The organism is Pedobacter nyackensis (assembly GCF_900176505.1).
GTDB classification, from domain to species: domain Bacteria; phylum Bacteroidota; class Bacteroidia; order Sphingobacteriales; family Sphingobacteriaceae; genus Pedobacter; species Pedobacter nyackensis.
In genome coordinates this window covers 1-52,996 of sequence record NZ_FWYB01000022.1, presented here as the reverse complement: position 1 = coordinate 52,996, position 52,996 = coordinate 1, and the positions used below count along the sequence as shown (strand labels likewise).

At 40.1% G+C, this 52,996-nt stretch carries 33 protein-coding genes; 27 read left to right on the top strand and 6 right to left on the bottom strand.

Going from position 1 to position 52,996, the window contains the following annotated elements; all coding sequences use genetic code 11:
* A partial coding sequence (locus B9A18_RS23875) for an Ig-like domain-containing protein (protein WP_084292274.1) occupies window positions 1-5,837 on the bottom strand: 5,837 nt, incomplete at its 3' end.
* Window positions 5,838-6,186: 349 nt separating this feature from the next.
* Here B9A18_RS23875 and B9A18_RS23870 point away from each other — a divergent pair.
* Together B9A18_RS23870 and B9A18_RS23865 are read left to right on the top strand one after the other, a co-directional pair.
* On the top strand, window positions 6,187-7,923 hold the full coding sequence (locus tag B9A18_RS23870; protein WP_084292272.1) for a GMC family oxidoreductase: 1,737 nt from the start codon (window positions 6,187-6,189) through the stop codon (window positions 7,921-7,923).
* A 16-nt stretch (window positions 7,924-7,939) separates the two neighbouring features.
* Window positions 7,940-8,557, top strand: a complete 618-nt coding sequence (locus B9A18_RS23865) for a gluconate 2-dehydrogenase subunit 3 family protein (RefSeq protein ID WP_084292270.1) — start codon at window positions 7,940-7,942, stop codon at window positions 8,555-8,557.
* 18 nt (window positions 8,558-8,575) lie between these two features.
* Here the strand turns inward: B9A18_RS23865 and B9A18_RS23860 are convergent, their stop codons facing one another.
* Window positions 8,576-9,211, bottom strand: coding sequence for a class I SAM-dependent methyltransferase (locus B9A18_RS23860; RefSeq protein ID WP_084292268.1), 636 nt, complete (start codon window positions 9,209-9,211; stop codon window positions 8,576-8,578).
* A 114-nt stretch (window positions 9,212-9,325) separates the two neighbouring features.
* On the bottom strand, window positions 9,326-10,186 hold the full coding sequence (locus B9A18_RS23855; RefSeq protein ID WP_084292266.1) for an AraC family transcriptional regulator: 861 nt from the start codon (window positions 10,184-10,186) through the stop codon (window positions 9,326-9,328).
* Window positions 10,187-10,294: 108 nt separating this feature from the next.
* On the opposite strand from B9A18_RS23855, the gene egtB reads away from it, so the two are divergent.
* The gene (gene egtB, locus B9A18_RS23850) at window positions 10,295-11,446 is read left to right on the top strand and encodes an ergothioneine biosynthesis protein EgtB (RefSeq protein WP_084292264.1); all 1,152 of its coding nucleotides are present in this window, start codon (window positions 10,295-10,297) and stop codon (window positions 11,444-11,446) included.
* A gap of 4 nt (window positions 11,447-11,450) precedes the next feature.
* Complete coding sequence (gene egtD, locus B9A18_RS23845; protein ID WP_084292262.1) at window positions 11,451-12,410, top strand: L-histidine N(alpha)-methyltransferase; 960 nt, start codon at window positions 11,451-11,453, stop codon at window positions 12,408-12,410.
* 16 nt (window positions 12,411-12,426) lie between these two features.
* Here egtD and B9A18_RS23840 read toward each other — a convergent pair whose 3' ends face one another.
* On the bottom strand, window positions 12,427-13,506 hold the full coding sequence (locus tag B9A18_RS23840; RefSeq protein ID WP_084292260.1) for an aminotransferase class V-fold PLP-dependent enzyme: 1,080 nt from the start codon (window positions 13,504-13,506) through the stop codon (window positions 12,427-12,429).
* A 94-nt stretch (window positions 13,507-13,600) separates the two neighbouring features.
* On the opposite strand from B9A18_RS23840, the gene B9A18_RS23835 reads away from it, so the two are divergent.
* The 22 genes from B9A18_RS23835 to B9A18_RS23730 all read left to right on the top strand — a co-directional run bounded on the left by B9A18_RS23835 (window position 13,601) and on the right by B9A18_RS23730 (window position 47,401).
* A complete protein-coding gene (locus B9A18_RS23835; RefSeq protein ID WP_084292258.1) occupies window positions 13,601-13,981 on the top strand; it encodes a VOC family protein in 381 nt (126 codons plus the stop codon).
* Between the two features lie 55 nt (window positions 13,982-14,036).
* The gene (locus tag B9A18_RS23830; protein ID WP_084292256.1) at window positions 14,037-14,480 is read left to right on the top strand and encodes a hypothetical protein; all 444 of its coding nucleotides are present in this window, start codon (window positions 14,037-14,039) and stop codon (window positions 14,478-14,480) included.
* 78 nt (window positions 14,481-14,558) lie between these two features.
* Complete coding sequence (locus B9A18_RS23825) at window positions 14,559-15,731, top strand: oxygenase MpaB family protein (protein ID WP_084292254.1); 1,173 nt, start codon at window positions 14,559-14,561, stop codon at window positions 15,729-15,731.
* A 92-nt stretch (window positions 15,732-15,823) separates the two neighbouring features.
* The gene (locus tag B9A18_RS23820) at window positions 15,824-16,402 is read left to right on the top strand and encodes an RNA polymerase sigma factor (protein WP_235005431.1); all 579 of its coding nucleotides are present in this window, start codon (window positions 15,824-15,826) and stop codon (window positions 16,400-16,402) included.
* A 74-nt stretch (window positions 16,403-16,476) separates the two neighbouring features.
* Complete coding sequence (locus B9A18_RS23815) at window positions 16,477-17,583, top strand: FecR family protein (protein ID WP_084292250.1); 1,107 nt, start codon at window positions 16,477-16,479, stop codon at window positions 17,581-17,583.
* Window positions 17,584-17,740: 157 nt separating this feature from the next.
* Window positions 17,741-21,295, top strand: a complete 3,555-nt coding sequence (locus B9A18_RS23810; RefSeq protein ID WP_235005430.1) for a TonB-dependent receptor — start codon at window positions 17,741-17,743, stop codon at window positions 21,293-21,295.
* Window positions 21,296-21,312: 17 nt separating this feature from the next.
* Complete coding sequence (locus tag B9A18_RS23805; RefSeq protein ID WP_084292248.1) at window positions 21,313-22,716, top strand: RagB/SusD family nutrient uptake outer membrane protein; 1,404 nt, start codon at window positions 21,313-21,315, stop codon at window positions 22,714-22,716.
* A gap of 11 nt (window positions 22,717-22,727) precedes the next feature.
* Complete coding sequence (locus B9A18_RS23800; protein WP_084292246.1) at window positions 22,728-23,882, top strand: TlpA disulfide reductase family protein; 1,155 nt, start codon at window positions 22,728-22,730, stop codon at window positions 23,880-23,882.
* A gap of 5 nt (window positions 23,883-23,887) precedes the next feature.
* Entirely contained in the window at window positions 23,888-24,337 is a 450-nt protein-coding gene (locus tag B9A18_RS23795) for a protein-disulfide reductase DsbD domain-containing protein (RefSeq protein ID WP_084292244.1), read from the top strand.
* An 11-nt stretch (window positions 24,338-24,348) separates the two neighbouring features.
* Window positions 24,349-25,455: a TlpA disulfide reductase family protein gene (locus B9A18_RS23790; RefSeq protein WP_084292242.1), complete on the top strand. Its 1,107-nt coding sequence runs from the start codon at window positions 24,349-24,351 to the stop codon at window positions 25,453-25,455.
* 109 nt (window positions 25,456-25,564) lie between these two features.
* The gene (locus B9A18_RS23785; RefSeq protein ID WP_084292240.1) at window positions 25,565-27,106 is read left to right on the top strand and encodes a sulfatase family protein; all 1,542 of its coding nucleotides are present in this window, start codon (window positions 25,565-25,567) and stop codon (window positions 27,104-27,106) included.
* Between the two features lies 1 nt (window position 27,107).
* The gene (locus B9A18_RS23780; RefSeq protein ID WP_084292238.1) at window positions 27,108-28,520 is read left to right on the top strand and encodes an arylsulfatase; all 1,413 of its coding nucleotides are present in this window, start codon (window positions 27,108-27,110) and stop codon (window positions 28,518-28,520) included.
* Window positions 28,521-28,796: 276 nt separating this feature from the next.
* Window positions 28,797-29,369 carry an RNA polymerase sigma factor gene (locus tag B9A18_RS23775; protein ID WP_084292236.1) on the top strand — a complete coding sequence of 191 codons (573 nt, stop codon included), beginning with the start codon at window positions 28,797-28,799 and terminating at the stop codon, window positions 29,367-29,369.
* Between the two features lie 65 nt (window positions 29,370-29,434).
* On the top strand, window positions 29,435-30,586 hold the full coding sequence (locus tag B9A18_RS23770; RefSeq protein WP_084292234.1) for a FecR family protein: 1,152 nt from the start codon (window positions 29,435-29,437) through the stop codon (window positions 30,584-30,586).
* A gap of 269 nt (window positions 30,587-30,855) precedes the next feature.
* Window positions 30,856-34,272 (top strand): TonB-dependent receptor, encoded by a 3,417-nt coding sequence (locus tag B9A18_RS23765; protein ID WP_200816431.1) that lies wholly within the window; start codon window positions 30,856-30,858, stop codon window positions 34,270-34,272.
* Window positions 34,273-34,283: 11 nt separating this feature from the next.
* Window positions 34,284-36,068: a RagB/SusD family nutrient uptake outer membrane protein gene (locus tag B9A18_RS23760; protein WP_084292233.1), complete on the top strand. Its 1,785-nt coding sequence runs from the start codon at window positions 34,284-34,286 to the stop codon at window positions 36,066-36,068.
* Between the two features lie 14 nt (window positions 36,069-36,082).
* Entirely contained in the window at window positions 36,083-36,973 is an 891-nt protein-coding gene (locus B9A18_RS23755; protein ID WP_084292231.1) for a metallophosphoesterase family protein, read from the top strand.
* 313 nt (window positions 36,974-37,286) lie between these two features.
* The gene (locus B9A18_RS23750; protein ID WP_159452740.1) at window positions 37,287-40,358 is read left to right on the top strand and encodes a SusC/RagA family TonB-linked outer membrane protein; all 3,072 of its coding nucleotides are present in this window, start codon (window positions 37,287-37,289) and stop codon (window positions 40,356-40,358) included.
* 18 nt (window positions 40,359-40,376) lie between these two features.
* Window positions 40,377-42,002: a RagB/SusD family nutrient uptake outer membrane protein gene (locus tag B9A18_RS23745; RefSeq protein WP_084292227.1), complete on the top strand. Its 1,626-nt coding sequence runs from the start codon at window positions 40,377-40,379 to the stop codon at window positions 42,000-42,002.
* A 103-nt stretch (window positions 42,003-42,105) separates the two neighbouring features.
* Window positions 42,106-43,122 carry a GntR family transcriptional regulator gene (locus B9A18_RS23740; protein WP_084292276.1) on the top strand — a complete coding sequence of 339 codons (1,017 nt, stop codon included), beginning with the start codon at window positions 42,106-42,108 and terminating at the stop codon, window positions 43,120-43,122.
* A gap of 12 nt (window positions 43,123-43,134) precedes the next feature.
* On the top strand, window positions 43,135-45,189 hold the full coding sequence (locus tag B9A18_RS23735) for a glucosidase family protein (protein ID WP_084292226.1): 2,055 nt from the start codon (window positions 43,135-43,137) through the stop codon (window positions 45,187-45,189).
* Between the two features lie 352 nt (window positions 45,190-45,541).
* Window positions 45,542-47,401 carry a glycoside hydrolase family 35 protein gene (locus B9A18_RS23730; protein ID WP_084292224.1) on the top strand — a complete coding sequence of 620 codons (1,860 nt, stop codon included), beginning with the start codon at window positions 45,542-45,544 and terminating at the stop codon, window positions 47,399-47,401.
* Between the two features lie 57 nt (window positions 47,402-47,458).
* Here the strand turns inward: B9A18_RS23730 and B9A18_RS23725 are convergent, their stop codons facing one another.
* Both B9A18_RS23725 and B9A18_RS23720 read right to left on the bottom strand, forming a co-directional pair.
* Window positions 47,459-47,902 carry a VOC family protein gene (locus B9A18_RS23725; RefSeq protein WP_084292223.1) on the bottom strand — a complete coding sequence of 148 codons (444 nt, stop codon included), beginning with the start codon at window positions 47,900-47,902 and terminating at the stop codon, window positions 47,459-47,461.
* A gap of 35 nt (window positions 47,903-47,937) precedes the next feature.
* Window positions 47,938-48,420 carry a DinB family protein gene (locus tag B9A18_RS23720; protein ID WP_084292222.1) on the bottom strand — a complete coding sequence of 161 codons (483 nt, stop codon included), beginning with the start codon at window positions 48,418-48,420 and terminating at the stop codon, window positions 47,938-47,940.
* Between the two features lie 539 nt (window positions 48,421-48,959).
* Here B9A18_RS23720 and B9A18_RS23715 point away from each other — a divergent pair.
* A partial coding sequence (locus B9A18_RS23715; protein WP_449415910.1) for an Ig-like domain-containing protein occupies window positions 48,960-52,996 on the top strand: 4,037 nt, incomplete at its 3' end.

The following is a 52,996-nucleotide window of genomic DNA, read 5'->3' as shown; positions in this document are numbered from 1 at the left end:
CAAGTAATTGCAGTAGCAGGGCTGGTAACCGTTGGCGTTGGATTAACGGTTACTTCATAAATAAATGTTGGTCCACTACAGCTGTTTGCAGATGGGACAATTTCATAGATTACCACTATTGGAGCTGAAGTTGTATTCTTCAAAGTTTCTGTAATGGAATTTCCGGTTTGGGGATTAGCTGTCGGGTTGCTGATGCCTGTAACAGCTACTCTGCTCCAGGTAAAAGTTGTTCCGCTGACATTACTGGTGATGGCATAACTTTGGGGTGTATTGTCGCAAGTAATTGCAGTAGCAGGGCTGGTAACCGTTGGAGTTGGGTTTACTGTTAGCGTATAAGTAAACATTGGGCCATTACATCCATTTAATGAAGGAATGATTTCATACACAACATTTATAGGGGCTGAGGTGGTATTCTCCAATGTTTCTGTAATAGAATTCCCGGTTTGGTTGCTGACTCCTGCATTGCTGATGCCTGTAACTTCCGCTCTGCTCCAGGTAAAAGTTGTTCCGCTGACATCACTGGTGATGATGTAATTTTGGATCGTGTTGTTGCAAAGTATATTACTTGAAGGACTGGTAACCGTTGGTGTTGGATTAACGGTTAATGTATAGGTGAAAATCGGTCCCTCACAACCACTTAATGAAGCGGAAATTTTGTATACCACATCAATTGGATCCGAGGTTGTATTTACAAGAGTTTCTGTAATTGTGTTGGCGGATTGTGCAACAACGGAAGGGTTGTCAATTCCAACAACTGCAACTCTGCTCCAGGTAAAAATTGCACCAGTAACATCGCTGGTAATGGGGTAATTCTGAGGGGTGTTATTGCAAATCGAGGCATTTGCTAAGCTTGTAATCTTAGCCGTAGGGTTTACTATTACCTTATACGTGAATATGGGGCCAGTACAATCATTAGCAAAAGGGGTAATTTCATAAACCACTTCGACAGGAGCTGCAGTCGTATTCTCCAATGTTTCTGTAATGTTATTTCCGGTTTGTGCACTAACCAGCGGGTTGCTGATACCTGTAACTTCGGCTCTGCTCCAGGTAAAAGTTGTTCCGCTGACATTGCTGGTTATATCATAATTTTGAATAGTGTTGTTGCAAAGTGTATTATTTGAAGGACTGGTTACCGTTGGTGTTGGGTTTACTGTTAGCATATAGGTAAACGTTGGCCCGTTACAACCATTTAATGAAGGAATGATTTTATATTCAACATTTACAGGAGCTGAGGTTGTATTCTCCAATGTTTCTGTAATTGAAGTGCCGGATTGTGCAACAGTAGGGTTATTGATCCCTATAACTGCTGCTCTGCTCCAGGTAAAAGTTGTTCCGCTGACATCACTTGTGATGGTGTAATCTTGAGCTATTTTGTTGCAAATAATTGCTGTAGCAAGGCTGGTAACCGTTGGAGTCGGACTTACACTTAGCTTATAAGTAAATACTGGGCCATCACATCCATATGCTGAGGGATAAATTACATACTCAACATCAATAGGTGCGTTTGTTGTATTGATTAATGACTCCGAAATCGGGCCGGTTTGGTTGCTGACTGCTGCATTGCTGATGCCTGGAACTGTTGCTCTGTTCCAGGTAAAAGTTGTCCCAATGACATCACTTGTAATGGTATAGTTTTGTGCAGTGTTGTTACAGATAACCGCTGCATCAGGACTGGTAACCGTTGGTGTTGGGTTTACTGTTAGCGTATAAGTAAACATTGGCCCATCACATCCATTTAATGAAGGAATGATTTCATACACCACATTTACAGGAGCTGAAGTTGTATTCTCCAGTGTTTCTGTAATGGAGCTTCCTGATTGGGGTAGTACTGGCGGATTGCTTATTCCTGTAACTTCCGCTCTGCTCCATTTAAAGGTAGTATTGCTTACATTGCTAGTGATATCATAATTTTGGATAGTGTTGTTGCAAAGTGTATTACTTGAAGGACTGGTAACCGTTGGTGTTGGATTAACGGATAATGTATAGGTGAAAATTGGCCCCTCACAACCGCCTAATGAAGCAGAAATTTTGTATACCACAACAATTGGAGCCGAGGTTGTATTTACAAGTGTTTCTGTAATTGAATTGCTGGATTGTGCAACAGTAGGGTTATTGATTCCTGCAACTGCAACCCTGCTCCAGGTAAAAGTTACACCGGTAACATCGCTGGTAATGGGGTAACTCTGAGGGGTGTTATTACAAATCGAGGCATTTTCTAAGCTTGTAATTTTAGGCGTAGGGTTTACCATTACCTTATACATAAATACGGGGCCAGTACAATCATTAGCAAAAGGGGTAATTTCATAAACCACTTCCACAGGATCAGAGGTTTCATTCACCAACGTTTCTGTAATGTTATTCCCGGTTTGGCCACTAACCAGCGGGTTGCTGATACCTGTAACTTCCGCTCTGCTCCAGGTAAAAGTTGTTCCGCTCACATTGCTGGTGATATCATAATTTTGTATAGTGTTGTTGCAAAGTGTATTACTTGAAGGACTGGTAACCGTTGGTGTTGGGTTTACTGTTAGCGTATAGGCAAACGTCGGCCCGTTACAACCATTTAATGAAGGGATGATTTTATATTCAACTTCTATCGGATCTGAAGTTGTATTATCCAATGTTTCTGTAATGGTATTTCCTATTTGTGCAATAACTTCCGGGTTGCTGATACCGGGTATGGTTGCCCTGGTCCAGGTAAATGTGGTTCCACTCAGATTGCTTTCAATGTTATAGTTTTTAAGGGTTTTATTGCAAACAGAAGAACTTGAGGAGCTGGTTACCGTTGGAGTTGGATTTATTGTTATGGTGTAAGTAGCCGTTGCTTCAGAACAACCACCTAAAGCGGCAATTGTATTGGTAATTTCGTAGGTTCCAGGAGTACTCAATTGAAGGTCAATTTCACCGGTAGTGTTGTTGATGAATACTAATCCAGTCTCTGAACTAAAGATTCCTGCACTGGCACCTAAAGGAAAGTCAGGAAGTGCCTGGCCGGTTTGATTCTGGCAATAAGGACTGGTATAAGTAAATGAGGCATCTGGAGCCTCTGTAACAGTTATTTCTGTACTGCTGCTATAAACACAGGTTGTATTTGTTGAGAAAGTAATGGTGTAAGTTCCAACTGCACTGGTGGCTAAGTTAATTTCGCCAGTTGAAGCATTTATCGTGAGCCCAGGAGTACTCGTAAAAGTTCCTCCAGGATTTACAACCGTTGGTGTTGGATTGGAACCCGTTTTACAGAAAGTACCGGATGTATAATGAAAATCTGCATTTTCTTCGGGGATAACGGTTACTGTAACAGATGTATAGGGGCCTGGACATCCTTCAGCAGATATTGCTTGAACGCGATATGTCGTGGTTGCAGTTAATACAGGCGTGGTGTAGGATGCTGTAGAGGCCAGTAATGCTCCAGCCATTGTGTACCACCGGTATGTCCCTCCTGGCGCTGTTGCTGTTAAAATCAGAGTGTTGCCGCTGCATATTGTTCCTCCTAAAGCTGTTGGTGCAGCAGGAAGGGGATTCACTGTTACAGTTACAGCTGTGCGGGCACTCGTACAACCATTAACCGTTGTTTCAACATAGTAGGTTGTGGTTGTAGATAATATTGGCGTTGTATAATTTGCATTCGATGCAAGAAGATTCCCTGCGACTGGAGCATCATACCATTTGTAACTTCCTCCAGGGGCAGTTGCGACTAAAATAGTGGATGTGCCACTGCAGATTGTGGGATTTATAGCAGTTGGAGCAACTGGAGTCGGGTTTACTGTAACCGTAACAGCCGTGCGGGGGCTGGTACACCCATTTACAGTGGTTTGAATATAATAGGTAGTTGTAGTTAATAATGCAGGTGTAGTAAAAGTATCATTACTACTTAAAAGTGATCCGCCGGATGGGGCAGTGTACCATTCGTAATTTCCACCCGGAGCTGTTGCAGTCAGCACTGTAGCATTACCGCTACATATCGTAATGTCTGCCGCAGTTGGTGCGGACGGTATCGGGTTAACCATAACATTTACGGCGGTTCTGGCACTTATGCATCCATTAACATTGGTTTGCACATAATAATTTGCACTTCCGGTTAATGCTGGTGTAGTATAGGTGGGACCAGTGCCCAGAAGTGTTCCGCCTGTTGGAGCACTATACCATTGGAAAATTCCATCTGGGGCAGTTGCAGTTAATGTAGTGGAGCTGCCGCTACAAATAGTGGCTCCTAATACTGATGGAGGAACCGGAATTGCATTAACGGTTACAGTGACAGCTGTACGGGCACTCGGACAACCATTAACCGTAGTTTGGACATAATAAATGGTTGTTGCTGTTAAGGCAGGCGTGGTAAATGTACTGCTACTTATTAATGGAACTCCTCCGGACGCAACATCATACCACTCATAGTTTCCACCTGGGGCGGTTGCCATTAATGTAGTGGATGTACCATTACAGATCGTTGAGTTTGACGCTGTTGGGGCAATTGGGGTAGGATTAACCGTTACTGTTACAGCAGTTCGGGGACTGGTACAGCCATTTACAGTGGTCTGAACGTAATAGGTTGTTGTAGTTGTTAATGCCGGTGTAGTAAAGGGGCTGCCACTAGCTAAAGGTATTCCACCAGATGGGGCACTATACCATTCATAATTACCACCTGGGGCTGTTGCGGTCAGTACTCCGGCATTGTCACTACATATGGTAATAGCAGCCACAGTTGGTGCAGCTGGTATGGGGTTAACAACAACATTAACCGCGGTCCTGGGACTTGTGCATCCATTCACGATGGTTTGCACGTAATAGGTTTTACTTGAAGTAAGTGCCGGCGTAGTGTAGATTGCATTGCTGCTCAACAAGTTTCCGCCTGTTGCTGCGTCATACCATTGGTAAGTACCACCAGGGGCTGTAGCGCTGAGTGTTGCCGCACTGCCGCTGCAAATTGTGCTGCCGCTTGCTGTTGGCGCGTCAGGAGTTGCTGCAGCTGACACTACGATAGATTGAGGTACTGGTGCACAATTCGTATTGTCGGAAACAGTCACAACATAAGTTCCAATATCAGTTGTGCTTATAGATGAAGCGGTATTAGATAAAGGTGCTCCGTCTCTCGTCCAGGAATAGCTATAAGGGGGATTACCGCCTGTTACCGAGGTTGAGAGTGTTGTAGCAGTTCCGCTACATATTACCGTATTTCCGGGATTAAAAGCAACTTGCATGCCGGGTACAACGTAAACTCTTACGATATCCGATCGTAGGTTTGGGCAGGTAGATACTGTTCCACTAACCTTGTAATCTATATAAGCAGGGGCTGTTGGTCCTGCAGTAAATGTAGTTGTTGTACAACCGGATTGACAACTTAAGAAGGAATTATAGGCACCTTGGGTACCAGGGTATATCGATGTCCAGGTGACTGTGGCAGGATCTACACCAACTACACTCAGTGGAGCGGAACATCCCGTCCTGACAATAAGATCGGCAGATGCTGATACCGAAGTTGAAGCTGTTATTGTATACACTATATTGGTGTTACCCCCCGGTTTACAAAAGGATAAGCTGACTTGTGTTTTTCCACTGATACAAGCCGGAGTACCAACGGGGGTTAGTGCACCACAATCAATTGTGTAAAAACTGGATCCTGTAACTTGGTCGGGACTAAAACTAACCAAATCGGTACCAGGATTAAGTGTGATGTTAAAAACGATACAATCACTATCGCCACAATTTGTTCCTGACCTAGGGTATCCAGTGTAAGTTTTAGTAATGTTAGGAGAAGCGGTTAAATCAACATTTATTACTGTTTGTCCTGATCCTGATGTATTAAACAGGATAATAAATAGGAATAAAGCGAGCAATCTTAACATAGCTGATAAGATAATAGGTTTGATTATAAGGGCAAGGTGATTAACCTTATCCCAAGTTACTATATTTCTTTAGGAGAACAATGAAGATTTATATTTTAATTTATGGTTATATAAGTTTCTGACAGATTTTTTTTGATACCCACAGCTACATGAAAGGTGATTTCCTGAAATTCTGGATAGAGACACTGTTTCGCAGGGTCCAGAAGCCTAATAAAAAATGGTTAATCTCAAGCCTGTTTTTCAAAATTTGAAAATAAAATCTTGTATATTACTTGTCATTTTGTGTCGTATCTATACACCTGGTATAGCATACGATGTAATCAACCCAAATTAATGAACCAAATTATAAATGAACCAATTCGAAATCAAAAAATCGGGCATCGAATATGATGCCATTGTAGTAGGCTCTGGTGCCGGAGGAGGGATGGCCGGGTACGTACTTGCTAATGCAGGTCTGAAGGTTTTAATGCTCGAAGCGGGTGCTTATTTTGATCCCCGCATAGATTCTCAGCAATTAAAATGGCCCTGGGAATCGCCCAGAAGAGGTGCAGGTACTACGCGTCCATTTGGCGATTTCGATGGCTCTTATGGAGGCTGGGAACTAGAGGGAGAGCCTTATACCCAAAAGAATAATTCTGAATTTGCATGGTTTCGGTCTCGAATGCTAGGTGGCCGTACCAACCACTGGGGACGTATTTCTTTAAGAATGGGACCAGACGATTTTAAACCGAAAGACGGACTTACGGATGACTGGCCATTTACCTATCAGGAGTTAAAGCCATTTTATGATAAGGTTGACCGGATGATCGGTCTGTACGGTACTGTAGAAGGGATAGAAAGTGAACCTGATGGTATTTTCATGGCACCACCTAAGCCAAGACTTAACGAGCTTTTTATTAAAAAGGCCGCTCAAAAAGTTGGTGTTAAAGTAATACCGGGTAGAGGCTCTGTATTGACGGAGGCTTTACCTAATAATAAAGACCGTGCACCTTGTTTTTATTGCGGACAATGTGGCCGCTCGTGTAAGGTATACGCCGATTTTTCTTCTTCGTCATGCCTGGTTATACCTGCAGTTAATACAGGAAACCTGACTGTAATTACCAATGCAATGGTTAGGGAAGTTTTAACGGATAAAAGCGGGTTGGCTACTGGAGTATCTTATGTAAATACGAAGGATATGCAGGAGTATCAGGTTCGTGGTAAAATCGTGATCCTTGGTGCAAGTGCTTGCGAATCTGCGCGCTTGTTGCTTAATTCTAAGTCGACTGCTCATCCCGATGGTTTGGCCAATAGCAGCGGTATTGTGGGTAAGTACCTGCATGACTCTACCGGCGCTAGTATGGGGGGGTATTTACCACAACTGGTAGATCGGAAAAGATATAATGAAGATGGTGCAGGTAGTATACACATCTATTCACCCTGGTGGCTGGATAACAAGAAGCTTGATTTTCCACGTGGTTACCATATTGAATATGGTGGTGGATTCGATATGCCTGGTTATGGTTTTGGCTGGGGGATGGAAAAGAAAAATGGGGCTGTACCTGGCAAGGATGGAAAGATGAAACCTGCGGGTGGATATGGTGCTGGTTTGAAAGACGATTATCGTCGTTTTTTTGGAACCGGTGTTTGGATGGCAGGCAGAGGAACAGCCATTGCCAGGGAAAGCAATTACTGTGAAATAGACCCTAATGTGGTGGATAAATATGGTATTCCGGTACTTCGGTTCAATTATAAATGGGCGCCAGAGGAAGTGAAGCAGGCCAGACACATGCAGGAAACGTTTAAAGAGATTATGCATGCCATGGGGGCTGTTGCAGATGAACCTCCTGGTGCAGAAACCAATTACGGTTTGGAGGCTCCCGGCAAAATTATTCATGAGGTAGGTACAGTAAGAATGGGCGATGACCCCAAAAAATCTGCCTTAAACAAATGGTGCCAGGCACACGATTGTAAAAATCTTTTTGTAGTTGATGCAGGTCCTTTTGTTCAGCAGGGGGATAAAAATGCAACATGGACTATTTTAGCCCTGTCTATGCGTACTGCTGAATATATTTTGCAACAAAAAGAAAAATTAAACATTAGCTGATCAAATTAATATTATAATGAACAGACGTGATTCGTTAAAAGCCATAGGCTTAACAGCAATTAGTGCAGGACTGGTTCTTGAAGCCTGCAAACCGGGAGAAAAGGAAACAGCAAAAGTTGTGGAGGAAGCCCAGCCAGGGAGGCAGGATTTTGAAATAGAGCGGGAGAAAGAGTTAAATAGCTATAAGTTTTTTAGTGACCATGAAATGGCTACAATAACAGTACTGGCGGATATTATTATCCCCAAGGATGGTAAATCTGGCAGCGCATCGGAAGCTAAGGTCCCTGATTTCATCGAGTTTATTGTTAAAGATATGCCTGCCCATCAAACGCCTATGCGCGGTGGCCTGAAATGGTTGGACCTGCAGTGTTTAAACAGGTTTCAAAAAACCTTTAAAGATGCTTCCGCAAGTCAGCAGATCGAGATGGTAGATGACATTGCTTACCCCGAGAAGGTTAAACCCGGATTGGAACAGGGAGTCGCATTTTTTAATCTGATGCGTAACCTTACCGCTTCTGGATTTTATACCACAGAAATCGGTGTGAATGACATTGGTTATATGGGCAATGTGCCAAACCGCTGGGAAGGTGTACCTGCGGATGTTTTGAAACAGTATGGAATGGAAGATGTGTAGCTGACCCTGGATCTTGGATTAGGGTTTTCTAGCCGCTAACCGCACTACAGAACCCTTTCCTATGTGATATTTTCCTTCATCTAAATCGATTATGGCTTCCTCGAGAACCAGAAACTCATAGCCTTTAAAGTCTCTGGCCAGTTCTTGCAGGGAGAACAGTAGATTAACATCCTTTGGCCCGCCAACTTTTGGGTTCTGCGACACCATGGCGATGTGATTTTTACTGAAAGCCTCGAATATGATGTAACCTCCTGGCTTGAGATACTCCTGCAATTTTTGATGGATGATCGATTTTTTGTCTGCCGCAAAATGTGCGTAGATTAATCCAATGGCATCAAATGATTCTGGTTCATACTCCAGCACTTCGAGGTCTCCAACTTTATAATCCAGTTCAACCTGCTGCGCTGCTGCAAGTTCCAGTGCCTTTGTTTTTCCTGCGTTACTTAAGTCAAAAGAACTGACTTTCCAGCCTGACTTTGCGGCAAATACCCCATTTCTCCCTTCACCATCTGCTGGCATTAGTATCGATCCCGGCTTCAGGTTTTGTAATTGCGTAGCAAAAAACTCATTTGGCGCTTTTCCATAAGCATATTCTATTTCCTCATATCGGTCTTCCCACATTTGTTTATAGGTATCATTCCATGTATTCGTCATCTGTTTTTTTTTTAAATGTTTTTGAATTTAATTTTGTAGCCCATTTTTCTATTAACTCAAAGGTAGTTCCATAATCAGATTAAGAGGTAGGACAGAAACGTGGATGTATAGGACTTAACTGAAGTTATGCCTGAAGGCTTCTGGGGTAAATCCTGTGTGCTTTTTAAAGAATCTGATAAAATAGGAAACATCTTCATATCCCAGCAGATAGGCAGTCTGATTGACTTGGTTGGTGGTTGCAAGTAAACATCTTTTAGCTTCCAGTACGATTTGTTCATTAATCAGTGCTGAACTGGTCTTTCCAAGCATGGTTTTGGTGATTGCATTCAGCTGGTAAGTAGATATATTTAGCAATTTGGCGTATTGTGAAACTTGTTTATGGGTAAAAATATGCGTCTCCAGCAATTCCAGAAACTTTTCAAGCCGTTCCTGAGCATAGAGGTTATTATTACCGGAAGCATCGCTGGTGTTTTGCCTGATCAATTCAACGAATAAAATGCTCATATTGGCTAGTATTACCGTTTCGTAATTTGGCTTTTTAGTCGCATGTTCCCGGTATATATAGTCTAAAAGACTAGTAAACTTCAGATTCTCTTCAGCATCCAGTTGATAGTGATTTGTACTGCTCGCTTTTCCTAATAGTTGTTTTGCTACCTTATCCTGTAGATTATAAAAGTCACTACTGAAATTAATCAGATATCCCATACTGTCCGATTTTAATACAAGGGCATGTACCTGACCTGGGCGGATAAAAAATACCGAGTAATCTGCGATTGCATAGGGTACAAAGTCGATGTCATGATGCCCTGATCCTTTTTTTAAAGCGAGGAGATAAAAAAAATCATGCCGGTGCAGTTCCTGCACCATATTCTGGCCATGGAGTAAAACCTCTATTTTTCTGATGCTGAAGCTTTGAGGAAAAGCGGACGCTTTCGATGTCCTGGTAATGTGCCTGATCGGTACGTTTTGTGGCATGGTTAAGGGATTCTCTCATGTTTCATATAGATTAATGAACAGTTAAAAACAATCGAAATTACTAAATGTTAATATTAATTATACTAACAAATACTTAGATAAACGTTGATGGTATTTTCGGAACAATACATGCAAATCAGGAAGAACTCTGAGTGGATCTGCGAACCTTTGCAAACTGAAGATTATGTGGTGCAGCCAATTGTAGATGTTAGCCCACCAAAATGGCACCTTGGGCATACCACATGGTTCTTCGAAACCTTTATTTTAAAACCCTTTCATGAGGGATACCGGGTTTACAATCCTGAATACAATTATGTTTTTAATAGCTATTACGAGACTATTGGCAATCGTGTGATTCGTACGGATAGAGGGAATCTCAGTCGCCCCAGCGTTAGTGATGTTTACGCTTATCGGGCATATGTAGATTTGGCGATGTGCGAGTTTTTAAAAGAACCGCTTACTGAAGAGGTAAAAGATTTACTCTTGTTGGGATTTAACCATGAACAGCAACATCAGGAATTATTGCTAACCGACATCAAGTATATTTTGGGAAATAATCCCCTGTTTCCAGCATATCTAACAGATGAAACGAAAACTGTTGAATTTGAATCAGATACGTCTGAGATGATTTCCTTTAAAGAAGGGATTTACGAGATTGGTTATTCCGGAACAGGGTTTTGCTTTGATAACGAACTGGGGAGGCATAAGGTCTACTTACAAGACTTTTCGATCAGTCCGGCGCTGATTAGTAATGGAGCATATTTAGCATTTATTTATGATGGTGGTTATAAGAATTTTGTTCATTGGCATGCTGAAGGTTGGGACTGGGTGAAGAATAACCAAATCACAGGCCCAATGTACTGGTATTTAATAGATGGCGTATGGCATACCTATACCCTTGGAGGTCTTAAAGTTCTTGATATGAAAGCACCTGTAACGCATATTAGTTATTATGAAGCTGCTGCATTTGCCAGTTGGAGTAAAATGCGGCTGCCGACTGAATTTGAATGGGAAGCTGCAGCAAGGGAATTCAAATGGGGGAAAAGGTGGGAGTGGACAGAGAGTGCATACCTGCCTTATCCTGGCTTCTGTAAAGCACCAGGTGCAATAGGAGAATATAATGGTAAATTTATGGTGAACCAAAAAGTACTTCGGGGAGCATCCGAAGCAACGCCCTTAGGTCATAGCAGGATAACCTATAGGAATTTCTTTCATCCACATTTAAGATGGCAATTTACTGGAATACGACTAGCCAAATAACATTATGCAGACCAATTTAACCGCTGTTGAATCACAGTTCCTTAACGAAACTGTTGCCGGACTTCAGGCAAGTCCTAAGTTTATGCTGGCCAAGTATTTCTATGACGAACGTGGAGATTATTTATTTCAGCAGATCATGGAAATGGATGAGTATTATCTGACCAATGCGGAAATGGATATATTTTCAAATCAGGCGAGTCATATTGCTAACCTTATTATCAAGGGAGATACTCCTTTTGATTTGATAGAACTGGGGGCAGGGGATGCTACAAAATCTATTCATTTGCTAAGGGAGCTGGCTAAACAAAATCTGGAGTTTAGTTACTTTCCAGTGGATATTTCGGCACATGTAATCAGCGAACTGGAGGAAAATCTACCCAAGGAATTGCCTGATCTGAATATAAAAGGACTAAATGGAGATTATCTGGACATGCTAAAGAAGGCTGCTGCACTTTCTAACCGGAGAAAGGTGGTCTTGTTTATGGGGGCAAATATTGGAAACATGAATCTGGATGAGGCACATGAGTTTTTGTTATCCTTACGAAAGTTACTGTCTAAAGGAGATATGTTGATCATTGGTTTTGACCTGAAGAAGAATCCAAAGCAAATATTGGCAGCCTATAATGATAGCAAAGGGATCACAAGTGCATTTAATTTGAACTTGCTTGAACGCATTAACAGGGAATTGGGAGGTGATTTTGAGCTTAAAAATTTTGAACATTATGCCAATTATGATCCAGAATCTGGGGCCTGTAAAAGTTACCTGATCAGTTTAAAAGACCAAATCGTTCATATCGGAGCTGCAGCAACAATTAGTTTTGCCAGGGATGAGCATATTTATATGGAAATTTCCCAAAAGTATGCGCTGGAGGATATTGAAAGGCTTGCATTAAGGTCAGGGTTTCAATGTCGGCATAATTTTTTTGACGCCAATAGGTACTTTGTTGATACGCTGTGGACTTGATGGAGGCAGAGGTCAATTAACTCTTCCCATCAAGTACAGCTAAAAGGTGATTTAAATCGGCATTGGTATTGTAAAAGTGAAATGAAAACCTACTGCCGGCTCCCCGGTTAGAAAATATAATCTTAGCAGCAAGCAGTTTTTCGCACACAGCCGATGTGAGCGGAAGACTCATTATGGTTGATTGTGCGTTTCTTTCCGGCATTTCAGTACTCAATAGCCCTCTCGAATGAAATTCGGCTCTCGCTTGTGTACATATGGATTGAGTCATTTTTTCAATATTATCAAGTCCCAGTGATTGAAGTTGCTCTACGCCTTGATTTAAACTTCCAAAGTTTAAGCTATCCAAATGGCCTGGCTCGAAGCATAGGGATAGGTGGTCTCTGTTTTCCAGGAAATTCTCTGTTGGTAAAGAAGTTTGCTTTCTTTCCTGAAATAGCTGGTCTTTCAACTGATCAGATAGCAATACAAAGCCATTCCCAAAGCCTCCCAGCATCCACTTGTAGCCACTTGATAGGATTGCATCTAAGCCCGACGTTTCAAAATTAAATGAGGCTGTACCGCAAAATTGTGTGCCGTCGGCAATAAGAAGCAGGTTTGGATAAGTCTGTTTGATTGTTTTGATGAAATCAGGGGATAGTCTGATCCCGCTGATGTATTGAACGATGCTAAAGGCAAAGACACTGGGCTTAAAACGTTTAATCGCTGCTAAAATATCATCCTCTAAGTTTTTACTTATTGGTACGGTGGTATGATCAAATTTCCTGCCGCGGACCGGGTAGTTTACCGATGGGTAGTCCTCGTCCAATAGCAAAAACCGATGACTTTTATCCAATCCATCCAGCAGGGTGTTGAAGCCAAAAGAGAAATTAGGAACCAGAAAAATCTGTTCTGCATCAGCGCCAAAAAGCATCGAAAGGTTTTGCTTTAATTCTGGAAAAATCGAAGCGTGTTGCAAACGAAAATTGCTCCCCGCCATCAGAAAATCAGCATCATGCTTACTTCTCCATTCTTGTATAGGTTTAGATAGAATTCCGGAATTGGCCGTATTTAAATAGGTGCATGTGTTGAGGATTGGATACAGGTTGGTATTGATCATCTTCTAATTTAAAGATTTTTAGGGTTGTGCTGCAAATAAACTTTATCCTTTGTCGATTGTAGTAATTAAGATGAATCTTTAAAACTTAAAAGTCATGCTACAAAACTCAAAAGCATTTAGCTCATTTTCAGTTGATGATATTGAAAAAGCAAGAGAATTTTATCAGTTAACACTAGGAATGGAAGTTAAAGATAGTGACATGGGAATCCTTGAACTGCGGATAGCCGGATCTACTCCTGTTATGATTTATCCTAAGGTCGATCATCAGGCTGCAACCTTCACAGTGCTGAATTTTCCTGTTGATAGTGTAGAAAATGCAGTCGGTGCATTGGGTGTGAAAGGTGTTCAGTTTGAACACTATACTGATAAAGATTTTAAAACTGATGAAAAGGGAATTTTTCGGGGCGAAGGACTTGTTATTGCCTGGTTTAAAGATCCTGCTGGCAATATTCTTTCTATACTGGAGACAAAATAGCATTCCAGTAACCTCAATCTATATCTATTTGTGCGCTACCATCGTTATTTAACAGATGAATTTGATCAAAAGAACTTTATTCGGATGTTTTCTACTGGCTTTGATAGCTTGTAATAATTTTAAAGCTACAGACGCAGGGGTAAAATATAAAATTATAAGTAAGTCCAGTGGAGCAGTGGTTTCGGTAGGGGAAGTATTGAAAATGCATATGCGACAAATGTATGGTGATTCTGTACTCAGAGATACTCGCAAATTTATTCCGGAATACCAGGTATTGGATTCTTCAGTAATGTCTAAAGATGCATTTGAGATCTTCAGACAGGTAAAAGCGGGCGATAGTATTGTTTTTCTGGTTCAACCGGACAGTACGCTAAAAAAGAAATTTAGTAAACTGAAAGGGAATGAATTGATGACAATGGTAAAGATTATTGCCATTTTGGCGAATCAGGATTCGGCCAAAAATGATCAGGAATCTGAACGTAAGCGTTTGATGCCCTAAATCACGTGGTAACTTTTTTTTGGAACAATTCATGTGAGAGGTTAGCTGTTAATTAAACCAATAAGCTAAAGAAGGTTCATGGATTCAAATATTAAAAGATTCTGGGAAGATGGCAGCGGAAGTCAGCTGGTCCAATGGTCAGGTGCAAAGCTGGAACTAACCGATTTTAAGGGAGTTGATCCACGTACTAACGAGTATGATATTTTAGGAGATCAGGCAGTCAAGGAAATCTTTAATGGTAGAAATTTTGAGGAAGCATATGCGCTGATTACCAAGTTAGCGGCTTCTAAAATTTCTGAAGGTGACGACTTACCTGACAGTGTAAAGAAGATGTTCTTAACCATGCAACAAAAACCTTCCTGGCTGGATGATGATCTGCTCAAGGCTGGGTGTAATTTATGTATGCGCAGCGGAACAAATGCACTGATTTCTTTACGTGATTATAGTCTGATGAGTGGTTATGATTACGCTTATTTGAATAAAGCCCTCATTTTTACGGGAGCGCTAAAGAAAGGTCCTGCTAAAAGGATAACTGATACCCTTGATTTCTGGGTACAGGTTACCCGTCACAAAGCCTTGGAAATTAATGCAATTGGTTATCAATATACTGCTCGTACGAGGGTAATACATTCTTTTTCACGACTGATGATTCAGGAACGACATGCAAATTGGGACAAGGAAAACTGGGGAGAGCCTATAAATTACTGGGATATGGTAGCCACGAATATTGGCTTTAGCTTGTTTTACCTGCATGGTCTGCATCAGCTAGGTCTACGGATTTCAGAAAAAGAGGAGTTGGGTGTTTTTCATCTTTGGAAGTATGTTGGTTATTTGTTGGGAATACCTGAAGACTATTTGCCAATTGATAAAAAGCAGGCTACTGAAATGTTCTATTTATGGACAGCTGGACAGGTTTCAGCAGATCAGGACTCTGTGCAGCTGGCACAGGCGCTTGAAAATGAAGCAATAGCTTCTAATATCTTCAAGAAAGCCTATCAAAAGAAATTCGTGAAGTACCTGCATATCTGTTATGTTAGGTTTTTACTTGATGAGCAAACCTGTAATCGACTTGGCATTTCTAAAATTACCATGTACTATGTTTTTCCCTGGTTCAGGAAACTACGCAATGTGTTTTGGCAAAAAATTACGGATATGAATGCTAAGAACTACCAGCGGGCAGTTTATCTCGGTGATGTTTTTCAGCGTAAAATCTCAATGGAATATTTAAAGGCAGACGGCACTAAGCGCTAGTGGTGTTCACACGATTCTTTGCCTTGTCAAAAACAGGTTTGCGATCTTCCTGAGCTATTAGCCAAGATTTTTCCATATCTTTACTTAGTAGGATGATCACAATGTCTGTTTATAGTTCATATTCCGATCAGGATCTTGTTGCCTTGTTAAAGAGGGGCGAGCGGTTGGCGCTTACCGAAATATACAATCGGTATCAGGGCGTATTATATAGCCATGCTTACAGACGCTTACCGGATAGAGAAGAGGTTGGCGATATTATTCAGGAATTGTTTGTATACCTATGGACTAATCGCCAGCAACTTTATTTTACGACCAGCTTGTCTTCTTATTTATATGCCTCTGTGCGTAACCGTATACTAAATCAGTATCGGAATAGAAAAGTAAGAGATAATTTTGCCGCATCACTACAGGAGTTTATAGATCAGGGCGAAAATATTATTGAAGATCAGCTGCGGGAGAAGGAATTGAGCTTGCTTATTGAACAGGAAATAGCTGCACTACCGGATCAAATGCGACTTGTTTTTGAAATGAGCCGTAAGCTTGAAATGAGTCATAATGAGATTGCTGCTGCCCTCAATTTATCACCCCATACTGTACGTAATCAGGTGCATAATGCTTTGAAAATTTTGCGCGTAAAGCTCGGTGCAAACATATTCTTCATATTATTTTAAATTTATTTTAATATCGTCTAGTCTATCATGCATCTAGCCGTGTCTTATTGTTATAGCGGGAAATTCCGCTTAGCATGAACATGGAATTCGAAAGAGCAGAAAAATTAATAGAAAAATACAATAGCGGAAAAGCGAAGCCGGAAGAAAGGGCATTGCTGGAAAGCTGGTATTTGAAATATAAAACCGGGGAAACCTTAAGTCCTGAAGATTTACAACAGGAACATGATCTGGGCCTGCATAAACTTAACGGCTATTTAGATGGCGCTCAAAAAATCAAACTATGGCCACGTATAGCCAGTGTTGCTGCTATATTGCTGGTGCTTAGTGCAGGACTATATTTTTACAATACCCGCTACATTAGTATAAAAGATAAAATTTCTTTGGCGCAGGATATCCCTCCCGGCAAAAATACAGCAATACTCACACTGGCAAATGGTAAAACGATAAACCTCAGTGATGCAAAGAGAGGCGTAGTGGTAAAAGAAGGCAAGCTGGTTTATAATGATGGTACGGGGGTTGAAAGCCCTGGGAACGATAAACAAGCTTCGTCTTTAGAGATGACAGCGCATACCCCGAGAGGCGGTATGTACAATGTTACTTTACCTGATGGAACCATTGTGATGCTGAATGCAGAGAGTAGTCTTAAATTTCCTTCTGTTTTTGTCGGTAAGAATAGAGTTGTAGAATTGCAGGGGGAGGCTTACTTCGAAGTTACTAAGGATAAGGTACATCCGTTTGTCGTGAAGTCGGAAGGACAGACTATTGAAGTTCTCGGTACCCACTTCAATGTGAACAGTTACCAGACTAACCGTTTTGTAAAAACGACCTTATTGGAAGGCAGTGTAAAGGTTAAAGGGAGTAATAATGAAGTTGTGCTGATTCCGGGGCAACAAGCTAAACTGGGTGCAGGACAGCTCAATGTACAGCAGGTGGATCCGGAAGATGCGGTTTCCTGGAAAAATGGTTATTTCCGTTTTAATGATGAAAGAATCCAGAGTGTGATGCAACAAATTGCCCGCTGGTATAATATTGAGGTTGTCTATAAAGACAATCCTACAGAAGAAGGGTTTACCGGTACGATTTCAAGATCGTCAAATATCAGTGATGTATTGAGTATGCTGGAAAGAACCAAAACCGTTCATTTTGATATCGAAGGAAGGAGGGTGATGGTAATGAATTAAACTGTTACTATTCAAACCCTTAAAAAAGGTTACCCCGGCCTCGGAACCAGGATAACCCAATAAGCGGTTTACATTAATAATCTAAACTATCAACTAAACGAAAGGCCCCAACATCTTCGAAAATGAAGGCCCAACGTTTTTAAACCATGCTAAACAAATGTACGATTTTTATACAAAAAGGTTGATGCAGCTTTCGTGCTGTGCTACCAAAATCCAGTTGATGATGAACCGGGCACTTAGCCGGGTTAGTAGAACCGGAAAAAGAGAATGGATTATGCGAGTTAACCTGACCACTTTGCTCTTAATCACAGTTATCCTGCAGGTAAGTGCAGGTAGCTACGCGCAAAAAATCACTTTGAGTGAAAAAAATGCGCCCATTAAACATGTGCTGGATAAAATTCGAACGCAAAGCGGGTATGATTTCCTATTCACCACAACTAATTTAAAAAATGCAAAACCCGTTACGATACAGGTGAAGAATGCAGATTTAAAAGAAGTGCTTCAACAGGTTTTTGAAGACCAGCCCTTTGACTACTCAGTAGCAAAAAACTCTGTGGTGGTCTCAAAAAAAGAGCCTTCCTTTCTGGATAAGCTCAGAAATGTTATTTCTGCTGTTGATGTTCGCGGTCGTGTACTTGATGAAAATGGCAGACCCATGCCAGGAGTGAGTGTTAAAGTAAAGGATGACTCCAGGAGATCTATTGTATCGGGTGAGCAAGGGAATTTTAATATCTCTGTGCCGGATAATGCAATATTGATCTTTTCTTATGTAGGGTATGTTACACAAGAACTTCCTGCCCGTCAGTCGATGATAGTAACCATGCAACTCAGCCAGAATAAGTTGGAAGAAACTGTAGTTGTGGGCTACGGTACGACAAAAAGAAAGGATCTTACAGGATCAGTTTCTTCTATCAAAACTACAGAAATAAAGGATGTGCCTTTTATGAGTGTAGATGATGCTCTTGTTGGTAAAGCCTCAGGGGTACAGGTGATTAAAGCTGATGGTTCTCCAGGTGGTGCGGTAAGAATTCGCATCAGGGGCGGGGCATCTCTTTTAGGAACCAATGATCCGCTGTATGTAATTGATGGTATACCAACCGTAGTGAGTAATAACTTTATGAACGCTCAGTCGGATATCGTTAACCCGATTGAAGCTGCCAATTACGGTGAAGATTTTAACAATAGCGTTTCGGGTGCTTTTGCCCGGGGGCTAAACAATCTTGCCGGATTGAATATTGCCGATATTGAGTCTATAGATATCCTGAAAGATGCTTCTGCAACAGCTATTTATGGTTCTAAGGCCGCAAACGGTGTGGTGATCATTACCACAAAAAAAGGGAAACAAAATAGCAAGCCGCAATTGAGTGCCAATTATTATACCGGCATCAATACGCCAATTAAAGAACAAGTGCTGAATGCAGATCAATATAAATCAACTTTAAAAGAAGCTGCAACCAACTATATCAATGAGCGCAAAAGGCTGAACTTATCCCTTACTACTGGTGCGGCAGTGCAGGCGTTGAGTATCATGAACAATCCTGCTTTTTTTGGAAATGCAAATACAGATTGGCTGGATCTGATTCTGAGGAACGGTCATACTAACAATGCTGACGTTTCTGTTAGCGGAGGTGGGGCTGGTTCACGCTATTATGCTTCGTTAAACTACACGCAACAGGGTGGAACAGTTACTGGATCTGACTTTAACAGGCTATCAGGAAAAATGAACCTGGATAATGAGATTACCAGCCGTTTTAAAGTGATTGCTAACCTGAATTATGGCTTCACAAAAACCAATATCACCAGTGGAGCCTACGCACAGGCCTTAAATGCTCCACCAACTTTTGGTGTATATAATGAAGATGGTTCCTATGCTAATCTTGGGGCGCTAAGTGCCGATTATCGTGGATATCAGAATCCTGTAGCCGTGGCCACAACAACCAACCGCGCTAAGGATTATACCTTGATGGGCTCATTGTCTGCTGAGTATGATATACTGAAAGACCTGAAGTTTAAAAGTACTTTTTCTGCTAATTACAGCAATTATAACCAGTTGAACTATACACCAAGTTATGTAGAAGTGGGTGGCTTTTATGGAAGAGAAAGTTCAGGCGGTGGATTGGGTTCACAATCTACCTCAAATACCTTGAGCACATTTATTGAAAATACACTGACCTGGAATAAAACATTTAACGACGACCACCGGCTGAATGTACTGGCAGGAACATCATGGGAAAAGAACCGCATGGATTTCTTTTCAGCCACAGGAAAAGGCTATCCGGATGATGATTTTCTGAACAACCTAACTTCAGCAGCTACGGCAGTGAGTGTTAGAGGAGGTAATCCATCCGGACAAAGCTCATTGTTGTCGTTTTATGTTCGTGCCAACTATGTATTCAGAGATAAATATTTACTAACCTTTACCGGTAGATCTGATGCCTCTTCTAAGTTCTCACCAGGAAATCAGGTGGGTTATTTCCCTTCTGGTGCCGTTGCATGGCGCGTTTCTGAGGAGAATTTTCTTAAAGACGTGAAATGGATCAATGAAATTAAACTTCGTGCCAGTGCCGGTCGTACCGGAACCCAAAGTATAGACGACCATTTGTGGCGTACACTTTACACGCCTGATTCTTATGCAGGTTTGAATGCTTTGGTACCTAGCCAGCTTGGTAATGCGAATATCAAATGGGAATCTACTACACAACAGGATCTTGGATTGGACTTTAATTTATTCGATGGCAGGTTTGGTGGTACCTTTGGTTATTACAACAAGATAACCGATGGAGCACTACTTAACATTACCCCTGCACCGAGTTCTTCATTTTCAAGTGTAATCTACAACATTGCAAAGATCCGTAATCGCGGGTTAGAGCTGGAACTTCATGGTGATTTTGTTCGCAATAAACGTTTCAGCTGGAACGGTGCACTGAATATTTCACAGAACGTTTCCAAAGTGTTAAATATAGATGGTGGCCCTTTTTCAAATCCTAACGATCGTAATGCGCTTAATCTGGGGACCAGTATCGTTAAAGAGGGAGAGCCTCTTGGATTATTGTATGGCAGAGTTTCAGCAGGTATACTCCGCACACAGGAACAGGTTGATGCCTATAAAGCAGCGTTTCCATATTATATCTATTTCCAGCCTCTGGTTAATATCGGGGACCTGTCTTATGTTATGGCAGAAGATGGATTTTGGAAAGAGGATATCATCGGAAAAGCGGCACCTAAATTTTTCGGTGGCTATACCAACGTTTTCAGCTTGGGACGCTTTAATCTGACTTCCTTATTTACCTTTTCTTATGGTGGTAAGCTGATGTATCAGAAAGACGTGGGTGATTTTAATATGAGTAGTCTTGCCAATAGAGGAATAAGAGTATTGGATCATTACAGTGCGAGTAATCCAAATTCAAATCGCCCGAGACTGCTTTTGAATGAGACGATGATGCTATCTAATGAGAATGTGTATGATGCTTCTTATTTGAAACTCAAGTCGCTTACACTGGGCTATAACCTGCCTTCAGCGTTGTTGCAGAAATTGAGAATCAGCAACATGAGCGTTTTCGCTACAGGTACCAACCTGTTTACTGTAACGTCTTACCCTGGTCCTGATCCGGAAGTAAGTGATGATCCGGGAAGCGTTATCGGTGGTGGCCGCGATGCCAGTACCTTTCCAACCGTTAGGTCTTATACTTTCGGAATTCGTTTAGGTTTTTAATGATTAACAATTGAGAGATGAAGAATTTAATTATAGCCGTGACCTTTACAGCTGCAGTATCTGTACTGGTGTCATGTAAAAAAGAACTGAATGCCTTGCCCGCACAGGCCAAGGTGGAAGGAAATGCCATTGTTGATCAAAAAAGCGCCCAGGTTGCGCTGAATGGTGTTTACCTGCGCTTTGCAGAGGGAGGTGATGATCGTGGTACGCCAAGTATTTTATGGGCCAGATCTCATGAGGCTCCACCAAGTGTGCTGGCAGGTAACCACAGGCAGTCTAACGGAGTTACTCCATTTGAGGAAAACAGCCAGATTACTGCATCTGATTATTCTGCAGGCAATATATGGTCAAACGCTTATAGCCTTGTTAATGCTGCAAATGGCGTGATTGACCAGATCAATGTGCTGCCTGAGTCTAAATTTTCGGGGAGCAGGAGAGCAGAGATCCTTGCCGAAGCTCGTCTTTTAAGGGCTTACGGACACTATAATCTATTGCGTTATTTTGCGCAGTTTTACGATCTTAACAGCAGTTTAGGGGTAATGTTGAGACTTGAGTTTGTGAGCACCAATAACATTGCGAAAAAACGAAACACGGTTAAGGAAAGTTATGATGCTATTTTGAGCGATCTGGACGATGCTATCGCTCATGCTCCCATTAGCAGCGTAAATTACTACGGTAACCAATGGGTGGCAAAGGCATTTAAAGCCAGGGTACTGATGCTCCGTGGTAGTGCCGGCGATTATGCGCAAGTAGTTAGTCTTACACAGGATATTATCCAGCATTCACCTTATGTTTTAGAAGGTAACCTGCGGGATATTTTTAGTACAAAAGGTTTGGGCAGTAAAGAAGTGATGCTTGGATTAGTGCCTAAACCAGGACAAGTAAGTAAATCTGATACCTATTTTTTCAGAAACTCTGCACAGTTCCTGGCTACTGCATATTTTAAATCGCTAATGACCGGAGATCCCAGAGGTAGTTGGGTGATCGGTACTGTAGGTACCAGTTTAGATGGCATCGCCAAATATATGGGTCCGAAAGTAGAAGAATCATACGCCTTAAGACTTACAGAAGTTTATCTGCTGCAAGCAGAAGGAATCATTAGATCGGGTGGTAGCCTGAGTGATGCCAGAGCTTTGCTGAAAAACATTATGGCACATGCCGGTGTAACTAATTTTACTGCAGTTGATAATGCCACAACTCCCGATCAGCTGTTGCTTGAAGTACATAAGGAAACAGTTAGAAATCTTTCTTTTGAAGATGGTCAGGATTGGACCTCGCTGCTTAGATTACCACTGGCTACCGTATTGCAGATCAAACCCGCAATTACAGACAAGAACCATTTTATCCTGCCTATACCGGCCGTGGAATTTGAAAAGAACCCAACTATAGGGGAACAGAATCCGGGATATAATAAAAACTAAGAGACCACCATATGAAAAAACTATTATTTTACACCCTGGCAGCCTTTATAGGTCTGCCGGGGTTTGCTCAGGACAACAAGGCCTTGGAATTCAATATTCAGGGAAAGATTAACGGAAAAATGACAGGTTATGTTTACTTGTTTTATCCTTTAGGTGAAAACTACAAAACCGATAGTGCAGCCATTAAAAATGGCGTATTTGTATTCAAAGGTAAATTAACGGAACCTGTCATGGCTAGTCTGGCCGCCTCCCGGAACAGCAGGAATAGTGACGATCCCAATATGACCAGCTTCTTCATAGAACCGGGGAAAATGGATATGGTTGTAAGCTATGGGGCTTTTAAACAATTGACATTGAAAGGATCTCCCAGCAATGATGAGCTTGAGCGATTGAACAAGCAAAAGGCTCCGATACGTAAAGAGATGGAACCTGTACTTGAAGCTTACCGAAAAGAGAAAGATCACGAAAAAGCAGCGGCTATTCGCGAGCAGTTTGAACCTTTTAACGAAAGGATGGACAAAATAGATGAGGCCTTTATCAGTACACATCCTGATTCTTATATTTCTGCCTATCTCATGCGTTTTAAAATGAGCTCAGTTGCGCTCGATAAGGCAAAGGCTATTTACAATGGTTGGACAGACAGGATCAAGCAAAGTGGATCAGGTAAAGACGTATATAAGGAAATTCTTGAACTGGAAAGTGGTTCACCGGGAAGTGTGGCTAGGGTATTCGCCAAAGCTGATATCAATGGAGAGCAACTTAGTCTGGCCGATTTTAAGGGTAAAAAGTATGTGTTAATTGATTTTTGGGCAAGCTGGTGTGTGCCCTGTAGAAAAGGTAATCCACATTTATTGTCGCTATATAGTAAGTATAAGGATAAGGGCTTGGAAATTATAGGAATATCTGATGACGATACGAATCATGCAGCCTGGAAAAAAGCAGTGGATCAGGATAAGATAAGCGTGTGGAAGCATGTTTTAAGAGGTTTGAAGAGAACTGCTACGGGCTATGATAAATCGGAAGATATCACTGAAGGTTATGGTATCCATAGTTTGCCTACCAAAATTCTTATTGATAAAAATGGAATAATTGTTGGCCGTTATGGCGGTGGTGGAGAAGATGATGCGGCGATGGATAAAAAAATGGCTGAAATCTTTAACAACTAAACGATATGAAAAAACTGATAATTGCCTTGGCACTGGTTGCTTCCGCACAGGTACTTCAGGCTCAAATTCTTCGTCCTGTGAAATGGAGTTATGCAGCGAAAAAAACAAGTTCAACGGAAGCTACTGTATTCTTTAAAGCGACGATTGATAAAGGCTGGCACATTTATTCTCAAAATGTGGGAGATGGGGGACCGACAAAAACGGTATTTACTTTTTCGCCATCACAGCAATATGCGCTTGTAGGGAAAACCAAAGAAACTAACCCGATTGTGAAATTTGAAAAAATGTTCAACATGCAGGTAGGATATTTTGAGAATCAGGCAGTGTTTCAACAAAAGATCAAATTGAAGTCAAAGAACCAGACGGCTGTTAAAGGATCTATACAGTTTGGTGCCTGTGATGACAATGAATGTATCCCACCTGAAGATGTTAATTTTAATGTAACTGTTAAATAGAAAGATACTTTATGAAGTTAAAATATATAGGGCTCGCTGCTATACTGCTGATCGCCCAAACTGTAATCGGCATTGCGCAAACCAAATCAAGCATTGGATATACGCTCACAGGTACCGTAAAAGGTATTGCCAATGGAGAGGTGGTGTTGAACGAGTATAATGCTAAAACCAGGATGAGTACCAAAGTGAATACGGGTAAGTTGAGGAATGGTAAGTTTGTAATGAAAGGGAAGCTTAGCGGCCCAAAAATGATGAGTCTCTCTTTCAAACCGGGCAACTGGGGAACACAGATTTTTATGGAAAACGCTGCTATTTCTGTTAAAGTGGATACAGCAGGTGCTCAACATTACGATTACACAAAGTATGGAAGTGATAAAGGGGCTATGCTGAAAAATGTTAAAGTTACTGGCTCAACAAGTCATGCGGATTTTATTGGCTATGAAATCAAAACAAAAGGTGGTAAGGGCAAAGAAGAGATTTTTAATGCACAATTGAATTATATACGTCCGTTTATTGCTAAAAATCCGTCATCAGTTGCGGGTATTTATATGTTGAGCAATCATTATATGTTTAATTCGGGAATACCTTTAACGGACCTGGAGAAGCTGATGGTAACATTTAGCGGTGCCGCTAAAGAATCCGTTTACTTCAGTAATATTATGCAAGATATTGACGAAAGAAGAGCTGTATTACCTGGTAATTATGCTGAAGACTTTACTTTATTGCAAGGGGACAGTACGAAATTTACGCTTTCATCTACAAGAGGAAAATATGTAATGATAGACTTTTGGGCAAGTTGGTGTAAGCCCTGCAGAGAAGCTATCCCGCATTGGAAAGAGGTATACGCTAAGTATAAGGACAAAGGGTTTGAAATTGTTAGCGTAACAAACGATAGCAGGTGGAATGATTGGATTAAGGCTATGGACGTAGAGCAAATGCCATGGATCCAGACCATTGATGAGTTCCCTGTAAAAAATATGCCTGCAAGGGTAGTTAGTAAATACAAGCATGGTACTATACCGCTATATGTGTTACTTGATAAAGAAGGTAAAATATTGGTAAAATCGGGGAATGAGGAAGATATTGACCATAAACTGGCTGAAATATTTAAGAATTAAAATTTAGTAAATGTCCCTTCTAAGCAGGTAATTGTTGTAATGACATTACCTGCTTTTTATTTGTAAACAATTTATAGATTTGGGAAGGAGAGAAGTCAAAATAAATAGAATGATAAAGCAAAAGGTAAATCACGGGCTTTTAATAGCTGCATTATTAGGTATAGTATTAAATGTTTCTGCCCAAACCGGGGTAAAACAAGGGAAGACTCAAAGACCAAATGTAATTTACATTTGTGCAGATGACTTAGGTTATGGTGATTTAAGTTGTTATGGTGCAACGAAAATTCAGACTCCAAATCTTGATAAGCTTGCTTCATCTGGTGTTCGTTTTACGGATGCACATGCTACATCGGCTACCTGTACACCCTCACGTTATGCTTTTATGACCGGAGAATATCCCTGGCGCAAAAGCGGCACGGGAATCCTTCCCGGAGATGCAGCTTTGATTATTCCAACTGATAAAACTACACTGCCTAATCTATTTAAACAAGCAGGTTATAAAACAGGAATTGTTGGTAAATGGCATCTTGGTTTAGGTAAAACAATAGCTAAGGACTGGAATAACGAAATAAAGCCAGGACCGGTTGAAGTGGGTTTTGAGTATTCTTTTATCTTTCCTGCAACTGCCGACAGGGTGCCAACAGTGTTTTTGGATGGGTATAATGTAGTTGCACTTGATCCTAAGGATCCTATTGAGGTAAATTATTTAGCTAAAGTAGGTGATGATCCTACAGGGAAAGATCATCCGGAATTGTTAAAAATGAAATCTTCTCCCGGACAAGGGCATAATCAGACTATTGTGAATGGAATTGGCAGAATTGGCTATATGTCGGGAGGACACATGGCTCGCTGGGTTGATGAAGAGGTGTCTACAACTTTTTTGGCTAAAGCACAGTCTTTTATTGAAAGCAATCAAAAGCAACCCTTCTTTCTGTATTTCGCCTTAACAGAACCACATGTTCCACGAATGCCTGCAACGATGTTTAGAGGTAAAAGCGGATTGGGCTTACGTGGAGACGCTATTTTACAGCTCGACTGGACTATTGGGGAGCTGATGAAGCAACTTAAAGCGTTGAATATAGATAAGAATACCATGATCGTATTTACGAGTGATAACGGACCTGTATTGGATGACGGTTATGAGGATGGTGCAGTAACTATGATTAATGGTCATTTGCCTGCAGGACCGCTTCGTGGGGGTAAATACAGTGCACTGGAGGGCGGAACCAGGGTGCCCTTCATTTTAAACTGGCCTGCACAGGTTAAACCAAATGTTTCTTCTGCTTTGGTAAGTCAGATGGATTTGTTGGCCTCTTTTTCAAAACTGATTAATCAGCCAATTCCTTCAGGAGAAGCAGGGGATAGTGAGAATTTACTTAATGCATTTCTTGGTCGTTCGCAAAAAGGCAGATCTGTTTTTGTTGAGCAGGGCGGTCCGCTTTCGATTATAAAAGATGGTTGGAAATATATCTCGCCAGCTAATGGCGCCGCTTATAATAAGCTGGTAGGGATAGAGACAGGAAATTCAACAGACCTGCAATTGTATAACCTGAACGAGGATATGGGCGAGAAACATAACCTTGCAAGCAAATATCCTGAAAAGACAAAAGAACTGGCCGAGTTACTTAAAGCAGTACAAACAAATAAATAGCATGAATATAACAAAGCACTTTTTTACCATTTTTTTGGTAACTAGTAGCCTTTATGTTACGGCACAAGAGAAACCTAATGTGATTTTTATTCTTGCGGATGATATGGGCTATGGAGATTTGGGCTGTTATGGGCAGGCTTTAATAGAAACACCAAATATCGATAAGCTAGCATCTGGAGGCATACGTTTTACGCAGTTTTACGGAGGGACTTCTGTATGTGCGCCGTCACGGGCATCGTTAATGACAGGTTTGCATACCGGACACACCCCCATAAGAGGGAATTATGAGGTTAAAGCTGAAGGGCAGTTGCCTTTGCCGGCTGCTACTTATACGATGCCGGAGATGTTTAAAGCTGCGGGCTATAAAACCGGTGCATTTGGTAAATGGGGAATGGGATTTCCGGGCTCTGAAGGTGATCCGGTAAATCAAGGTGTTGATCAGTTTTATGGATATAATTGTCAGCGCCAATCGCATAATTTCTTTCCTGATCATTTATGGGATAATCTAAAACGTGTGGAATTGAATAATACCTTAACCAGGCAGGTTGAATATGCTCCGGAATTGATTCAGAAAAAGGCAATTAGTTTTATGGAACGTAATCGTTCAGCTCCATTTTTCATGTATATGGCCTATACCTTGCCTCATGCAGGTTTGCAATTGCCTGATGGAGATAAGACTTTTGAATATTATAAAAGGAAGTTTGGCGAACAGCCTAAAAACGTAAAAAGTGAATGGGATGGCTCTGGTTATCAACCTCAGGCATATCCGCATGCTGCATATGCAGCGATGGTTACCAAATTAGATAATTATGTTGGTGAATTGGTTTCGAAATTAAAAGAACTGGGCCTTGAAAAAAATACATTGATCATTTTTACAAGTGATAACGGTCCACATAGAGAAGGAGGAAATGATCCTGAGTTTTTTAACAGCAGTGGAGGTTTTAAGGGGATTAAAAGACAGTTGACAGAAGGTGGTATAAGGGAGCCTGTAATTGCTAATTGGCAAGGTAAAATAAAAGGAGGTCAGACCTCTGATTATATAGGTGCATTTTGGGACTTCTTGCCAACTTTTGCTGAACTAGCGGGACAATCATTGCCTTTCCGTTCAGATGGAGTTTCTGTATTGCCTGTGTTGTTGAATAAAGGAAAACAAAAACAGCACGACTTTTTGTATTGGGAGTTTCATGAAGATGGCGGTCGACAAGCAGTACGGATGGGTAATTGGAAGGGAATAAAAGAGAAGGTGATGAAAAATCCGGCAAATCCGATTGCTTTATATGACCTGAGTAAAGACCCGAAAGAAAGTACTGATCTGGCGGGCAAATATCCGGAAATTGTGAAGAAGATTCAGGGTATCATGATCAGGGCACATGTTGAAGAAAAGAACTTCCCGTTTATTACAGGAAAACTGTAGCATAAAAAAGGGGAGCTCGTGTTCCATTTTTACTTTATTTTGATTTATTAATTAATAATAAATAGATTAGAGTAACAATGACGGGATATAAATAGAATTTTTCTGAATTAAATGATAGACATACATGTAGGGGGAGTAATCGCGGGTAGGTGATGTTACATTGTTTGTAGTAGTTTTTATTTAGTTTATGATAAGTTAATAATCATTATTTTAATTTGCGAAACAATAAGACACTATAGGCATTCATTAAGTTAATCTAGCCCATGCGGATCATTTATGGACAAAGAATTGGACATTAATTTTTTTCAATTAGTTAAATCCGACAAAAAACGGGCATTTCAACTCGTTTTTGAAGCCTATTGGCATGCCTTATTTAAGCAAGCATATAAAAAGGTTCATTGTAATGATATCGCTAAGGATTTGGTTCAGGATGCTTTTTTATCACTTTGGGATAAGATTGATACCCTTGATTCTGAAGGATGTGTTCTGGCATATCTATATGCTATTCTTAGAAATAAAGTACTTAAACTTTATGAAAGGGATGAAGTTAGGATCAAGTATGCTATAAGTGTAAGCACAAAAGATGTCCCAATTGATTCATATGCACAGGATATCCTTATAGAAAAAGAACTAAAAGCTATTATAGACAAAGAAGTGGCTAAAATGCCACCTCGGATGCGTGAAATTTATCTCCTGAAAAAGGATGATGAATTATCGATTAAACAAATTGCCGGTAACCTGTCTTTATCTGAACAGACCATCAAGAACCAGCTACAAATGGCTTATGGCCGCCTAAGAATGATAGCAAAGGATTATGGTTCATCCTGGGTACGTATTCTTTTTTTTTAAAAAAAATAAACTATGCCATAGTACTTTCTTCTCCGGTATCGGATATATAGATAAAAGCACTCATTTTGGATATTGAAGAATTAAAATATTTATTAAAAAAATACAATGACCAAACTGCTACGCCTGAAGAAATCAGGATAGTTGAGGATTGGTATGAAAGCGTAAATGGAGAAGTCCCTAATTTTTCTTTAGATGAGTTAGCAAACTTTAAGGCAAATATTTATGCTAACGTTGAGGCTAACATGATGAATACAGCCAAAGACGGCGACAAGAAAAATACTTTTAAAATATATCGTCATTATTTTGCAAAAGCTGCAATTCTAATAGGAGCGCTGCTGGGGATTGTGTATTTGTTTTTTGTAAATCCAAATAGGAGTGCTAAGTCCTCTTTAACTGCAAATCATGAAATAAAGCCCGGTGGGAACAATGCTATTTTAAAGCTTGCTAATGGTACTAGTGTTGTTCTCAACGATGATATTACTGGTCAGATTTCTAATCAGCAAGGTGTTGAGGTAACTAAAACTAAAAGTGGAGAACTGGTTTACAGTATAATTGATCAACCTGGGGCTAATGTTGCATTGATGAATACAGTTACCACTCCTCGTGGCGGTCAGTATCATTTGATTTTGGCAGATAAAACTGAGGTATGGCTGAATTCTGGTTCATCTATCACTTTTCCTGCTGTTTTTTGCGGGAAAGATCGTAAGGTAGCAGTTACAGGAGAGGCGTATTTTGAAGTAGCAAAAAATAAATTAAAACCTTTTATAGTAAGTACCAAAGGATCTGAAGTAACAGTTTTAGGCACTCATTTCAATATCAATGCATATGATGATGAGGACGCAGAACTTACCACTTTACTGGAAGGATCTGTGAGTGTAAAAAGGAATAATCAATGTCTTTTGTTGAAGCCTGGACAACAGGCTAGCATTACCAGGAATTCAAATCTGATCAATATGAAGGAAATAGAAGATCCGAATGTACTTGTAGCCTGGAAAGATGGGTATTTTCAATTTGATAATGCAGATGTAGCTGCCGTGATGCGACAAATATCCAGGTGGTACAATACTGAAATTCAGTATAACGGTTCAGTCCCTGTAAAGCAGTATATAGGGAGAATTCCCAGAACAGTTAGTGCTAAAGAATTAGTTGAAATGCTCTCTTATAGTGGTATCCATTGTACAATAGAAAAGAATAAAATAATAGTAAATCCTAAGTAACAACCAAACCATTTCATAATTAAACCAGCATTTTATGAAGAAATAAGACGAAATAAATTCCAGCAATAATCTTCAAAAAAAACGAGAAGTGTTCGTACCACTTCCCGTTGAAATTTTGGGATTAGAAATCCTGATGGACAAGGTCTTAATCAGGAAAACAAAAGTTATCAAGGTCTAATGTTAAACCCCAATTCAAAGCTATGAATTTTTTTACATTCTTTAGCGCTGTATTTAAGTTGCAGCGTAAACCAACACAATTAATACTGGTTATGAAGCTAATAATATTACTCTTAATCACAGGCCTCTGTCAGGTTAGTGCAAGTGTATATAGCCAAAAAATAACACTAAAGCAAAGAAATGCTTCGATTGATCTTATATTAAAGACGATCGAGAAGCAGAGCGATTATTTGTTCTTATATGATAAGATAGAAATTTCAAAATCTGGGAAGGTATCCGTAGATGTAAAGGATGCCTCAATTGATCAGATTATGGAGCTTTGTCTGAAAGGACAGCCCTTAACCTATAAGATCTTTGATCGCACGGTTATCCTCAAAAGGATAGCACCTGCTAGTTCAGCTTTAGTATTTGAAAGCATTAAAGGGAAAGTTTTTGATGAGTATGGCAGGCCCGTGGCAGGTGCAAGTGTTAAAGTTAAAGGCGCTTCAGGTTCAGCAATAACCGATAGCAATGGTAATTTTATCATCAATGCTAAGACTGATGATGTCCTGATTATTTCTTATGTGGGTTCAAAAACCCAGGAAGTTGCGGTAGGAAACCGCACCCAACTTCAAATCATCTTAAAAGGTGATGTAAAAGCATTAGATGATTTTGTAGTAGTAGGTTATGGTAAGCAAAAGAAAATCAACTTAAGTGGTGCTGTAGATGGTATTACGGCTAAAGAGATAGAGAACAGACCAATAACAAGTATTGGTGCTGGTTTACAAGGCTTAATCCCTAACTTAAACATTACCAATGGGAGTGGACGAGCAAATGATGCTACCGCTTTTAACATCAGGGGAGTAACTTCATTAGGCGGATTAACTGAAGGTAAAGGAAAGGATAATTTATATACCAGTCCGTATATTTTGGTAGATAACGTTCCTTATTCAGCTGGCGAGTTGAGCTTGCTTAATCCAAATGACATTGAAAGTGTATCGGTTTTAAAGGATGCGGCATCTGCCGCTATATATGGAGCTAGAGCCTCATTTGGTGTTATATTAATTACTACTAAAAGCGCAAAAAGCGGTAAGCTAAGTATCAGTGCAAATGCATATTATGCCTATAAAAATTTAGGTAGGTTGCCTCAAACCATTACTGATCCTTATATTTCTTATACCACAAAGCACGAAGCTGCATATCCTTATTATCCTCAGGCGTTCAATGATGCAACGATCAGAGATTATGCGAAAAGAAGATCTGAAGATCCATCACTACCGCCTGTTTACTTAAATCCTACTAATCCGAATCAATGGATTTCTGTGGCATCGACGGATTGGTTCAAAGAAGCATTCAATAGTTCATCACCAAGTTATAATGCCAATTTTAACATGTCCAAAAAATCTGAGGATTTCGGTTACATGCTTTCAACAGAATACTTGAGAAATGATGGTGTAATTAAAGATGCAAATGAGGCATATGACAGGTACAACATAAGAGGTAAAATCGATGTTAAGATATTCAAATGGCTTAATGTCGGCAACAATATGGCTTTTACCAGTTCTGTATATGATGCACCTACTGCCTCATTGGATAACTATGATTATTTCTGGGGAATAAATCGTGAAAGTTCATTAGACGCGGTATTTAATCCTGATGGGACTTACACCGCCGCAGGGGCTACCAACATGGGAAGAGTACAAAAAGGAGGACGTACCATCCAGAAGTATAATAATTTCCTGACTACCTTTAATGCAACAGCAAGTGTGATTAAAAATATGTTGGAGCTTAAGGGAGATGTAACCTTCAGGCGTAATGCTGGTGTGCGTCATGGAGGCGATTTCAGAGTACCATATAGCTCTGGACCAAATTCGCCTGTAAGTTACGCAGGACCAGGAACATCATATGTTGGCGTAGAAAATACTGAAGTTAGAAATGACATTATTAACCTATATGCCGATTTCCACAAAACTTCCAACAAGCATTACTTTCAGGCTTTAGCAGGTTATAATCAGGAATACAGATATGATCAGAAATCCTGGGTAAACAAAACAGGCTTAATCAGTAATAACTTACCTACTTTAGCATTAGCTACGGGAACAGCAACTACCGGCGAGGGTATTTCTGACTGGGCGGTAAGGGGAATTTTCTATCGTTTAAACTATATTTATAACGATAAATATATTGTTGAGCTTAACGGACGTTATGATGGGACATCCAGATTTCCAAATGGTGATAGATGGGGATTCTTTCCATCGGCATCTGTTGCCTGGGTAGCTTCAAACGAAAGTTTCTTGAAGTCTATAACTGAAAGCATCAAGCTGGATGTTTTAAAATTCAGAGGATCATATGGCTCATTGGGTAACCAGAATGTTGGTCCCTACGACTACATTGCCAATATGGAATCCAAGCAAATAGGGCAGGTATTGGGAGGAATCAGACCGCAAGCTGTTTATACACCTAATCCTGTTTCTCCAAGTCAGACCTGGGAAAAGGTTTCTACAGTCAATTTTGGGGTAGACATGAGCTGGTTTAACGATAAACTTAATGTTAATTTCGACAAGTATACCCGCTACACAGATGGGATGCTAGTCCCAGGAAAAACCTTGCCTGCAGTTTTTGGTTCTAAACCGCCGGTACTTAATGCTGCAGATTTAAAAACAAAAGGATGGGAATTACGTGTTGGATGGAAAGATGTTACTACAATAGCAAGAAGTCCATTCTCTTACGGATTCGGTATTAATGTTGCGGATAGTCGTTCGTTTATTACCAGGTTTGATAACCCTACTAAGATGTTGACCGATTATTATGTAGGTCAGGAAATTGGAGAGCTCTGGGGCCTGGAAACTGAAGGCTTTTTTCAAACTGAAGCAGAACTTGCAAGTCATGCTAATCAACAAGCCTTCGTTTCAGATGATGCTGGAGGTACCTTTGGTGTTGGGGATTTGAAGTGGAAAGACCAGAATGGTGATGGATTTATCAACAAAGGCAAAAATACAGCCGATGATCACGGTGACCTCATAAGAATTGGTAACACGAGTCCGCGCTATACTTTTGGCGCTGATCTTAATCTTGCCTGGAAAGGATTCGATGTACGTGCATTTTTTATGGGGATAGGTAAGCAGGACTTTTATCCAAGAAATAATAACGTTTATTTCTGGAGTATTTTTGCTCAGCCATGGACAAACCCTACGGTACAGTCAATGGATAAATGGTCTCCATCAAATCCTAACGCTTATTTTCCTCGTCTTAAGTCCTATATCGCAGAAGATGTATCCGAATTGGGATATCCTCAAACCAGGTATCTTCAGAATTTTGCTTATGTAAGACTTAAAAATCTAACCGTAGGTTATACTATCCCTCAAAAGGTAGTTAACAAACTTCAGTTAAATAGGGTGAGGGTCTATTTTAGTGGCGAGAATCTCTTCGATAAGTCAGGCGTCAAATTCAATCTGGATCCGGAAGCAATAAGCGGTAACGTTTACCCATTCCAGAAAACGTACTCATTTGGCCTTAATGTAACACTTTAATTTATCGCATCATGAAATTTAATAGATTATTATATATAGCACTGATTTTATCCGGAGTGTCAATTTCCAGTTGTAAGAAGGATTTTCTGCAGAGAGATCCACAAACTACCATTACCAAGCCTTTGTTTTTTCTTACAACCACAGATTTGGAGACCTATACCAACGGGTTTTATGAAAATTTGCCGACGCCTCTGGATGATATGAATTCTGATAACATAGCTACACATAATGTTAGTGTGGAAACAGATATGTTGGTTCGTGGTCAGATAACCCAAGACAATTACGGAGGCTGGGATACTAACGATTGGAAAAAACTGAGAGCTATCAATTATATGCTGGATAATGTGGGTCAGGTGAATGGTAATCAAGTAGATATAGATCATTATATAGGGATTGCCAGATTTTTCAGAGCAATGTTTTATTTTGAAAAAATTAAGAAATATAGCAATGTTCCATGGTATAGCTCGGTTCTTGTAGACGGGGACCAGGCATTGTATAAAGGACAGGATCCCAGGGCATTTGTTGCAGATAAAGTTTTGGAAGATCTTCAATTTGCCGTGAATCATATTAAGACAGATGGAACAAATACGAGGATTACAAAATGGGCCGCGCTGTCATTGCTTTCGCGCTTTGCCCTTCACGAAGGTACCTTTAGAAAATACCATAGCGAACTTGGGTTAACCAATGATTATAGCAGATTTTTAACAATTGCTGTTGAATCGAGTACTAAAATTATGACTGAAGGTGGTTTCAGCATTTTTGGTAATGGTTCTGCTGATTACGCTAGTCTTTTTAACGCAACTAGTTTATCTGGCAATAAAGAAATCATTCTCTGGAAAGATTTCGATCCAGCATTGGATGTCGGACATGGTGCTTCACTGGTATTGAACTTTAATTTTGCCTTAAGCAGAAGTCTTGCAGAATCGTATTTGAATACCGACGGAACGCCTTTTACAAACTTCACGAAGCCTTTCGCACAGTTGTTTGATAATCGTGATCCAAGGATGAAAGCTACGATAAACTATCCGGGCTGGGCGCAGTTTGGCGGGGCCGCTCTTCACAAGATCAATCCGACCATGGGTGGATATGGTCAGATCAAATTTTATCCTTCCAGAGCGGATTTAAATCAGGGCTATATAAAACAGTATAACGATATTCCTGTATTTCGCTTAGCTGAAATCCTATTGATCAATGCCGAAGCAAAAGCTGAATTGGGACCTATCAATCAGTCAGACCTCGATAATACTGTGAATAAGCTAAGAAGTAGGGTAGGGATGCCGAACATGAATATCGGTGTAGCTTTAGACCCTGCGCTTGTTACGCTTTATCCAAATGCCAATGCAAGTAATTTAAATGTATTGCTGGAGATTAGAAGGGAAAGAAGGGTTGAGTTAGCTTGCGAAGGATTAAGGTATGATGATTTGATGCGTTGGAAAGTAGGTAAGCTTATTCAGAACAGTCAGCAAGGTATATATGTTCCGGCCTTAGGTGCATACGATGTGACTGGTGATGGCGTGCAGGATATTGCAATACTTGAATCGGCTACTAATGAGGCTCCTATTGCAGGCTTACCAGAACCAGTTAAAGCCACATTGACTAAATATTATCTCAAAGATGCCAGCGGAAAGGACAATACTTTTTACTTGTCAGGCGGCAACTCTGGTTTTGTTTCATTTACCAGAGATCGTGATTTACCTAGAACTTTTATAGAACCAAAATATTATTATCGTCCAATTCCTCGTCAACAAATATTGCTGAATGATAAGCTTAAGCAAGTATTTGGTTGGGATCAATAAAAATTAAACTTTAAATGGAAAGAAGAAATTTTCTTAGAAATTCAGTTTTATTGGGTGCAACAGGTGTTCTTCCTGTCGGAGCTGCATTATCAGCCCCGACAGGAGAAAAACCTGTTTTAACTATCGCCCATATTACCGATGTCCATATTACCGCTGGCGGTGATGTGCCCGAAAGAGCAGATAAATGTCTTAAGGAGGTGCTTAAGCATAAAATTGATTTTATACTCAATGGAGGTGATTCTATTGGTGATGCCTCATATGATAATGTTCAGAGAAATCAGGTGACAGAACAATGGGCAGTATGGGATAAGTTTGTAGGTAAAACTGATCTCAATGTATACAGCTGCATTGGAAACCATGATATCTGGTGGAAAGCACCAGATGAACAAGATGAAATGTACGGGAAGCCATATGTGGTAAAGCGACTTAAAATTCCAAACCGATATTATAGTTTCAGCAAAAAGAAGTGGCACTTTATTATACTCGATGGCAATAGCAGCGGGATAAAGCTGGATCCTGAACAAATGAGTTGGTTAGAGAAGGAATTGGAAGGTTTAAGAGCCAATACCCCAGTCCTGATCATGTCTCATTATCCAATCCTTACCGTAACAAATACCTGGGAGGGTGGACAGCATGGAGATCATAAGGAACTTAAAAAATTATTTTACAAGCACCGCGATAAGGTTAGAGTGTGTTTAAGCGGTCATCAACATTTACTGGATGAGGCAGTTTATAATGGTGTTAAGTATCATTGCAATGGCTCAATGAGTGGTTTTTGGTGGGGTAAGGGTGATGAAAAATCCGCTCAACCTTATTTTTATCAGGAAAGCTCACCAGGTTATGCTTTGTTGAAACTATATGAAGATGGAAAAGTTGAAAATCAGTATATTCATTTGACTTCGTAAAACCGGAGAAAGTTTATAGTACAGTCTTTTTGAAGGTCGCTTATGGCCTTTATCCTATTAACAGCCTGCAGGTCTTAACCTGTAGGCTGTTTTTTTATTAGCCAATATTCTTGGGCAACATCCGTCTAATTCGCTGTAAGTCCGATTTATCTGAATTTGTTAGTTTTTAAGGTTTTAATGAGAAAAGTTTTGGATATATGAAAATATTCATACCTTTATTATAGTATAGTATAGTATAGTATAGAACAGGTTAGGGTTGCATTATACTACTATAGAACCAAAAACCAAATAAACCAATTAAACAAAAATGCGTATGAACTTAAGATTGACTATTCATTTACTAGTGCTTTTGTCTGTGTTTGGAGGCCAGATGGCTTTAATCTCAGATGCTAAAGCTCAGGCGACTGTGAAATCACAGCGTAAGGTAACAGGAAAGGTTACCGATGAGAAAGATCTGGGCTTGCCTGGTGTTTCTGTAAAGCTGAAAGGAACCAGTAAAACCGTTGCTACAGATGCTAACGGTAATTATGTAATCAGTATAACTGAAGAAAAGGCGACTTTATTATTTTCTTATACCGGTTACATCACCAAAGAGATAGCTATAGAAAGCAATTCAAATGTAGATGTTCAACTCAGTGTTGATAAAAAGCAGCTGGAAGAAATTGTTGTAGTAGGCTATGGAACTCAGAAAAGAGCTACTGTTACAGGATCTATAGCTACTATTAAAGGCGATGTTTTGAAACAAAGCCCTACACCCAATCTTTCCAATGCTATCGCCGGAAGGGTACCCGGAGTAATTGCAACTAACCGTTCCGGGGAACCTGGAAATGATTTTTCTTCTTTGTTGATCAGGGGAAAGGGGACACTAAATGACAATAGTCCATTAATTGTAATTGATGGGGTTGCCAATCGTGGGGCATTTGAAAGGATCAATCCAGATGATGTGGAAAGCATTAGTATACTTAAGGATGCTTCAGCAGCTATTTATGGCGCTCAGGCGGCCAACGGAGTAATTTTGATTACCACCAAAAAAGGAAAAAGCGGAAAATCTACAATTACCTATGGCGGTAGTTATGGGATGGCCCAAGCTACCCAATTGCCTAAATTGGTTGATGCAGGGCAATATGCTACCTATATCAACGAGGTGAATGACCGATTGGGACAGCCGCATCAATATTCCGATCCGGATATTTTGAAATATAAGGATGGGAGTGATCCGCTGAATTTTCCGAATACGAATTGGTACGATGCTGTGATTAAAGATTTTTCACCGCAATATCGCCATTCATTAAGTTTCAGCGGTGGTACCGACAAGCTAGAACATTTTATATCTGGAGAATACTTAAACCAGGAAGGTATTTTTCATAAATCAGCTACCAATTATAAACAGTATAACCTGCGTTCCAATATTTCTTCACAGGTAACACCAAATCTGAGGGTGGCTTTAAACGTGTCAGGAAGGATTGAAGATCGTCAGGCTTCCAATTATAGTAGCGGAACTATTTTTAGTGAAGTACTCTCAGCATATCCCACGTTGCCTGCTTATTATCCGAATGGATTACCAGGGCCTGGACTAGCCGGTGGCCGTAACCCGGTATTGATGGCTTCGGGAGCTACTGGTTATAACAATGTTAAAGATTATTCCTTGTTATCTGATCTTTCTTTCGATTTAAAACTTCCTTACATCACCGAAGGACTATATGTAAGTGGATTGGCGGCATTTGATTTCCGTTTTCGTAATGGTAAAAAGTTGTATGACAACTGGGATGCTTATCGTTACAACAAAACCACCAATGAATATGTGAACCTTAAGAACACTGAAGGACCTATTAACCTGAATGAGGACTTTAGAAACTACAAGTTGCAGACTTATAACATTAAGTTGGGGTACAGCCGTCAGTTCGAATCACATAACATTAGCGCATTTGTGGCTTTTGAACAAAGTGAGAATTATGATGAGGGGATTAGTGCTTATCGCACAGGTTACCTGAGCAGTAAGATAGATCAGATTTTTATTGGTGGCGATAAGGATAAGAACAATGGAAGCGTTGCTTCACAGTCGGCCCGCCAGAACTTTTTTGGTAGATTAACTTATAGCTTGAAGGATAGGTACCTTGCGGAATTTATTTTGCGCCATGATGGTTCTTTTAACTTTCCAAATGGGAAACGTTGGGGTACTTTTCCCGGTGTTTCCGTGGGATGGAGAATTTCGGAGGAAAACTTCTTTAAAAAGAACCTGAGCTTTGTTAATCAATTGAAATTAAAAGCATCCTGGGGTAAAATGGGTAATGATAAGATCAGTCCTTATCAGAATCTGCAACAGTATTACCTCGATGGGGGATTTTATTTTGGTCCGGATAGTGAAAAGCAGCAAGGTCTATCTGCCGGTGTTGCGCCAAACCCTAACATTACCTGGGAGGTTGCAAAAACAACAAACTTCGGAATAGAATCGTCCTTTTTTAAAGGAGACCTAAGTTTAAACGCGGATTATTTTATTTCAAAAAGGAGCAGTATTTTAATTGCCCGTAATGCTTCAGTACCTTCAAGTACCGGTTTAAGTGGAAAACTTCCGGCAGAGAATATTGGTAAAGTAAACAACAGAGGGGTAGAGCTCGAAATGTTGTACAGACGAGCGCTGAACAATGACTTCTCCTTCAGTATTGGCGGGAATTATACTTACACCAAAAATGAAGTAGTATTTATGGATGAGGCCACAAATGTACCGGAATGGCAAAAGATTCAGGGACATTCAATGGATTCATGGTTAGTTTATCAATCTACCGGGGTTTATCGTAATCAGGCTGAAATTGATAATTCTGTTCATTTGGCCGGGACAAAACCAGGAGACATAGGTTATAGGGATGTAAATGGTGATAAAAAGATCACTTCTGATGATAGGATCCGGGTATTTGAAGCGCCAACCCCCAAAAGTGTATTTGGCATAAGCGCTGGAATGGAGTATCATGGTTTTGGGTTAAATATCTTGTTACAGGGGCAGGGGAAGGCAAAGCAATTGATTCTTCCACAGCAAGGAAATGCAATTACTCCGCCGGTATGGTTGTTTGAAAACCGTTATAGTGTCAATAACCTTAATGGTGCTTATCCGGCTTCATTTGATCGTAATGACCCGATTAACAACCGCTATTCTGATTTCTGGTTGCGCAATGCCTCATTTTTAAGGCTGAAAAATGCCGAAGTATACTATACTTTTTCAAAGTCAGTAGTTAGCAAATTAAAAATACAGAACCTGCGTGTTTTTGTCAATGGAAGTAACTTGTTAGTGTTCAGTAAGATTAAAGATTATGATCCTGAATTGAACGCAGTTACAGGTAGCTACTATCCGCAAACAAGGATCGTAAGTGCCGGTATCAATATTTCCCTTTAACCTTTAACTAAAAAAGAAATGAAATCTAAACTATTTATATTCTTCATAGGCTTATTTGTGTTGACCAGCATTAGCTCTTGTAAAAAGGACTTTCTGGAAAGAAAGCCATTAGACACCTATTCGGAACTTGATGTGTGGACAGACATCAATCTGGTACAAACATTTGTCAATTCAAAATATCGTGCTTTGCCTCATTTTTACAATTGGGACAAGGCGGTAAATGGGCCGGGTTTATCTGCTGCGGCTGATGAAGGCTACTCAAAATTCAATTACGAGGGGGTTTTTTTATGGAATAAAGGTGAGGTGAACCCTGATAATTTATCTATGGACAGTTGGACTGGAGATTATGGTTTTATCAGGGATTGCAATGCCTTTTTTGAAAAAATAGCTGGTGTAAAAGGAGATGATAACATGAAAAAACGCATGATGGGTGAGATGAAGTTCATTCGTGCCTGGTGCTATTTTAACCTGACTAGCAGATATGGTGGTGTTCCTTTGATTACAAAAGTTTACAGCTTGTCGGACACTGATTTTAAGGCGGCTCGTAATACTTATGATGAGTGTATGGCCTTTGTCGTGAAAGAGATGGATGAAGCCTTAAGTATGCTGCCTGATAGTTATAGTGGGAATGATCTGGGAAGGGTTACCAAAGGAGCGGCTCTTGCGTTGAAATCAAGAGCCTTATTATATGCTGCCAGTAAGTTGAATAACGCTGCTGCCGGCAGAGATAAATGGCAAAAGGCTGCAGATGCTGCGAAAGCTGTAATTGATCTTCCTACTTATGGATTGTACCAGGGCAGTGACTACAAGAAGATTTTTCTGGAGAAATTTAATTCAGAAATCATTCTTTCTTATGGAATGAACGGAACCGATTGGGAATCGTATCTGGATATTATGATCGCTCCCAACGGATACCACGGCTGGTCGGTATACGCTCCTTCTCAAAACCTGGTAGATGACTTTGAAATGAGCAATGGTAAAATGATTGGAGAAGCTGGTTCAGGGTATGATCCTGCAAATCCATATTTGAACCGGGACCCGCGTTTTAACGCTACTATTATCTATAATGGGACACAGTTTAGAGGACGTACGGCAGAATATTTTAAAGGAGGATTAGATAGTCCGCAGAGCCCTGTAGAGAACTGGAATGCTAGTTTAACAGGTTACAACTGGCGTAAATATGCTGATGAAACGCACGATATGGATGCTACTGGAAGTAATCAGAATTGGATTGTTTTCAGACTTGCAGAGATATATCTGAATTATGCGGAAGCTCAATACGAATTGGGTAACGAGCCGGTCGCCAGACAATACCTCAACCTGGTACGAAGCAGGACAAGTGTAAACATGCCGGGTGTCAATTCGACCGGCACAGCCTTGATCGATGCGATCAGACATGAACGTGAAATAGAACTATGTTTTGAAGGTCACAGATTTTACGATGTACGTCGTTGGAAAATAGCGTTACAGACTGAAAATAAACCTCTAAGGGCTGTTAATATTACAAAAAATCCTAATGGTTCATTCAGCTATAGCTATTTCAATTTGCAGGAACGGAAATTTACGGAGGCTCATTATCTGTTTCCAATTCCAAAGTATGAAATACAAAAAAATAATCAGTTAGTTCCCAATCCTGGGTATTAATAAACAGGAAAACCGTATGAAGTTTAACTTCATACGGTTTTTAATAATTTGAATGTTAAATTTGTTTGGTCAATTGTCAGTAGCCCGGAATTATAAAAGAGATATGAGAAACGTTTTTGAGAAAATACAAGAGCTGGAAGAAATTCCGGGTTATTCTAAACACCAGCAATTGGTACAGGGATTTATAAACTCAATTGACGAAAAGATATTGGTGAGAGGCGATCAGCTGCCTTCAGTAAATGCAATGATAAAGGAAACCGGTTTTGCCCGGGAAACGATTGTTAAAGGATATAAAGAGTTAATCGAACGAGGTATTATCGAATCTAAAAACCGGATGGGTTATTATATCTCTAATACAGATACAGGCCAACCTGTTAAAATTGCGTTATTGCTTTATGCATTTGATTCAGTTCAACAAACTTTTTATAAAGCATTCAGAGATGCTTTAGGTCCTCAGATTCATATTGATGTATTTTTTCATCATCAGAATGTTGAATTGTTCGAGACCATTATCAACAACATCACTGGCAAGTATGGCATGTATGTCGTTACGCCAATGCCTCATCCCCGAACAGCCGAAATTTTAAAGAAACTTCCAATTAATAAATTCTTGATGATTGATCGCTTTGAAGCTATTGATGGTGATTGCTCTTATGTTATTCAGGAGTTTGAGGAATCTAGTTATCGTGTTTTTGTGGAATTATTGGATACCATAAGGCAATTTGATGAGATGGTTTTCTTTTCGCGTCCGAATTCTGACCTGCCCATTGAGATTACCAAAGCATTTAAAAGATTTGTCAAGGATTATAAAATCAACTATAGGATAAATAAGGAATATTTGCCTGGCTCTGTTGAGAAAGGCAAAGTTTACTTTATGTGCAACGACATGCAAACCTGGATTTTGCTGAAAGACTGTAAGGAAAAAGGAATAAAGCTTGGAACAGAGATTGGTATTTTGTCGCAGGATGATGATCCTGTAAAGGAAATTATCTGCGATGGCATTACTACTTACTCTGCAGATTTTGAATTGATGGCACAAAAAGCTGCAAATTTTGTACTCAATCATGAAAAAACGCAAGAAGTAATTCCTACAGTCTTAAAGCGAAGAAATTCACTTTAAGCTTTTGAAAAAATGAACAATTTTATAAAATTTTTAATTGTTGGACTGATATTTACGGTTCAACTGTCTGCCTATGCTCAGCTAAGTTCATTACCGGTGCAAGTAGATAGGTGGACTCTGCAGGCGGATGGCAGTATCTTATGGAAAATAACTGATCGTTTGCCTCATGCAGATCATTTGGAAATGAGTGGCGAAAAGGTTTCACTATGGGTTCAATATGAAGTAGATGGCATGAAACGCCTGCGCCTTAAGCGAACAGTAGTTTTTCCAGGTTTTAGGATGAAGCCTAATGATACGCATTCAAGTCTGATGCAGGTGATTGATGACGCAGAACTTCCCGGGGTTTTTATTGATGGAAAACCATTACGGGAAGAACTGATCGGTGGTCGTAAGGTAAAGGCGCTGTCGGAGCAGGTTGCTGCAATCAGGTTAAACGGAATCATGGAAGTGACCAGTAAATTAGGTGAAAAAGGTACCGTATTGCTGAAACGAATTTTATTTCCATCGATGGATAAAGCTCTTGCTATAGAAAAGCTGGTGTTTGTAAACAATGGCGACAAGCCGGTGTTGGTGAGTATGGATCATCTTGATAGAGAGCTTCGTATAGACACAACGAGAAGCCATAAGGTGCCGCACAGCCTGATATGGAATGTGATAAATGAAGGGCCAAAGACCATTGTGTCGGGTGATTCCGCAGTATTTAGTATTACTTATCAGGCAGCTTCAAGCAGAAGTGCGGCTGTGCAGATAAATCCAAAGGCAGAGGAGATTGCCCGACAAACCAGGGTTAAAGGGGTTTTGGATAAATTGCAACTGATAACCCCTGATCCGGTCTTAAATAGTGCCTTTGCTTTTGCCAAGATCAGAGCGACTGAAAGTATTTTTAAAACTAAGGGAGGGTATATGCATGGGCCAGGTGGGTTATCTTATTACGCTGCAATCTGGGCAAATGATCAGGCAGAATATGTAAATCCCTTCTTTGCTTTTTTGGGTGATGATCTTGGGAATCAATCAGCAATGAACGCTTATCGGATGTTTGCAAAATACATGAATCCTGATTATAATCCAATCCCGAGCTCTATAGTAGCAGAAGGTGAAGGTTATTGGAATGGGGCAGGTGATAGAGGAGATCAGGCCATGATTGCTTATGGTGCTTCGAGGTATGCGCTGGCCAATGGAAACATAGATTCAGCCCGGGGGTTGTGGCCACTTATAGAATGGTGCCTGGAATATTCGAAAAGGAAGTTAAATGCTAGTGGCGTTGTAGATTCTAAAAGTGATGAACTGGAAGGACGTTTTCCTGCCGGAACAGCTAATTTATCTACCAGTTGTCTGTATTATGATGCCCTAATCTCGGCTGCCGAATTGGGCAAATCATTGGGTAAGCCCACTAGCCTTACCAATGGGTATACGAAACAGGCAAAAGCATTAAGAAATGCTATTGATAACTATTTCGCTGGGAGGGTAGAAGGATTTGAAACTTATCGTTATTATAAGGAGAATAGTATACTGCGGTCCTGGATATGTATGCCACTTACCGTAGGTATTTATGACCGTATGAAAGGAACAATAGCTGCTCTTTTCTCACCGCGGTTATTTACTGAAGACGGACTGTTAACGCAGGCTGGAGATAAAACTTTTTGGGATCGCTCTACACTTTATGCACTAAGAGGAATTTTTGCTGCCGGAGAAACCGAACAGGCAATGGCTTATCTTCAGTATTATTCGAAAAGAAGATTATTGGGAGAGCATGTCCCTTATCCGGTAGAGGCATACCCGGAAGGTGGTCAGCGTCATTTATCGGCAGAAAGCGGTTTGTATTGCCGCATATTCACCGAAGGGATATTCGGGATACGACCGTTGGGGTTAAACAGTTTCAATTGTAGTCCAAGAATACCAAAAGGATGGAAGGACATGGCTATGCGTAATGTTCATGCCTTTGGAACGGTGTTCGATCTTGAAGTGCTGAGATTAAAAAATGGAAAGCTGAATATCCGAATGATAAAAGACAAGCAAGTTGAGAATTATCTGATTAGTGATGGCGCTACTGCATATATCAGGATATAAATTGCTTTTGGTTCGAGCTTCCTGATTAATATCATTATCAGCTCAGAATCGTTAAGTAAAACGTTTGCGTAGTGATATTTTTTTAATTTGTTTTTAAAAATGCAAATGCATTTTTTTTAGGTGAGATATTACGGACGTGTAAAAGAATTAGGGGATGTACAGTGATCTATTTGGGATATATTTATTTAGCTTTAAATATTGTTGTTCGTTTATTCAGACATTGTTTTGCAAACGTTTGTGTTAAATCATCGTGAGGATTTTTCTTTTAAATGCGCTTGACAACGTAATATTATTGATGAAACCAAATAAACCTTTGAGACGAACACCTTGAAACACCTAATTTAAATACACAATGAAAAAATACCTTTTTGTTTCATTTTTGCTGTTAACCTTAGCAATAAGTGTTAATGCTCAAGTGAAACACACTTTTGCCATTGCTGATGGCAATTTCGTTTTAGATGGAAAGTCCATTCAAATTCATAGTGGCGAAATGCATTATGCGCGCATTCCAAAACCTTACTGGCGCCATCGTTTAAAAATGATGAAGGCAATGGGTTTAAATGCAGTTGCGACCTATGTTTTCTGGAATTATCATGAAACTGCTCCGGGCGTTTGGGATTTTAAATCCGACAATAAAAATATTGCAGAATACATTAAAATAGCGCAGGAGGAAGGTCTTCTTGTGATTTTACGTCCAGGTCCCTATGTATGTGCTGAGTGGGAATTTGGTGGGTATCCATGGTTCTTACAAAAAGTGCCGAATATGGTGATCAGAGGAAATAACCCTCAATATCTGGCTGCAACAAAAGCTTATTTTACTGCGCTTTATGGTCAGGTGAAAAATCTATTGGTAACCAATGGAGGTCCGATCATTATGGTGCAGGGAGAGAATGAGTTTGGTTCATATGTAGCTCAACGCAAAGACATCCCTCTGGAAGATCATAAAAAATACAGTGCCGCAGTATTCCAGCAATTGAAAGATGTTGGTTTTAATGTGCCTTTCTTTACTTCTGATGGAAGCTGGTTGTTTGAAGGTGGTGCTTTACCGGGTGCTTTGCCCACTGCAAATGGAGAGGGTGATATTACGAAATTAAAAGATGTTGTTAATAAATTTAATGACGGAAAAGGTCCTTATATGGTAGCTGAGTTTTACCCAGGGTGGTTGGATCATTGGGCAGAACCATTTCCAAAAGTTAAGACTGAGAGCACTGTAAAGCAAACACAAAAATATCTGGATAACAACGTTTCCTTCAATTACTATATGGTACATGGTGGTACAAACTTCGGTTTTACTTCGGGGGCTAATTACGATAATAAACATGATATTCAGCCGGATCTAACCAGTTATGATTATGATGCGCCGATTAGTGAAGCAGGTTGGGCAACGGAAAAGTATAATGCTTTACGTGAATTGCTTAAGAAACCAGAAACACCAGCTGTACCAGCTAAAACACCGATTATTACCATTCCTAATATTGTGTTGAGCAAAGCAGTAGACCTGGAAGATTTGAAAAATAAAATCACTCCTGTTAATGCGGATAAGCCTTTAAGTTTTGAAGAATTAAACCAGGGACATGGTTATGTATGGTATAGCAAAAAGTTTAACCAGCCTATTAGTGGTAAATTGGAGCTGAATGGGTTAAGAGATTACGCTTTGGTATACGTAAATGGGGTTAAAGTAGCCGAACTGAATAGTTATTACAAAAGATATGAGTGTGAAATAGATATTCCATTTAATGCGACACTAGATATCGTGGTTGAAAACATGGGACGCATCAACTACGGCGCTAAAATTATAAACAGTACCAAAGGCATCATTTCTCCAGTTATTATTAATGGGCAGACTATCACGGATAACTGGGATATGTATAAACTACCTATGGATGTTGTACCAAACCTAACTGCTGCCAAAAACACGGCTACCGCAGGTAGACCAGCGATTTATCAAGGTTCATTTAACCTGACTAAAACAGGGGATACCTTTTTAGATATGCGGGATTGGGGTAAAGGTGTTGTGTTTATCAATGGTATCAATATTGGCCGTTACTGGAGCGTTGGTCCACAGCAAACACTGTATGTACCAGGTTGCTGGTTGAAATCCGGTAAAAATGATATTGTGATTTTTGAACAAAAGAATGATGTGCTTCAGAAAAGCGTTAAATCAATTGAAACGCCGATTTTGGAAGAATTAAGGCCAGAGAAAGGGTTGTAGTAATACTTTTTTTTGAAAAGCAGCCTGCAGGGGATTAACCTGCAGGCTGTTGTTGTTTTATGGTTTTGGTTTTTCCTGAGTGTCGTAGTTGATCATCCAGTTGATCCCAAACTGATCTGTGAACATACCAAAATAGGCACCCCAGAAAGTGTCGTTCATAGGCATAGTTACTTGTCCGCCTACAGTTAGTGCTTTGAATAGCTTGTCGGCCTCTTCTTTACTTTCTACGTTTAGTGATAGCGATATGTTGTTTCCAACGATCGTTTTTCCTCCAAATGATTCAGATGAATCACTTCCCATTAACATGGTTTCTTTACTGATTGGCAGAGAAACGTGCATGATCTTCTCTTCCTCTCCGGGAGGGCAATGTTGGTCGTCGGTTGGCGGCATATCTTTGTACCTTCCGATATATGGAAATTCGCCACCAAATACTGATTTGTAAAACAGGAATGCTGCTTCGCAGTTTCCGTTAAAAGTTAAATACGCGTTTACGGTTGCCATAATTGATTGTTTTAATAATGATTGATTTACTGATTTTAATAGGCCATAGCTTGTTGGGTGTGGAGTTTTTTAAGGAAAGCGATTTGACCGATGTCATAGCTTTCGTGTTGGGCTAAAAAAGCAATGGTGCCACCATTTGAAAAATCACCTGTTGGGTTTTTAAGCGGACTGTCAGCTGCCAGTTGTTCATCGGTAACTTCAGCAAAAGCTTGCTTTAATAATTCCGTTGCTTTTCTCCATTCGTCTTTAATCTCCGTTAAGGAAGGTAATGGGATTGAAGGGTCGTATGCTTTGAAGTTTTCAAACATCCCGCTATATGGGTTTTGTACGGATTTTCCCAAAAAAAGACAGGTATTGAACCTTGCCCAAACTGTGTGCGTAGCTATCCAGTTAATGGGGTTGTTGTGCTCACTTACTCTTTCCTTCATCTGTTCATCGGACAGGCCTTCCAATGCATTGATAAATAACCGATCGTTCAGGCTAAAGATAGCTTCAACATAAGAAATTGCTCTTTTCATTTTTTTATGGTTTATACCTAAAATTAATCATTTTTTTTATCAAAAAAATCGCAATGAAGGTTAAGCTTTTTATAGGTTTCATGGATGAAAATTCATGTGCTTTTTGTTGTATTTGCTATTTAAGTGTGTTTATTTCTTTTTAGTTTATTTGTTGTCTGATTCTGTTTTTTTATGGCTTGATTTTATTGCAAATGCTCTTGGTTTTTGTTCATTTTGTGCATTTTTATAGTTGTTCGTTTTTATTGGCATAGTAATTATAATTTCAAAATTGAAATTTAAGTCTACGTTTTGTGGAAATAATTACTCAAATTTACACGGTCAAAAATGTGATTTTAACTTATTGGTTTGTTTTTTGAATTTATTTTGTGCCTTTAGTTGCTTATTTGTGCAGTTTTTCTCAGTGTTGATAATTTTTGGCCTAATTGTTATTAAAAAGTGGTCTTTTGAATCAGTTTTTTTTAGAAATGACATAAATTCTAACTAATTTGCTGGAGGTAAACACGATTACACTTTTAAGAAAATTAGTATAAATACTTGCTATGTTAAAGACGTTCATGCCTGGTTTTGTTTCGCTTCACAGGAGTATCTACTGTCTTTTTTTACTTTTTTGTTTATTGATCAACTTGCCTGGTGCTTTTGCTGATGGGAGCAGGGATTTGTATCCAGTAGGAGCTCAGGGAAACAGGGCCTTTTTATATTCTAGTACAGGTAGCCCATCTGCATATTTTCCTTTTAAAACTTCAGGAACGCATTATGTCTATGCCAATGTTGGTGAATACATCAATCTTGCTTCCAGTTCTCAAGGAAAAGGAAATAGCAGGATTCGATATACATCGCCGTCCGGTGTTCAAAATACAACTACTCTAGGAGTAATTGCTAGTAGAACTGAAGAGCTAGCGGGGCCCAGATTTCCGACTCAAGGAGCTGGGGGTAATCGTTATAAGCCTTTTTCTTTTCAGGTAGGAGCTGGTGATGGAGGCGTTTGGAAGATTGAATTTATACCTCCTGGGACTTCTGAACCAGACGCAGAAGATATTTTGGCAAAGTCCAGTTGGAGTCAATCCAATTCCGTAGCTTTAATTTCTGCATGGGATATTTCTGTTTGTGATGCAGCCGGTAGTAATTGGATATATGGTAGAGTATACACCAATGTTTTTAATTTAAGACTTTCAAAAGATCTTAATAACAGTTCGAAGGCTTATCATGGAGTTAATTATGTATTAACACAGGATGGAAGAGCGTATAGAGTGAAAAATAATGGTAACAATGGTTATGCCTTTACTTTTTTTTCAAATAATAGAGGATTCATTGATGCTGCTGGCAATCCGACTTATAAAAGTCTGAATACAACTACTATAGCTGATAAGGTCAAGGATCCTCGTACTCAGGATGATACGCTTCGGAATTTGGTTACCCATAAGTTGTTTTATCGTCCACCTGCTGCTGATTTACCTGAAACGGCTCCTGTAGCTGTTGATGGCGTTACTCCATCAAAAACCTGGCTTAAAAAAGAGGCTATTGTTCCAAATATTACAGGGATTGGATTCACTGGGTCGGAGGGGACGGTTGGACAAGCAAGTCAGAAAGGTGGGATAATAAGTTTTACAGCGAATGTGGCCGGGACTTATAAAATTACCTTGCCTCTTGGGAGCGGGAAAGATAGGGTATTAAACGGTCCTGCTGCTGCGGGTGTAAATAGCATTGTATGGGATGGAAGAGATGCTTTCAATAATGTCGTACCAGGTGGTTTAATTGTACCTGAGGTTAAGGTGAGTCTGGCTTCAGCGGAGGTGCATTTCCCCTTTATAGATATGGAAATTAACCCAAATGGGATTGTTATAGAGCTAACTGAGAATACAACCCTATATAAAGTGGATTCAACAAGTACTGATGAAAGTGTGTATAGCGATAGGGTGTATTGGGATGATAGTGACATTTCCGGAGGCCTTTCTACAGAAATATCGAACCCAAAAGTGAATAATGTTGATGGAATATCGAGCAGGACCAATGGCCATATTTGGGGGACCTATAGTGATGATAGCATGTCGGGAAATAGTGGTACGGGGCAATATAGTTTTGGTAATGAGAGAGCGATGGATACCTATGCTTATATTCTTAGTAAAGAGGAAGCAAAGCCCTTGAATGTTACCATAAAGGTAGCCGACTTAGAGGTTGTTAGTATAATTCCTACTATTAACATCGCAACACCCAATCAGGTAAGTTATCAGATAAAGGTTAGAAATAGTGGTGGTAGTGATGTAGTTGGTGCTAGGTTTGATTTTAAAATCCTTGCAGGTGTTACTTTTAATGGTGTAAGTTGTTCATTTACTAACCCTTCTGGTGCTGAAAATAATATAATTCAAACTATTAATGAGTATCAGTCTAATCTGGATTTACCAGCGAATTGTCTGGTTACTTATACCATAGTTGGTACCATAGATCCTTCTGTTTTAGGACAGGATATTCGCGTTGAAGCTAGTATTATGCGTCCTAAAGATGTAACTGATCCCGATGCAACCAATACAGAGTTCAGTCTTGCTCCAAGTAACCCTCATGATGAGTGTTTAAATGGTACACTTACAGAGGGCTGTAACAATATAAAATACAATACGCTTGATAGGCAAGAGCTTTGTGTAAATTCTTCAATCACGCCTATTGAATATATTTTGGAGCCCGGAGGTACTGAAGCGGAGATTCAAGATCCTTTACCTTCGGGACTTACTGCTAGTTTTGTTGGAGGTAAGTTAACAATAACAGGAACCCCAACTGCACCGGGTTCTTTTACGATTACTCTAAATACTAAAGGAAGTATTAAGGAGAAGAAGACATTTTTCTTGTTTGTTTATCCGAAAGCTGCTACTTCGGATATCATCATAAATGATAAAGCTATATGTAAAGGGGAAACCGCTGAATTAACAGCTAATTTAGCTGATGGGACGTTGATTAGTAATGGTGTTTTTAACTGGTATAGTGATGCGACTTTAGCAACTAAACTGTACACAGGAGCAACTTATTCAGTAAGCCCAGTTATTACAACAACATATTTTGTAACAGTTAAGGGGGATAATACTTGTGAAAATGAGGCCGGAACTGCAAAAGCAGTAACCGTAACAGTTAATCCTTTGCCAGATGCGCCTGAGATTACAGGGACTACTGTTATTTGCGAAGGAGATGTTGCTGTTTTAACATCTGAGTTGGCTACCAGTTACCAATGGTACTTTAATGAATCTGTGATACCGACTGCAACAGATAGAACTTATGATGCAAAAGCGGCTGGTCGCTATACCGTTATAGTAACTAATGTTAGCGGTTGCTCCAGTCCGGTATCCAATGAAATTGTCGTAACGGTAAACCCTCTACCAGTTAAACCTGGCATTACCGGAACTGCTGCTATATGTGATGGAGATGTAACTATTTTAAGCACTGTTGCTGCTATTACTTATCAATGGTACTTTAATGGATCTGTTATTCAAGATGCAATTAGCCAAACTTACAAGACAAAAGTAGCTGGTCGGTATACTGTTATTACTACCAATGGCAGTGGTTGTTTTAGCCCTGTATCTGAGGAATTTGTAGTAACAGTAAATCCTTTACCAACAATTGTTAGTCAACCATTAGCTACACCAGTCTGTGAAGGAACTGATGCTGTTTATTCAGTAACTTCTAATGCTACTGATACTTATCAATGGCAATATGAAGACGGTGGTGTTTGGAAGAACTTTGTTGATGGTGGAAATATTTCCGGAGCAACTAATGCAACGCTTAAAATTTCTGCAATCCCTTTGACTGATGATGGGAAGAAAATAAAGGTGGTTGTTTCTTCAGAATTTGGTTGTTCGATTGAGTCCAATGAGGTCGTAGTAACGGTTAATAAAGCGGCGGATAGACCTTTTATTTATGGATCAAATATTATTTGTAAGGGCGGGAGTATCGTACTGACATGTGGATCCGATGATGAGGTTTTTCAGTGGTATTTTAATGGAAGTATTATTGCCGATGCTACAAATAGTACATATCATGCTACTAAGGCTGGAAAGTATACCGTTACTGTTGCAAATGCTCTGGGCTGTTATAGTCAACAATCAGAGGATTTTGAGGTTACGGTTGTTGAGTTACCATTGACTCCTACTATTGCTTATGATGGTTTAACAGTGTGTGAAGGAAGTACAGTGAAATTAACATCCAGTCCAGCAGCAAAGTATCAATGGTATTTAGGAGGAGTAGAAATAATTGGCGCAACTAACCAAGAGTATACGGCAACCGCTTCCGGCAACTACTCTGTTTTAGTTACTAATGCTGGTGGTTGTTCTAAAACATCAACACGCGTTTCAGTAGTGATTAGTCCTTTGCCACCAACACCAGGGGTAACGGTAACGACTACGACTACTTTCTGTGCTGGTGGTTCAGTAATATTAACTTCAGACGCAGTTACCGGCAACCAGTGGTACCTGGACGGAAATGCTATTGCAGGTGCAACCGGTACGACGTATGAAGCCAAGATTGCTGGTAAGTATACGGTGGTGGTTACCGATGGTATGCCATGCTCAAGCTTAATCTCCAACGAGATTGTGGTAAC

What these genes read in the sequence shown, in the direction of transcription:
- B9A18_RS23870 (WP_084292272.1), top strand. Translation starts at nt 6,187, where the DNA reads ATGAACCAATTCGAAATCAAAAAATCGGGCATCGAATATGATGCCATT.
- B9A18_RS23865 (WP_084292270.1), top strand. Translation starts at nt 7,940, where the DNA reads ATGAACAGACGTGATTCGTTAAAAGCCATAGGCTTAACAGCAATTAGT.
- B9A18_RS23860 (WP_084292268.1), bottom strand. Translation starts at nt 9,211, where the DNA reads ATGACGAATACATGGAATGATACCTATAAACAAATGTGGGAAGACCGA.
- B9A18_RS23855 (WP_084292266.1), bottom strand. Translation starts at nt 10,186, where the DNA reads ATGCCACAAAACGTACCGATCAGGCACATTACCAGGACATCGAAAGCG.
- egtB (WP_084292264.1), top strand. Translation starts at nt 10,295, where the DNA reads ATGGTATTTTCGGAACAATACATGCAAATCAGGAAGAACTCTGAGTGG.
- egtD (WP_084292262.1), top strand. Translation starts at nt 11,451, where the DNA reads ATGCAGACCAATTTAACCGCTGTTGAATCACAGTTCCTTAACGAAACT.
- B9A18_RS23840 (WP_084292260.1), bottom strand. Translation starts at nt 13,506, where the DNA reads ATGATCAATACCAACCTGTATCCAATCCTCAACACATGCACCTATTTA.
- B9A18_RS23835 (WP_084292258.1), top strand. Translation starts at nt 13,601, where the DNA reads ATGCTACAAAACTCAAAAGCATTTAGCTCATTTTCAGTTGATGATATT.
- B9A18_RS23830 (WP_084292256.1), top strand. Translation starts at nt 14,037, where the DNA reads ATGAATTTGATCAAAAGAACTTTATTCGGATGTTTTCTACTGGCTTTG.
- B9A18_RS23825 (WP_084292254.1), top strand. Translation starts at nt 14,559, where the DNA reads ATGGATTCAAATATTAAAAGATTCTGGGAAGATGGCAGCGGAAGTCAG.
- B9A18_RS23820 (WP_235005431.1), top strand. Translation starts at nt 15,824, where the DNA reads ATGATCACAATGTCTGTTTATAGTTCATATTCCGATCAGGATCTTGTT.
- B9A18_RS23815 (WP_084292250.1), top strand. Translation starts at nt 16,477, where the DNA reads ATGAACATGGAATTCGAAAGAGCAGAAAAATTAATAGAAAAATACAAT.
- B9A18_RS23810 (WP_235005430.1), top strand. Translation starts at nt 17,741, where the DNA reads ATGTACGATTTTTATACAAAAAGGTTGATGCAGCTTTCGTGCTGTGCT.
- B9A18_RS23805 (WP_084292248.1), top strand. Translation starts at nt 21,313, where the DNA reads ATGAAGAATTTAATTATAGCCGTGACCTTTACAGCTGCAGTATCTGTA.
- B9A18_RS23800 (WP_084292246.1), top strand. Translation starts at nt 22,728, where the DNA reads ATGAAAAAACTATTATTTTACACCCTGGCAGCCTTTATAGGTCTGCCG.
- B9A18_RS23795 (WP_084292244.1), top strand. Translation starts at nt 23,888, where the DNA reads ATGAAAAAACTGATAATTGCCTTGGCACTGGTTGCTTCCGCACAGGTA.
- B9A18_RS23790 (WP_084292242.1), top strand. Translation starts at nt 24,349, where the DNA reads ATGAAGTTAAAATATATAGGGCTCGCTGCTATACTGCTGATCGCCCAA.
- B9A18_RS23785 (WP_084292240.1), top strand. Translation starts at nt 25,565, where the DNA reads ATGATAAAGCAAAAGGTAAATCACGGGCTTTTAATAGCTGCATTATTA.
- B9A18_RS23780 (WP_084292238.1), top strand. Translation starts at nt 27,108, where the DNA reads ATGAATATAACAAAGCACTTTTTTACCATTTTTTTGGTAACTAGTAGC.
- B9A18_RS23775 (WP_084292236.1), top strand. Translation starts at nt 28,797, where the DNA reads ATGGACAAAGAATTGGACATTAATTTTTTTCAATTAGTTAAATCCGAC.
- B9A18_RS23765 (WP_200816431.1), top strand. Translation starts at nt 30,856, where the DNA reads ATGAAGCTAATAATATTACTCTTAATCACAGGCCTCTGTCAGGTTAGT.
- B9A18_RS23760 (WP_084292233.1), top strand. Translation starts at nt 34,284, where the DNA reads ATGAAATTTAATAGATTATTATATATAGCACTGATTTTATCCGGAGTG.
- B9A18_RS23755 (WP_084292231.1), top strand. Translation starts at nt 36,083, where the DNA reads ATGGAAAGAAGAAATTTTCTTAGAAATTCAGTTTTATTGGGTGCAACA.
- B9A18_RS23750 (WP_159452740.1), top strand. Translation starts at nt 37,287, where the DNA reads ATGAACTTAAGATTGACTATTCATTTACTAGTGCTTTTGTCTGTGTTT.
- B9A18_RS23745 (WP_084292227.1), top strand. Translation starts at nt 40,377, where the DNA reads ATGAAATCTAAACTATTTATATTCTTCATAGGCTTATTTGTGTTGACC.
- B9A18_RS23740 (WP_084292276.1), top strand. Translation starts at nt 42,106, where the DNA reads ATGAGAAACGTTTTTGAGAAAATACAAGAGCTGGAAGAAATTCCGGGT.
- B9A18_RS23735 (WP_084292226.1), top strand. Translation starts at nt 43,135, where the DNA reads ATGAACAATTTTATAAAATTTTTAATTGTTGGACTGATATTTACGGTT.
- B9A18_RS23730 (WP_084292224.1), top strand. Translation starts at nt 45,542, where the DNA reads ATGAAAAAATACCTTTTTGTTTCATTTTTGCTGTTAACCTTAGCAATA.
- B9A18_RS23725 (WP_084292223.1), bottom strand. Translation starts at nt 47,902, where the DNA reads ATGGCAACCGTAAACGCGTATTTAACTTTTAACGGAAACTGCGAAGCA.
- B9A18_RS23720 (WP_084292222.1), bottom strand. Translation starts at nt 48,420, where the DNA reads ATGAAAAGAGCAATTTCTTATGTTGAAGCTATCTTTAGCCTGAACGAT.